This window comes from Embleya sp. NPDC056575 (assembly GCF_042793325.1).
Taxonomy (GTDB): domain Bacteria; phylum Actinomycetota; class Actinomycetes; order Streptomycetales; family Streptomycetaceae; genus Embleya.
This window is the reverse complement of sequence record NZ_JBHTVA010000067.1, coordinates 1-54,214: the sequence shown is the minus strand read 5'-3', so window position 1 is coordinate 54,214 and position 54,214 is coordinate 1. Positions and strand designations below refer to the sequence as shown.

At 71.8% G+C, this 54,214-nt stretch carries 57 protein-coding genes (1 of these 57 cut by a window edge); 24 read left to right on the top strand and 33 right to left on the bottom strand.

Annotation, left to right across the window (positions count from 1 at the left end):
* On the bottom strand, nt 1-383 hold the 5' portion of the coding sequence (locus ACFRCG_RS37930; RefSeq protein ID WP_380040084.1) for an FAD-dependent oxidoreductase. It extends 748 nt beyond the left edge of the window; 383 of the gene's 1,131 nt are visible here — the first part of the coding sequence; the start codon lies at nt 381-383; its stop codon lies off the left edge, out of view.
* A gap of 148 nt (nt 384-531) precedes the next feature.
* Between ACFRCG_RS37930 and ACFRCG_RS37925 the strand changes: the two genes are divergently transcribed.
* Entirely contained in the window at nt 532-1,134 is a 603-nt protein-coding gene (locus ACFRCG_RS37925; protein WP_380040082.1) for a TetR/AcrR family transcriptional regulator, read from the top strand.
* A gap of 164 nt (nt 1,135-1,298) precedes the next feature.
* Here ACFRCG_RS37925 and ACFRCG_RS37920 read toward each other — a convergent pair whose 3' ends face one another.
* On the bottom strand, nt 1,299-1,739 hold the full coding sequence (locus tag ACFRCG_RS37920) for a PPOX class F420-dependent oxidoreductase (protein ID WP_380002414.1): 441 nt from the start codon (nt 1,737-1,739) through the stop codon (nt 1,299-1,301).
* Between the two features lie 321 nt (nt 1,740-2,060).
* Between ACFRCG_RS37920 and ACFRCG_RS37915 the strand changes: the two genes are divergently transcribed.
* Nucleotides 2,061-2,480 carry a molybdopterin-binding protein gene (locus tag ACFRCG_RS37915; RefSeq protein ID WP_380040080.1) on the top strand — a complete coding sequence of 140 codons (420 nt, stop codon included), beginning with the start codon at nt 2,061-2,063 and terminating at the stop codon, nt 2,478-2,480.
* A gap of 58 nt (nt 2,481-2,538) precedes the next feature.
* On the opposite strand, the gene ACFRCG_RS37910 is transcribed toward ACFRCG_RS37915, so the two are convergent.
* A complete protein-coding gene (locus ACFRCG_RS37910) occupies nt 2,539-4,083 on the bottom strand; it encodes an ABC transporter substrate-binding protein (protein ID WP_380040078.1) in 1,545 nt (514 codons plus the stop codon).
* Between the two features lie 574 nt (nt 4,084-4,657).
* Here ACFRCG_RS37910 and ACFRCG_RS37905 point away from each other — a divergent pair.
* Nucleotides 4,658-5,170, top strand: a complete 513-nt coding sequence (locus ACFRCG_RS37905) for a DUF6328 family protein (RefSeq protein WP_380040076.1) — start codon at nt 4,658-4,660, stop codon at nt 5,168-5,170.
* A gap of 59 nt (nt 5,171-5,229) precedes the next feature.
* Here ACFRCG_RS37905 and ACFRCG_RS37900 read toward each other — a convergent pair whose 3' ends face one another.
* On the bottom strand, nt 5,230-6,471 hold the full coding sequence (locus ACFRCG_RS37900) for an MFS transporter (RefSeq protein ID WP_380040072.1): 1,242 nt from the start codon (nt 6,469-6,471) through the stop codon (nt 5,230-5,232).
* Nucleotides 6,468-7,007 (bottom strand): ArsR/SmtB family transcription factor, encoded by a 540-nt coding sequence (locus ACFRCG_RS37895; protein ID WP_380040070.1) that lies wholly within the window; start codon nt 7,005-7,007, stop codon nt 6,468-6,470. Before ACFRCG_RS37895 ends, ACFRCG_RS37900 begins: the two co-directional genes overlap by 4 nt.
* 240 nt (nt 7,008-7,247) lie before the next feature.
* Here ACFRCG_RS37895 and ACFRCG_RS37890 point away from each other — a divergent pair, with 240 nt between their 5' ends.
* Complete coding sequence (locus ACFRCG_RS37890; protein WP_380040068.1) at nt 7,248-8,684, top strand: MFS transporter; 1,437 nt, start codon at nt 7,248-7,250, stop codon at nt 8,682-8,684.
* Between the two features lie 19 nt (nt 8,685-8,703).
* Here ACFRCG_RS37890 and ACFRCG_RS37885 read toward each other — a convergent pair whose 3' ends face one another.
* The 3 genes from ACFRCG_RS37885 to ACFRCG_RS37875 form a co-directional block, all read right to left on the bottom strand.
* Nucleotides 8,704-10,422 (bottom strand): glycoside hydrolase family 3 protein, encoded by a 1,719-nt coding sequence (locus tag ACFRCG_RS37885; protein ID WP_380040066.1) that lies wholly within the window; start codon nt 10,420-10,422, stop codon nt 8,704-8,706.
* Nucleotides 10,356-10,697, bottom strand: coding sequence for a hypothetical protein (locus ACFRCG_RS37880; protein WP_380040092.1), 342 nt, complete (start codon nt 10,695-10,697; stop codon nt 10,356-10,358). The genes ACFRCG_RS37885 and ACFRCG_RS37880 overlap by 67 nt, the downstream gene beginning before the upstream one ends.
* Before the next feature lie 108 nt (nt 10,698-10,805).
* Nucleotides 10,806-11,762 carry a DMT family transporter gene (locus ACFRCG_RS37875; RefSeq protein WP_380040064.1) on the bottom strand — a complete coding sequence of 319 codons (957 nt, stop codon included), beginning with the start codon at nt 11,760-11,762 and terminating at the stop codon, nt 10,806-10,808.
* Between the two features lie 39 nt (nt 11,763-11,801).
* Between ACFRCG_RS37875 and ACFRCG_RS37870 the strand changes: the two genes are divergently transcribed.
* The gene (locus ACFRCG_RS37870) at nt 11,802-12,344 is read left to right on the top strand and encodes a CGNR zinc finger domain-containing protein (protein WP_380040062.1); all 543 of its coding nucleotides are present in this window, start codon (nt 11,802-11,804) and stop codon (nt 12,342-12,344) included.
* Between the two features lie 134 nt (nt 12,345-12,478).
* Nucleotides 12,479-12,829 (top strand): DUF1330 domain-containing protein, encoded by a 351-nt coding sequence (locus tag ACFRCG_RS37865; RefSeq protein WP_380040060.1) that lies wholly within the window; start codon nt 12,479-12,481, stop codon nt 12,827-12,829.
* Here ACFRCG_RS37865 and ACFRCG_RS37860 read toward each other — a convergent pair whose 3' ends face one another.
* The 3 genes from ACFRCG_RS37860 to ACFRCG_RS37850 form a co-directional block, all read right to left on the bottom strand.
* Nucleotides 12,830-14,275 carry a purine-cytosine permease family protein gene (locus tag ACFRCG_RS37860; protein WP_380040058.1) on the bottom strand — a complete coding sequence of 482 codons (1,446 nt, stop codon included), beginning with the start codon at nt 14,273-14,275 and terminating at the stop codon, nt 12,830-12,832.
* A 394-nt stretch (nt 14,276-14,669) separates the two neighbouring features.
* A complete protein-coding gene (locus ACFRCG_RS37855) occupies nt 14,670-15,734 on the bottom strand; it encodes a DNA alkylation repair protein (RefSeq protein ID WP_380040056.1) in 1,065 nt (354 codons plus the stop codon).
* Between the two features lie 70 nt (nt 15,735-15,804).
* Nucleotides 15,805-16,491, bottom strand: coding sequence for a winged helix-turn-helix transcriptional regulator (locus tag ACFRCG_RS37850; RefSeq protein WP_380040054.1), 687 nt, complete (start codon nt 16,489-16,491; stop codon nt 15,805-15,807).
* A 115-nt stretch (nt 16,492-16,606) separates the two neighbouring features.
* Here ACFRCG_RS37850 and ACFRCG_RS37845 point away from each other — a divergent pair, with 115 nt between their 5' ends.
* Both ACFRCG_RS37845 and ACFRCG_RS37840 read left to right on the top strand, forming a co-directional pair.
* Nucleotides 16,607-17,488, top strand: a complete 882-nt coding sequence (locus ACFRCG_RS37845; RefSeq protein ID WP_380040052.1) for an alpha/beta fold hydrolase — start codon at nt 16,607-16,609, stop codon at nt 17,486-17,488.
* An 82-nt stretch (nt 17,489-17,570) separates the two neighbouring features.
* Complete coding sequence (locus ACFRCG_RS37840; RefSeq protein WP_380040090.1) at nt 17,571-18,359, top strand: alpha/beta hydrolase; 789 nt, start codon at nt 17,571-17,573, stop codon at nt 18,357-18,359.
* A 28-nt stretch (nt 18,360-18,387) separates the two neighbouring features.
* Here ACFRCG_RS37840 and ACFRCG_RS37835 read toward each other — a convergent pair whose 3' ends face one another.
* Nucleotides 18,388-18,879 carry a hypothetical protein gene (locus tag ACFRCG_RS37835; protein WP_380040050.1) on the bottom strand — a complete coding sequence of 164 codons (492 nt, stop codon included), beginning with the start codon at nt 18,877-18,879 and terminating at the stop codon, nt 18,388-18,390.
* A gap of 157 nt (nt 18,880-19,036) precedes the next feature.
* Nucleotides 19,037-19,618, bottom strand: coding sequence for a TetR/AcrR family transcriptional regulator (locus tag ACFRCG_RS37830; protein WP_380040048.1), 582 nt, complete (start codon nt 19,616-19,618; stop codon nt 19,037-19,039).
* A gap of 111 nt (nt 19,619-19,729) precedes the next feature.
* Here ACFRCG_RS37830 and ACFRCG_RS37825 point away from each other — a divergent pair, with 111 nt between their 5' ends.
* Nucleotides 19,730-20,701 carry an alpha/beta hydrolase gene (locus tag ACFRCG_RS37825; protein ID WP_380040046.1) on the top strand — a complete coding sequence of 324 codons (972 nt, stop codon included), beginning with the start codon at nt 19,730-19,732 and terminating at the stop codon, nt 20,699-20,701.
* Here the strand turns inward: ACFRCG_RS37825 and ACFRCG_RS37820 are convergent.
* The 4 genes from ACFRCG_RS37820 to ACFRCG_RS37805 form a co-directional block, all read right to left on the bottom strand.
* Nucleotides 20,691-21,161 carry a nuclear transport factor 2 family protein gene (locus tag ACFRCG_RS37820; protein WP_380040044.1) on the bottom strand — a complete coding sequence of 157 codons (471 nt, stop codon included), beginning with the start codon at nt 21,159-21,161 and terminating at the stop codon, nt 20,691-20,693. The two genes, ACFRCG_RS37825 and ACFRCG_RS37820, sit on opposite strands and share 11 nt — an antisense overlap.
* A 115-nt stretch (nt 21,162-21,276) precedes the next feature.
* A complete protein-coding gene (locus tag ACFRCG_RS37815; RefSeq protein WP_380040042.1) occupies nt 21,277-22,266 on the bottom strand; it encodes a cysteine peptidase family C39 domain-containing protein in 990 nt (329 codons plus the stop codon).
* Nucleotides 22,267-22,299: 33 nt separating this feature from the next.
* Nucleotides 22,300-23,208 (bottom strand): PhzF family phenazine biosynthesis protein, encoded by a 909-nt coding sequence (locus tag ACFRCG_RS37810; protein ID WP_380040040.1) that lies wholly within the window; start codon nt 23,206-23,208, stop codon nt 22,300-22,302.
* Between the two features lie 85 nt (nt 23,209-23,293).
* Nucleotides 23,294-23,791: a carboxymuconolactone decarboxylase family protein gene (locus ACFRCG_RS37805; protein WP_380040038.1), complete on the bottom strand. Its 498-nt coding sequence runs from the start codon at nt 23,789-23,791 to the stop codon at nt 23,294-23,296.
* Between the two features lie 116 nt (nt 23,792-23,907).
* Between ACFRCG_RS37805 and ACFRCG_RS37800 the strand changes: the two genes are divergently transcribed.
* The gene (locus ACFRCG_RS37800; protein ID WP_380040036.1) at nt 23,908-24,246 is read left to right on the top strand and encodes a GNAT family N-acetyltransferase; all 339 of its coding nucleotides are present in this window, start codon (nt 23,908-23,910) and stop codon (nt 24,244-24,246) included.
* Nucleotides 24,247-24,315: 69 nt separating this feature from the next.
* Here the strand turns inward: ACFRCG_RS37800 and ACFRCG_RS37795 are convergent, their stop codons facing one another.
* Nucleotides 24,316-25,230, bottom strand: a complete 915-nt coding sequence (locus ACFRCG_RS37795) for a MerR family transcriptional regulator (protein WP_380040034.1) — start codon at nt 25,228-25,230, stop codon at nt 24,316-24,318.
* A 93-nt stretch (nt 25,231-25,323) separates the two neighbouring features.
* On the opposite strand from ACFRCG_RS37795, the gene ACFRCG_RS37790 reads away from it, so the two are divergent.
* The 6 genes from ACFRCG_RS37790 (at nt 25,324) to ACFRCG_RS37765 (ending at nt 31,510) form a co-directional block, all read left to right on the top strand.
* Nucleotides 25,324-26,184: an alpha/beta fold hydrolase gene (locus ACFRCG_RS37790; protein WP_380040032.1), complete on the top strand. Its 861-nt coding sequence runs from the start codon at nt 25,324-25,326 to the stop codon at nt 26,182-26,184.
* Complete coding sequence (locus ACFRCG_RS37785) at nt 26,181-26,729, top strand: YybH family protein (RefSeq protein WP_380040030.1); 549 nt, start codon at nt 26,181-26,183, stop codon at nt 26,727-26,729. Before ACFRCG_RS37790 ends, ACFRCG_RS37785 begins: the two co-directional genes overlap by 4 nt.
* A gap of 4 nt (nt 26,730-26,733) precedes the next feature.
* The gene (locus tag ACFRCG_RS37780; RefSeq protein WP_380040028.1) at nt 26,734-27,732 is read left to right on the top strand and encodes an LLM class flavin-dependent oxidoreductase; all 999 of its coding nucleotides are present in this window, start codon (nt 26,734-26,736) and stop codon (nt 27,730-27,732) included.
* 75 nt (nt 27,733-27,807) lie between these two features.
* A complete protein-coding gene (locus ACFRCG_RS37775; RefSeq protein WP_380040026.1) occupies nt 27,808-28,716 on the top strand; it encodes a DUF1028 domain-containing protein in 909 nt (302 codons plus the stop codon).
* Nucleotides 28,716-29,984: a M20 family metallopeptidase gene (locus tag ACFRCG_RS37770; protein WP_380040024.1), complete on the top strand. Its 1,269-nt coding sequence runs from the start codon at nt 28,716-28,718 to the stop codon at nt 29,982-29,984. The genes ACFRCG_RS37775 and ACFRCG_RS37770 overlap by 1 nt, the downstream gene beginning before the upstream one ends.
* Before the next feature lie 26 nt (nt 29,985-30,010).
* Nucleotides 30,011-31,510 carry a purine-cytosine permease family protein gene (locus ACFRCG_RS37765; RefSeq protein WP_380040022.1) on the top strand — a complete coding sequence of 500 codons (1,500 nt, stop codon included), beginning with the start codon at nt 30,011-30,013 and terminating at the stop codon, nt 31,508-31,510.
* A gap of 30 nt (nt 31,511-31,540) precedes the next feature.
* Here ACFRCG_RS37765 and ACFRCG_RS37760 read toward each other — a convergent pair whose 3' ends face one another.
* From ACFRCG_RS37760 to ACFRCG_RS37750, 3 genes are all read right to left on the bottom strand, one after another.
* Nucleotides 31,541-32,674 (bottom strand): aminotransferase class I/II-fold pyridoxal phosphate-dependent enzyme, encoded by a 1,134-nt coding sequence (locus ACFRCG_RS37760; protein ID WP_380040020.1) that lies wholly within the window; start codon nt 32,672-32,674, stop codon nt 31,541-31,543.
* Nucleotides 32,675-32,679: 5 nt separating this feature from the next.
* The gene (locus ACFRCG_RS37755) at nt 32,680-33,330 is read right to left on the bottom strand and encodes a transcriptional regulator (RefSeq protein ID WP_380040018.1); all 651 of its coding nucleotides are present in this window, start codon (nt 33,328-33,330) and stop codon (nt 32,680-32,682) included.
* A gap of 92 nt (nt 33,331-33,422) precedes the next feature.
* Nucleotides 33,423-34,196, bottom strand: coding sequence for a hypothetical protein (locus tag ACFRCG_RS37750; protein ID WP_380040016.1), 774 nt, complete (start codon nt 34,194-34,196; stop codon nt 33,423-33,425).
* Nucleotides 34,197-34,607: 411 nt separating this feature from the next.
* Between ACFRCG_RS37750 and ACFRCG_RS37745 the strand changes: the two genes are divergently transcribed.
* Nucleotides 34,608-36,134 carry a serine hydrolase domain-containing protein gene (locus tag ACFRCG_RS37745; RefSeq protein WP_380040014.1) on the top strand — a complete coding sequence of 509 codons (1,527 nt, stop codon included), beginning with the start codon at nt 34,608-34,610 and terminating at the stop codon, nt 36,132-36,134.
* A 57-nt stretch (nt 36,135-36,191) separates the two neighbouring features.
* Here the strand turns inward: ACFRCG_RS37745 and ACFRCG_RS37740 are convergent, their stop codons facing one another.
* The 3 genes from ACFRCG_RS37740 to ACFRCG_RS37730 form a co-directional block, all read right to left on the bottom strand.
* Complete coding sequence (locus tag ACFRCG_RS37740) at nt 36,192-37,250, bottom strand: cytochrome P450 (protein ID WP_380040012.1); 1,059 nt, start codon at nt 37,248-37,250, stop codon at nt 36,192-36,194.
* Nucleotides 37,251-37,370: 120 nt separating this feature from the next.
* Nucleotides 37,371-37,454, bottom strand: coding sequence for a tryptorubin family RiPP precursor (locus ACFRCG_RS37735; RefSeq protein WP_380002660.1), 84 nt, complete (start codon nt 37,452-37,454; stop codon nt 37,371-37,373).
* 638 nt (nt 37,455-38,092) lie between these two features.
* Nucleotides 38,093-38,938 carry an NAD(P)H-binding protein gene (locus ACFRCG_RS37730; protein ID WP_380040010.1) on the bottom strand — a complete coding sequence of 282 codons (846 nt, stop codon included), beginning with the start codon at nt 38,936-38,938 and terminating at the stop codon, nt 38,093-38,095.
* 166 nt (nt 38,939-39,104) lie between these two features.
* Between ACFRCG_RS37730 and ACFRCG_RS37725 the strand changes: the two genes are divergently transcribed.
* Nucleotides 39,105-39,653: a DinB family protein gene (locus ACFRCG_RS37725; protein ID WP_380040008.1), complete on the top strand. Its 549-nt coding sequence runs from the start codon at nt 39,105-39,107 to the stop codon at nt 39,651-39,653.
* A gap of 141 nt (nt 39,654-39,794) precedes the next feature.
* The gene (locus tag ACFRCG_RS37720; protein WP_380040006.1) at nt 39,795-40,277 is read left to right on the top strand and encodes a hypothetical protein; all 483 of its coding nucleotides are present in this window, start codon (nt 39,795-39,797) and stop codon (nt 40,275-40,277) included.
* 91 nt (nt 40,278-40,368) lie between these two features.
* Here the strand turns inward: ACFRCG_RS37720 and ACFRCG_RS37715 are convergent, their stop codons facing one another.
* The 4 genes from ACFRCG_RS37715 to ACFRCG_RS37700 form a co-directional block, all read right to left on the bottom strand.
* Nucleotides 40,369-41,256 (bottom strand): hypothetical protein, encoded by an 888-nt coding sequence (locus ACFRCG_RS37715; RefSeq protein ID WP_380040004.1) that lies wholly within the window; start codon nt 41,254-41,256, stop codon nt 40,369-40,371.
* 228 nt (nt 41,257-41,484) lie between these two features.
* Nucleotides 41,485-41,985, bottom strand: coding sequence for a nitroreductase family deazaflavin-dependent oxidoreductase (locus tag ACFRCG_RS37710; RefSeq protein WP_380040002.1), 501 nt, complete (start codon nt 41,983-41,985; stop codon nt 41,485-41,487).
* 114 nt (nt 41,986-42,099) lie between these two features.
* On the bottom strand, nt 42,100-42,753 hold the full coding sequence (locus tag ACFRCG_RS37705) for a DsbA family protein (protein WP_380040000.1): 654 nt from the start codon (nt 42,751-42,753) through the stop codon (nt 42,100-42,102).
* A gap of 161 nt (nt 42,754-42,914) precedes the next feature.
* Nucleotides 42,915-43,415 (bottom strand): MarR family winged helix-turn-helix transcriptional regulator, encoded by a 501-nt coding sequence (locus ACFRCG_RS37700; protein ID WP_380039998.1) that lies wholly within the window; start codon nt 43,413-43,415, stop codon nt 42,915-42,917.
* Nucleotides 43,416-43,636: 221 nt separating this feature from the next.
* Here ACFRCG_RS37700 and ACFRCG_RS37695 point away from each other — a divergent pair, with 221 nt between their 5' ends.
* The 3 genes from ACFRCG_RS37695 to ACFRCG_RS37685 all read left to right on the top strand — a co-directional run bounded on the left by ACFRCG_RS37695 (nt 43,637) and on the right by ACFRCG_RS37685 (nt 47,762).
* On the top strand, nt 43,637-44,728 hold the full coding sequence (locus tag ACFRCG_RS37695; protein ID WP_380039996.1) for a hypothetical protein: 1,092 nt from the start codon (nt 43,637-43,639) through the stop codon (nt 44,726-44,728).
* 71 nt (nt 44,729-44,799) lie between these two features.
* On the top strand, nt 44,800-45,711 hold the full coding sequence (locus tag ACFRCG_RS37690; RefSeq protein WP_380039994.1) for a hypothetical protein: 912 nt from the start codon (nt 44,800-44,802) through the stop codon (nt 45,709-45,711).
* On the top strand, nt 45,708-47,762 hold the full coding sequence (locus tag ACFRCG_RS37685) for a hypothetical protein (RefSeq protein WP_380039992.1): 2,055 nt from the start codon (nt 45,708-45,710) through the stop codon (nt 47,760-47,762). Before ACFRCG_RS37690 ends, ACFRCG_RS37685 begins: the two co-directional genes overlap by 4 nt.
* Nucleotides 47,763-47,812: 50 nt before the next feature.
* Here ACFRCG_RS37685 and ACFRCG_RS37680 read toward each other — a convergent pair whose 3' ends face one another.
* The 3 genes from ACFRCG_RS37680 to ACFRCG_RS37670 all read right to left on the bottom strand — a co-directional run bounded on the left by ACFRCG_RS37680 (nt 47,813) and on the right by ACFRCG_RS37670 (nt 50,381).
* A complete protein-coding gene (locus ACFRCG_RS37680; protein WP_380039990.1) occupies nt 47,813-48,634 on the bottom strand; it encodes an ABC transporter permease subunit in 822 nt (273 codons plus the stop codon).
* A 7-nt stretch (nt 48,635-48,641) separates the two neighbouring features.
* On the bottom strand, nt 48,642-49,616 hold the full coding sequence (locus ACFRCG_RS37675) for an ATP-binding cassette domain-containing protein (RefSeq protein ID WP_380039988.1): 975 nt from the start codon (nt 49,614-49,616) through the stop codon (nt 48,642-48,644).
* A 120-nt stretch (nt 49,617-49,736) separates the two neighbouring features.
* Entirely contained in the window at nt 49,737-50,381 is a 645-nt protein-coding gene (locus ACFRCG_RS37670) for an HNH endonuclease family protein (RefSeq protein ID WP_380039986.1), read from the bottom strand.
* A 364-nt stretch (nt 50,382-50,745) separates the two neighbouring features.
* Between ACFRCG_RS37670 and ACFRCG_RS37665 the strand changes: the two genes are divergently transcribed.
* Nucleotides 50,746-51,450: a hypothetical protein gene (locus ACFRCG_RS37665; RefSeq protein WP_380039984.1), complete on the top strand. Its 705-nt coding sequence runs from the start codon at nt 50,746-50,748 to the stop codon at nt 51,448-51,450.
* Between the two features lie 24 nt (nt 51,451-51,474).
* Here ACFRCG_RS37665 and ACFRCG_RS37660 read toward each other — a convergent pair whose 3' ends face one another.
* Entirely contained in the window at nt 51,475-52,410 is a 936-nt protein-coding gene (locus ACFRCG_RS37660; RefSeq protein ID WP_380039982.1) for a LysR family transcriptional regulator, read from the bottom strand.
* A 54-nt stretch (nt 52,411-52,464) separates the two neighbouring features.
* Nucleotides 52,465-53,112, bottom strand: a complete 648-nt coding sequence (locus ACFRCG_RS37655) for a TetR/AcrR family transcriptional regulator (protein WP_380039980.1) — start codon at nt 53,110-53,112, stop codon at nt 52,465-52,467.
* 70 nt (nt 53,113-53,182) lie between these two features.
* Here ACFRCG_RS37655 and ACFRCG_RS37650 point away from each other — a divergent pair, with 70 nt between their 5' ends.
* On the top strand, nt 53,183-54,076 hold the full coding sequence (locus tag ACFRCG_RS37650) for an NADP-dependent oxidoreductase (RefSeq protein WP_380039978.1): 894 nt from the start codon (nt 53,183-53,185) through the stop codon (nt 54,074-54,076).
* The last annotated feature ends 138 nt before the right edge of the window (nt 54,077-54,214 follow it).

Genomic DNA, 54,214 nt, shown 5'->3' with positions numbered 1-54,214 from the left:
CAGCGCACGGTGCCCGGGTGCAGGGACTCCAGGAGCAGCGCGCGCAGGTGGCCGCGGTCGATCTCCGGTTTGAAGAGTTCGTCGGCGGCCGGGACGTGATGGAAGACGATCCGCCCGCTCGGGTCCAGCTTCCGCGTCTCCTGCCCCTCCGGACGGGCCCGGGCGAAGAACTCGTCGAGCAGACCGGCCTCGCGCAGCGCGATCTGGCCGTTGTCGGCGTGCAGGTCCAGGCTGCCGCCCTGGTCGCGTGCGTCGGGGCCCGGGTCGCGGTCGTGGACGGTGACCGGGATGCCGTGCCGCTGGAGGATGCGCGCGCAGGTCAGGCCGCCGGGTCCGGCGCCGATGACGCTGATCCGGGCGTGGGCGGGTGCGGGGGAGTTCATGGGGGTTCCTTTCGTCGGCGGAGAGGGCTGTCGGCCGAACGGGCACGGAGGCTGGGGGCTCACCCGCTGCCCTCACGAAAGCAAACTAAGTTCGAAAGTGCAATGAGTCAACTTAATCATCGATGCAACCATCGGATACACTCAACCCATGACCGTTCCTCCCGCCGGCCGCCGCGAACGCAAGAAGGCGGCCACTCGGCAAACGATCGCCGACGCCGCACTGGAGCTGTTCCTGGAGCACGGCTACGACCGGGTGAGCATCCGGGACATCGCCGACGCGGCCGATGTGTCCACGACCACGGTGTTCAAGCACTTCAGCGGCAAGGAGGCGCTGGTGTTCGACCAAGAGGAGGACCGGGAGGCGCACTTGGTCGCCTCGGTGCGGGGGCGGCCCGCCGGCCGGGGCATCCTCGACGCCCTCCGGCGGCACGTCCGGGAGAACTTCCTGGCCGTCGCGACCCATCCGCAGGCCGCCGGGTTCGGTCACCTCGTGGACTCCACGCCGGCGCTGCGCGCGTACGCGGAACGTATGTGGACCCGGCATACCGACGCCCTCGGCGCGGCCATCGCCGACGAACTCGGCGTGGACCACGACGACATCGCGTGTCTGGCGCTGGCCCGGTTCGTACTGGAGATCCCGACCCTGGCGCGCGGCCGGCAGGATCCCGCGGCCACCGTCGACGCGGTCTTCGACATCCTCGCCCACGGCTGGCCGCCGCCGGGCAACCCGCCTGCTCCCCAAGGGAGTTAGCTCTCCCGGAGCGCGCGTGGTCGGCGGCGCGCGTGGCTCGCGCGGACAAAGGTGGGATGCCGCCGTTCGGGCTCGGCCGGTCCGATCCATCCGTACCTCGGCGGTCCCTGTCCCGAACGCGGGAGACAGGGGCCGCCGGGTGTGCCGGCCCGGGAACGGGTCGGCTACTCCGACACGTTCCGGCTGCCGCCCGCCTGGTCGTTGTCCTTGAGCGTGCCCCAGCCGTGCCAGCGGTCGATCCGGATCCAGGCGCTGACCCGGGCCCGTTCCCGCTGCGGGTAGGGCTGCCCGCCGTAGTGCCGGGACAACCGGTCGATGTCGGCCAGGTCCTTGTCGTCGCGGATGTCCTCGACGGTGCCGACGATGCTCAGGTGCGTGTACCAGTTGCCCTCGTCGAGCACGGTGAGCGAGACGCGGGGGTCGTTGCGGAGATGGTCGAGCCGCTTTCGGCCCTCGTCCAGGTTGATCAGGATGCGGCCGTCGTCCCACAGGTACCAGGTCGCGGTGGAGACGGGTTGGCCGTCGGGTCGGAGCGTGGTCATCACGGCCGGGTTGGGCTTTTGCAGCATCGCGATGGCCTGTTCGGGCAGCGGCGGCTTCGACATGAGTCCTCCTCGTCGCGGGTCCGGCCGCGGTGGGAATCGCGGCGACGTCGCCGCACCGGACCGCACCGAAACACTACCTCCGACCCGGTTCCCGGCCGGGCGCGCCGGGGGCCGCGACGCCTACGCGTCCACGCGGAGCCGGTCGCGATGACGCGTGGCCGCGAGGCGGGCGTCGGGCGTAGGCCGGCCGGACCGTCCTTGGGGTGGTATTCGCGGCACGCTCCTCGTGTCTGCCCCCGGCCGGTGTTTCGTCCCGTTTAGGGTGATGGTCGCGTGTTCGGAAGATCGGCTTCCGGCGATCAGGGATCCAGGTGTGTCCGCATGTCGCTCAGCATCCGCAACCAGTTCCCGGGCACCACGGTCTCGGTGACCGCCGGTGAGGTGATGGCCGCCGTCAAGGTCCGGCTCGGCTCCGGTCGCGAACTCACCGCCGCCGTCACCGTCGACGCGGTGCGCGACCTCGGACTGGCCGAAGGCGGCGCCGTCCTGGCCCTGATCAAGTCCACCGAGGTCTCGCTCGCCACCGGCGGCGTCGACGGGCTCAGCATCCGCAACCGGATCCCCGGCACGGTCGTCGAGGTCGTCTTCGGCGGTGCGACGGCCGGGGTCAAGGTCGCCGTCGCGGACGGCGAACTGACCGCCGTCGTCACCGCCGAAGCCGCGAGGGAGTTGGGCCTGACGGCGGGTACGCCGGTGACCGCCCTGCTCAAGTCGACCGAGGTCGCGCTCGCCACCGCCTGACCCGAACCGGCGCGGCGGCGCGGCGGTCACCGCGAGTCCGCCGCGCCCGCGTGATCGGTCAGCGCGCGGCGCGGCGCAGCGTCGTGGGCAGGAAACCGCCGCCGTCGACCTCGAACGCGTAACCCCGGGTGAAGTAGGGGACGTTGCTGTCCATGAAGGTGATCACGTCGATCCGCTTCATCAACTCCTCTTCCGCCGCGGTCCATTCGGCGCAGCCCGAGGTGTCCGGCTTGGCCATCGCGAGCGCCGTCAGGCGCTGGTACTCCGGGTTCTGCACGGACCCGAAGTTGAGGCCCTCGGGCGGCTTGGTCCCGGAGAAGAACGGGAGCATCTGGTCGGGCGTGCTCAGCGACAGCGGCGCCCACGCCACGTCCCACTGGCCGGCCATCAGCGTGGACACCTTCGTCGCGGGCGTGGTCGGTCGGGGGTCGACCTTCACGCCGAACGACTTCCACTGCTTGACCGCCAACTCGGCCGCCGCGACGACCTGGGTGCCCGACAGGCCCGGATAGGGCACCGCGATGGACAGTTGCCGGCCGTCCTTGGTCCAGTACCCACCCGACTTGCGCCACCCCGCCGTGCGCAACAGCTCGGCGGCGCCGTCCACATCGTGGGCCGGGAGGTTGGCGGTGACCGAGTCGGTCGGACAGGGCGGGGACATCGCGGTGCCCAGCCGGGTCGGCCGCACCCCCTTGCCGCCGGTGGCGACCGCGCCCAGCTGCCGCAGGTCGATCGCCGTGACCAGCGCCCGGCGCACCCGCGGATCGGCGGTGACCCGGTTCGGGTCCTCGTTGAACAACAACTGGCCGAGCGGGTCCTGCATGGCCGTGGACTTGATCCCGGCCGCCGTCAGCCGGGACCGGTCGGGGCCGACGACCGTGGTGACGTCCAACTGGCCGCCCAGGAGCAGATTGGTCCGGGTGGACTCGTTGCCGATCACCTTGAAGACCACCCGGTCCGGGGTGCGGGCGTTGTCCACGCCGTCCGGGCCCCAGGTGTAACCCGGTCGCTTGGTGAAGGTGAAGTGGTCGCCCGGTACGGCCTCGGTCAGCCGGTAGGGCCCGGTGCCGTCCGAGGCATGGTCCAGCTTGGCCTGCGCGCGCAGGCCGGAGGGGCACACCAGTTGCAGCGTCGCGGCGTTGCGCAGCAGGAACGGGGTGGGTTCCGGGGTCTTCAGGGTCAGGGTGCCGGCGGCGTCGTCGGCGGAGGCGGTGAGGCCGGTGGGCACGATCATGCCGAGCATGGGCGATGCGTTGGTCGGCTCGGCGATGTACGCGTACTGCGCCGCGATCGCCGACGGGGTCAACGGCGTACCGTCGTCGCACGTCACGCCGCGCTTGAGGGTGAAGCTCGCGGTGGTCGCGTCGGTCGTCCACGTCTCGGCGACACCGGAGACGACGCGCCCGTCCGGCTGGATGTTGACCAGCCCGTCGTAGGAGAAGCGGTTCAGCATGTACGCGCTCGCGTTCAGCGCGGTGAGCGGATTCAGGCCACCGGGGTCGGCGATGACCCCGACGGTCATCGTGTCGCCGGCACCGGCGTCGCCACCGCCGCCACTGCCGCCGCATCCGGCGGCGAGCAGGCCCAGGACGAGGGTCCCCACGACCCTTCGCGAGACGCGTCTCATCGCGCGCCTTCCGGGAAACACTCGGCAGTCGGGGAAAACTCGGCGCCGGCGTGCCCGGTGCCGCGCACCGCACCCGACTCGGCGGCCGGCGTCCATCGGCGGGCCGCGGGCGGTGTACCCGGCAGTTCGGATCGTCCCGTCACGGGAAACCTCCTCGGAGTGCGGCCTGCGCCGCTGCGGACGATCACGGTAGGCAGTGGCCGGAAACCGGGGGATCGTCGCCGTGCACGAAGAACACCCCCCGATCCTGTGCGAACCACCGACGCCCGGGCCGGCCGCCTCCGGGATTCTCGGCACGAAGCCGGAACGATCCGTTCCGCCGTCGGCCGCGCCCGACGCGTGCGCCACGCCACGCCCCCGTTCCGGCCGACCCCCCGAGTCGGTGCGCGATCGGCCCCGGCGACGAATTCGCTGCCACGACACGGCGGTTGCCAACCGGACCGGCCGACTCGTCGTCGCGCGGCGCGATCGGCCGGCCGGGCCGTGTGCCCTCGCGGTGGTCGGGGAAGTCGTCCCCCACGCGAACGCGAAGACCGACGAAGGGGACACCATGCGCAAGGAGGACGGCCGGAGCGAGAGCGCGGACGAGCGGGCCGACCGAAGGTGGAACGAACTGCTCCAGGAGGTTCGGGTCGTCCAGACCGGGGCACAGGTGTTGTTCGGCTTCCTGTTGAGCGTGGTGTTCACCCCCAAGTTCGCCACGCTGAGCGACTTCGACAACGGCCTGTACGTGGCCGCCGTGGTGCTGGGCGCGGCCTCGATGGGGGTCCTGGTGTCCGTGGTCTCGGTGCATCGCGCCGTCGCGGGACTGGGCCGCAAGCCAGGACTGGTCCATGTGGCCAACCGTCTTGTCCCGCTCGGGGTGGGCCTGTTGGCCTGCACCATCGGCTGCTCGTTGCTGCTGTTGTTGCGGGTGGCAACCGGCCCCGTCACCGCGGCCGTACTCACGTCGGGGGCCGCGCTCTGGTTCCTCGGATGGTGGCTCGTCCTGCCGTTGGTGCTGCGCCTGAGCGAAGCGGGATCCCGGGAAGCGGACGAGGCGGCGGGCGGCCGCGGGGCTTGACCGGCCGGCCCCGCCGCGCGCGGTCCCACGGCACACCCGGCCGCGACTCGACGACGGGATCACACCTCGACGGGGACGGCGGCGCGCAGTGCCGCCTCGACCCGGCGGTTGTCGGTCATGGACGCGGTGACGGCCGTCATCGTCAGGAGGAGGCCGGCGGCGGCGTAGAGCGGGGTGCGGACGTCGTAGGTGGTGGCCAACCACCCACCGAGGAAGGCCCCGAACGGGGCGGCACACATGCCCAGCATGCGGGAGGTCGAGGCCACCCGGCCCATGAGATGGGCGGGCACGATCGCCTGTCGGAGGGAGGGGCCGAGCACCATGGTGGCGCCCATGCCCGCTCCGCAGACGGCGAGCGCCAGGCCGGCGAGGTACGGATTCGGGGCGGCGGCCAGGCCCAGGACGGCAAACCCCTCGACGGCGGCCGTGCAGGTCAGCGCGGTGCCGGTGCCGAGTCGTCGGCCGAGGGACGAGGCGATGCCCGCGCCGAGCAGGCCGCCGGCGGCCTCCGCCGTCAGGAGCAGGCCGAAGCCGTAGGTGTCCATGCCGAGGCGGTCGTGCGCGAACAGGGCGAGCACGGTCTCCACCGCGACGAAGGCGATGTTCCCGATCGCCGGGCGAAGCGCGAGCCCGAGCAGCAGTCGGTCCCGGAAGACGTACGAGGCGCCGGCGCGGGCCTGCCGCAGCAGCGACTCGCGGACCTCCGGCTCGGGTCGGGGCATGGCGGGCAGCGTCCGTACGAGCAGCGCCGAGAGCAGGAACGACACCGCGTCGGTGAGCAGCGGCACCGCTCGCCCGAGCGCGAGCAGCGCACTGCCCGCGGGCGGCCCCACGAAGCCGGACGCGGCGGTCTGGGCGCCGCGCAGGCGGGAGTTGGCGCGCTCCAGGAGCGCGGGGTCGCGGCGGAGCAGGTCCGGCAAATAGGCCGTGGCGGCCGTGTCGAAGAAGAGTGCGCCGAGGCCGAGCAGGAAGGCGACGACCGCGAGCAGCGGAATGCTCAGCACGCCGAGCACGGCCGCCGCTGCGGGTATCGCGAGCAACACCGCGCGCGCCGTGTCCGCGACCCACATCGTGCGCCGGCGGTCCCAGCGGTCCACCAGCGCGCCGCCGAGCACCCCGAAGAGCAGCCACGGCAGCGTCCCCGCGCCCGTGACGACGGCCAGCGCCATCGGATCCCGGGTCAACGTCAACGCGAGCAGCGGCAGGGCGGCATGTGACACCCCGTCACCGAGCGAGGACACCGTCTGCGCGGTCCACAACCGGCCGAACCCGGTCGGCAACTTCCCCCCGTCCGAGGTCACTTGGCGTCCTCCTCGGCCCGCTCGCGCGACGCGGGGCGAAACAGCGCGAAGACGAGCGACACGTCGGGCAGCGACGGATCGGACAACTCCCGGTACTCGTCCGCCAGGGCGTTCAGTCGCGCCCCCAGCTCCGCGAACCGCTCCTCGGTGAGCCGCAGATGCGCCATCCGCACGTGCCGCTCGCCGGCCGCCGGCGACGCCTCCAGGTCCGCCACCGCGTGCCGCATCAGCACATCCGGCCCGCCCTCGCCCGGGTCCGGCAGCACGATCGACCGCGCGGCCATCGCGTAGTAGCGCTCGGTGACCCCCCGCACCTTCCGGGTCCGGACCACCTTCACCAGGCCGGCCCGCTCCAGCAGCCGCACGTGGTAGCTGGAACTGCCCTTCGCGAGGCCGATCCGCTCGGCGATCTGGGTGATCGTCGCCGGCTCGAAGCGGAGCACGGCCATGATCCGGTGACGCGTGAGGTTGGAGACGGCGCGCAACTGCTCGTCGGTGGTGACGTGAAACGTCTCGGGAAGATCATCCGTAGGCATGCGAGTAATGGTCAACGTTTCTTGACCATTGAGCAAGAGGATTTCGTCATCGGGTTTCGAGATCGGCTCCGTGCTGCGACGTCGTGCGGCGTGGTGCGACGTCCGTCACGTGTGCCGGCGTTTCGGGGGAGTTCGTGACAGAACTGATCTGACGGGTCGTCAGGTCAGCTGGCGGCCCCCGGATCCCGGAGTCGCCGCGTGCCGACCGCAGTACCCTCATCCGGCCTTCGTTCCCGTCTGATGGTGCCGACCTTGGCCTTCGGCGGAGTCCTGATGGCCCTCATGCAGACGGTGATCGTGCCGCTGCTGCCCGCGCTTCCCGGCGACACCGGGTCCTCGCCGGGCACGGTGAGTTGGATGCTGACCGCGACGCTGCTCTCCGGCGCGGTGCTCAACCCGGTCCTCGGGCGGGCCGGCGACATGTACGGCAGACGCCGCATCCTGGTCGGCGCGCTCGTGGTGATGACGGTGGGTTCGGCGCTGTGCGCGCTGACCACCGACATCGGCGTACTGATCACCGCGCGGGCGCTCCAGGGCACCGCCGCCGCCGTGGTGCCGCTGGCGACCGGCATCCTGCGCGACGAACTGCCGCCGCACCGGGTCGGCTCGGCGGTCGCGCTGATGAGTTCGACGGTGGGCATCGGGGCGGCGGCCGGACTTCCGCTGGCGTCGATCGTGGTGCGGCACGCGGACTGGCACGTGTTGTTCGGGGTGACCACCGGCCTGGGCGCGCTCGGCGCGGTGCTCTCGTGGTGGGTGCTGCCGCGCTCGTCGGTCCGCACGCCGGGGCGGTTCGACGTGGTCGGCGCGCTGTTGCTGACCACGGGCCTGGTGGGTGTGCTGCTCGCGGTGTCCAAGGGCGGCGACTGGGGGTGGACGAGCCCGGCGGTGCTCGGTGTTGGGGCGGCCGGCGTACTCGTCCTGCCGCTGTGGGGCCGGCATCAGCTGCGGGTGCGCGAACCGCTGGTGGATCTGCGTCTGGCGGCCCGCCGAGCGGTGCTGCTGCCGCATCTGGCGGCGCTGGTGACCGGATTCGCCTTCTACGCCAACTGGCTGGCCACCGTGCAACTGGTCCAGGCGCCCGAGGGCACCGGGTACGGCCTGGGGGCGTCCGCGCTGGTGGCGAGCCTGTGTCTGCTGCCCGGCGGGGTGACGATGGTGGTGATGTCGCCGGTGTCGGCCCGGTTGTCCGCCGCGCGCGGGGCGCGCCTGACGCTGGTGGCGGGGGCGCTGGTGATCGCGGGGGCCTACGTGGTGCGGGTGTTCACCAGTGAGTGGATGTGGACGATCACGGCCGGGGCGACGATGTGTTCGGTCGGGACCGGACTGGTGTACTCGGCGCTGCCGACCCTGGTGATCCAGGCGGTGCCGGCGGCGCAGACGGCGGCGGCGACCGGCCTGAACGTGCTGATGCGCACCATCGGCCAGGCCCTGTGCAGCACGGTGGTCGCCGTCGTGCTGACCACGGTGACCACGACGGTGCCGGCGGGCGCGGGGGACGCGGCGGGCGGCACCTACGCCTCGCTCGACGCGTACCGCATCGTCTTCGCCCTCGCCGCCGCCGCGGCTCTCGCCGCGGCACTCACCGCGGCGGCCATCCCCCGCACCGCCACGCCGCGCTCCGCCGGTCCCGGGACACGCGGCGTCTTGCGTCGCGCGTCCCGAACCCCCTCCTGAGCGCCGGCGTCCCGGCCCGTCACCGGGTCGTATGCGGGTGGCCGCAGCGGAAGAGCGGGTCGCGGGTGTCGAAGGGTACGTCCTCGCGGGAGTCCAGCACGGCCTCCATCGACGACGGCAGGTCGAACGGCAGCGTGCCGGGCGTCGGGGCGCGACCGAAGACCGCGTCCAGGACGAGGTCGTCGTCGGCGCCGAAGTCGGCGAGCAGGGCGGCGGCGAAGTCGGCGAGCGGTGTGAGGATCGCGGCGCGGTCCAGGAAGACGTCGACGGTGGTCGGCACGGTCGCGCAGAGCTTGCGCAGGCGTTCGACCTCGGCGGCGGGGAAGTCGAGGGATCCGGCGTGGAAGTGGCGTTCCAGCAGCCCCTCGCGGACCTCGTACGGGGCGTCGATCCGGACGACGGCCAGGTCCGCGTCCTCGACGCGCTCGACCACCGTGCCGTAGCGCGCGGCGACGTCGGGGTCGATGTTCTCCACGTACAGCCGGCGCCCCGGCGTGTCCGCGAACGGCTCCCCGGTGAGCCGGACCAGGGAGCGCCGCTGTACCCGGCGGCCGAGTTCGACGCGCGCGGGGTGGCCGACCACCCGCGCGGCGGCCTCGGGGTCGACGTACGGGTCGTCGAACAGGCCCAGACGGAACTTGTCGCGCAGGATGCGCCGGGCCGACGCGTCGATCCGCGCCTCGTCGACGGCGCCGGAGCGTACCGCGTCGACGATCAGGTCGGATCGGGTCTCCCCGCCGAACTGGTCCACACCCGCGTGCAGCATCAGCACCGCCTGCTCGGCGAGGGACAGGTGCTCGACGCCCCAGTTGCGCGGCGGCAGCGCGACGAGGCCGGGGATCTCCATGCCGGTGAGCACGTTGAAGTCGCTGCACACCACGCCGTCGAAGCCGTACCGCTCGCGCAGCAGCCCGGTCAGCACGTCGCGGTTGAACGAGGAGCCGACCTCGGCGAGCGCGGTGCCCATCGGGATCGAGTAGCACGTCATCACCTGGGCGGTGCCGACCTCGAAGGCGGCCTCGAAGGGCTTCAAGTGGTAGTCGAGATTGCCGCCCGGGTAGACGGCGCGGGTGCCGTAGGCGAAGTGCGGGTCCTCGCCGCCCTCCTGGGGTCCGCCGCCGGGGAAGTGTTTGGTCATGCAGGCCACGCTGTCCGGGCCCAACCGCTCGCCCTGCATGCCCCGGATGTAGCCGGCCAGGATGCGTGCGGCCCGGTCGGCGTCCTCGCCGAAGGTGCCGCCGGTGCGCGGCTTGCGGGGCTCGGTGGCGAGGTCGGCCATCGGGTGGATCGCGACCCGCACACCCACCGCGCGCAGTTCGGCGGCGATCGCGGCGGCGTACTCCTCGACGAGCGCGGGGTCGTCGGTGGCCGCGAGCCCGATCGGTTCGGGCCCTCGGCTGAACGCGCCGCCGGTGAACGCGGTGGCCGGGTTCTCGGTGAAGCCGTGACGCGGGTCGGAGGCGAGCGTGACGGGGATGCCGAGGCGGGTCGCGGCGGCCAGGTCCTGCACGTGGTTGTTCCACCGGGCCGTCTCGACGGGCGAGGGCATGGTGGTCAACCCGAAGGTATTGACGCCGCGTTCGCCGATCAACTCGGCCCCGGTGGGGACGCGGGCGCCGCTGCCGGGGATCATCCGGCCGCAACACATCAGCCCGGCCTTCTCCTCCAGCGTCATCCGGCCCAGCAGGTCGGCGACCCGCTCGTCGATCGGGAGTCGTGGGTCCTCGTAGGGCTCCATGGTCCCGTTGTGGTTGAGGTCGCGGAAGGGGGTGCCGTCGTGGTGGCGAAGGGTTCGGAGCATGGCGGATCAATCCTCGTACCGGGTGGAGTGGTCGGGGCGGTGCCGTCCGGACTCGGGCCCGTCGCCGAGCGCCCGTCCGGGCTCGGGACGGCGGCGAACAGCGCGGCGGTATACGGATGCGCCGCTGCGGCCGACAGGTCCTGCGTCGGACCCCGTTCGCACACCCGCCCGAGACAGAGCACCGCGACATCGTCGCTCACGGCGCGCACCATGCCCAGGTCGTGTGAGATGAACAACCCGGCGCGCCCGAGGGTTTCGCCGGCCGGTACGTCCGGCCGACCCCGGCCGGCGGGTTCGGCGGGTGTGAGCGGCGTGGAGCGTCAGCGGTTGTCGAGTCCGGCCAGCACGACGCCGCCGATGATCAGCAGGCCGCCGACCGTCTGGGCGGTGTTCGGCGCCTCGTCGATCAGCAACCACGCGAAGCCGACACTGGCGACCACCTCCAGGAGGGCGACGAACGAGGCGGTGCGGGAGCCGAGCAGGCGGCCCGCCGCGGTGCCCGTGGTGTAGGCCAGGGCGGCGGTGACCAGGCCGAGCAGGAGCACCGGCACCCACCAGGGTGTGCTGCCGGTGCGGTAGTCGGCCGGGTCGAGGCCGGCGTGCATCGGCAGCAGGCCGACCGCCGCGAGCACGGCGAGGGTGACCGAGCCGACCACCAGACCGGCACCGGTCAGCGCCACCGGGGGCAGGCCGGTGTCGGTGTCCGCCGCGATCAGGAAGTAGGCGGTCAGGCCCACCATCGCCGCGAGTGCCCAGGCCACGCCCGACCAGGCCAGATCGGCGCCGGAGAACAGGTCGACGGCGAGGACCAGGCCCACGGCCGCCAGCCCGGTGCCGGCCAGGGTCAACGGTCGCGGGCGCCGACCGCGGCGCGCCCAGAGCCAGACCACGACCGCCGCCGGGGCGGTGTACTCGATGAGCAGCGCGGGTGCGACGTCCATCGTGGTGACGGCGGAGAAGAAGCAGAACTGCGCGCCGGCCAGGCCCAGTACGCCGTACACCAGCACCGTGCGGGCCTGCGTGCGCAGTCGATGCCACCGCCCGCGCAGGGCCACGAACGCGAACGGCGCCACGACGAGCGCGGCGAGACCGATCCGGGCCAGCACGATCGCCCCCGGACTCCAGCCGGACGAGAGCAGCCCCCGTGCCAACGACCCCGACATGCCGAAGGAGGTCGCCGAGACGAGGGCGAGGAGGAGACCGCCGCCGAGACCGGCATGGGTGGAGGGGCCGGAGAAGCTGCGCACACGCGGGATGTCATGGGCTACATCGGTCATGGATCATGACGGTAGGGGTGCGGTTGGTAAGCTGTCAAAATGATTTTTGGTCATGACACCGAGTCGTCGCTGCAGGCCGTCGTGGCGCTGATCAACAGCGCGGAGGCGCCGGACAGGCTCACCACGGTGCGGGACGTGGACGCGTGGTACGCCGAGCATCGCTACACCGGCCGCCGGGACGGCGACGCCGCCGAACTCGCGAGCCTGCGCGCGCTGCGCCCGGTGCTGCGCGAGCTGCTGACCGCCGACCGCGACCGCGCCGCGGGCCTGGCGAACACGATGCTGGCCGCCGCCGGCGCGCTTCCGCAGCTCGTGCGGCACGACGACCAGGACTGGCATCTGCACGCGGTGTCCGGCGACGCGCCACTGGCGAGCCGCGTGGTGGTGGAGACCGCGATGGCGATGACCGACGTGGTCCGCATGGACGAGATGTCCCGGCTGTTCCCGTGTGCGGACGAGGGGTGCGGCGGCATCGTCCTGGACCTCACCCGCAACCGCTCGCGCCGCTATTGCAGCACCGCGTGCGGCAACCGCAACGCGGTGGCCGCCTACCGCGCCCGCCGAGGTGCGCGCGGGGCGTGATCGCGATCGACACGACGGCAACCGGCACCGAAGCGGTGCGCGGAAAGTACCTATGCGCGACCGATTCCCCATCGTCGGTGACTGCCTAGGTTGGTGTTCGCCAGGGAAACCCGACGACAGAGGAGCGAACACACATGACCGCCTACGTCATCGCCAAGCTGCGGGACGCCGCCCCGCACCCGGAGATCGCCGACTACATCGAGCGCCTGCCCGGTACCTTCGCGCCATACGGCGGCCGCTTCCTCGTGCATGTCACGCCGCACGAGGTGAAGGAGGGCACCTGGCCCGGGGGCGTGGTGATGATCGGTTTCCCCGGCATCGCCGAGGCCCGGACCTGGTGGGACTCGCCCGCGTACCAGGAGATCGCCCCCCTGCGCTCGCGGCACATCGAGGGCGACATCATCCTGGTCGAGGGTGTCCCCGAGAACTACGACCCGGCCGTCACCGTCGCGAAGATGCGGGCGGCGATGGCCGGGGGCGAGTAGCTACACGAGCACCCTCGAGGCGTCGTCGCCGCGATCCGCGGCCGGGTAAATGGTCTCGGCGGGCGGGTTGTTGGTCTTGCGGGCCCACGCGTAGTAGACGACCGCGGTGAACGCGAGGCCGACGATCCAGGAGATGTCCGCGCCGCCGAGGCGTTCGGTCAGCGGTCCGGTGTACAACTTCTGGGCCAGGAACGGGATCTGCGCGACGACGCCGGCCACATAGCAGGTCAGCGCCGGGATGTTCCAGCGCCCGTAGCGGCCGTTCGGGTCGTACAGGGCGGGGATGTCGACGCGTTCGCGCGAGATCAGGTAGTAGTCCGTCAGGTTGATGGCGCTCCACGGGGTGAACACCATCAGCAGGAGCAGGACGAAGTTCTTGAAGTTGCCGAGGAAGTCCGCACTGGCCGCGATCGCGATCACGACCGATGTCGCGGTGAAGGCGACGATGTACGCCGCGCGCACGACGGGCGAGATGCGGGACCGGCCGTCGAAGGCCGTCACCGTGGTCAGGATCGACATGAAGCCGCCGTACGCGTTGAGACAGTTGACCGTCAGCTTGCCCACCAGGATGACCAGGTAGATCAGGAACGCGACGAACGCCGGCCCGGCCAGATCCCCGACGAATCCCACCTGGTCGGGCAGGAAGGCGTCACCCGCGACGGCGGCGATCAGTGCGCCCAGTGTCATCGACCACTGCGAACCGATGACGCTGCCGGCGAAGGTCGACCAGAACGTGGCGCGTTCGCTGGTCTCGCGCGGCAGGTACCGGGAGTAGTCGGCCACGTAGGGACCGAAGGTCAACTGCCAGCCCGCGCCCAGGGAGATCGCGAGCAGGAAGGTCGTGAGGTCGAACGACTTGTCGCCGACGTGCGCGCCGACGTCGTACTTGGCGAACAGGGCGATCACCAGGTAGCCCAGACCCACGATGCCGGCGACCGTCGCGATCCGGCCCGCGAGGTGGATCAGTCGGTATCCGGTCACCGCGACCACGGCGGTCAACGCGCCGAAGATCAGGATGCCGACCTTGGTGTTGTCGATGTGCAGGATCTCGCAGACGGCCTGCCCGGCCAGCACACTGCCCGTCGCGGCGAAGCCGAGATACATCAGGATCACCATGACCAGCGGCAGCACCGCGCCGAAGACGCCGAACTGCGCGCGGCTGGAGATCATCTGCGGCACACCCAACCGGGGCCCCTGGGCCGAGTGCAACGCCATGACGATGCCGCCGAGGATGTTGCCGATCAGCAGGGCCGGGATCGCCCACAACGCGTCGGCGCCGAAGACCACCGCGAGGGCGCCGTCGACGATCGCGGTGATCTGCATGTTCGCCCCGAACCACAGGGTGAACTGACTCCGCGGCGTGCCGTGCCGCTCCGCGTCGGGGATCACCTCGATGGTGCGGTGCTCCACCGCGAGACGGGATTCGGACGGTTGCTCGAGGGTCATGGGCGTCTCCCCGTCGATCTGCGTACATGCGTGGCGTTGTGGTGCGCAGAATCTTGCATGCATTTAAACCAACGTCAACGGCTTGAATGAATTGATTCATGTAGGCGACGCGCACACCCGAAATGCAAGGCGACCGGGCGCACCGACCTGCGATTCGATCATGACCGAGCCGAGCGCACGGCCCTCACGCCCGGTCCGGCCACACTCTCCCCGAGCCGTGATGACGTGATGACGTAATGACAAACGCCCCGCCATGCGGGGCGAAGGTGCGGGCCGCGTCGGTGTCGACCGTGCCGGTGCCGTGAAACGCCTCAGCAGACGGTGCGCACCCGCGGTGACGACGGCCGCGCCGGCACCGGCGAATGCCCGGTGGAGATTTCGGGCCTTGGTCGGGTCAGGGGAGCAGGGTGAAGGGGGCGGTGGCTCGGGGTTCGCCGTTGACGATGATGTGGAGGGTGCGGGGGCCCGGGGGTTCGGTGCGGGTGGTTACCGGGCGGAACGAGTGGGATCTGGCGAGGGTGAACGTGTCGCCGGCGGCCTCGGCCACCCGCTCGGCCAGGTGGAAGACGCGGCGGGAACCGTCGCGGGCGATCGCGTACTTGAGCACGAGTGGTCCGGGGGCGTCGGCGCGGACCGTGAGGGTGAACGGGATGCGGTCGCCGGTCGTGACGGTGTCCGCGACGACGAGCGATTCCACCGTGCCGCTGCCGTGTGCCGCGCCGATCAGGCCGAGTGCCTCGGGATGGCCGGCCCGAAGCAGGCCCCGGGCGGCGTGCCGGACCACACGGTCGGTGTGTACGCCGCCCTCGGCGTGCCAGCGGCCGAGGAGGGCCAGTGCCGTGTCGGGGTGGTCCTTGGCGATGTCGTTGACGTGGTTGGCGACCGAGCGCCGGACGTACTCGCTCGGGTCGTCGCGCAGCCGCTCCAGGACGGGCAGCGTCGGACCGGGGGACATCAACCAGCGCACCCGCGTGCCCCAGGGCAGTCGGGGCCGGGTGCCCTCGGACGCGAGCCGGCGCAGGTGCTCGTCGGCGGAGTCGGCCCAGCCGCGCATGACCTCCAGCGCGGTGTCCCCGTGGCGGTCGAGGTAGGGACGCACCGCGAACTCGGCCGTGGCGAAGGGGGTGATCACGGCGAGCGTGGCCATGGCCTCGTCGAGGTGGTCGACGCCGTGCACCGCGACGTAGTCGGTGGCGGGCCAGCCGCTCCACATGTCCAGGACGGTGTGCCCGGTCGCCGCGCGCAGGACCTCCGCGGCCGCCGGGAAGGGCAGGTCGAGGGTCGTGTGCAGCGCCCGGGCGACGTGGCCGACGCGGGCCTTGAGCTCCAGGTCGTCCAGCCCGGTCAGCGCGGCGGCGACGAAGCGGTCGCGCGGGAAGCCGTCGCGGGCGGCGGCGACGGCGTCGGCCAGGGTGGCGACGGAGGTCGCGTTGATCATGTCCTTGAGCGGTTGGGCCATGCGTGCCAGGCTCCCAGAGGGGTCCGACACCGGGCGGTGGTGCGCGCCCCGCATCCACGCCCGCGCGGACTCAGCGCGCCGGCAGTGCCTCGACCAGGCGTTCGAGTGCCGCCATGTCGCCCGTGACGGTCAGGCCGGCGTCGGCGAGGGCGGATGCCAGCGGGACCTTTCCGGTCAGGACGCACTGCAGGGTCGCGGCCTCGGCGACGACGTGTACGTCCGGCGCGGGCGCGGTCGGGTCCTCGCCGCGGGCGACCGTGACGAGTTCGCCGTCGACGACCACGACGCGGTAGGTCTCGCGGCCCAGGTCGATCCGGTACGCCGCCGTCCACGGGTCCTGCGGTCGGGCCACGAAGTACGCCCGAAGGCCGAGCAGCACCGTGTCGCTGCCGATGTCCCCCCGGAGCGGCACCACCGGCGAGCGCATGCCCCACACCCGCAGCGCCGCGAAGACCGGCTCCAACTCGGCGCCCCATTCGGTCAGTTCGTACACCTTGGCGGAGGCCGGCGGCGGCAGCACGCGCCGCCGCAGCACGCCCACTGCCTCCAGATCGCGCAGCCGCTGGGCCAGCACGCTCGGGCCCAGACCCGGCAGGGCCGCCTGGATGTCGGCGTATCGCCGCGGCCCGAGCCGCAGTTCGCGCACCACGAGCAGGGCCCAGCGCTCGCCGATCAGGTCGAGCGCGTGCGCGATCGGGCACGCCTGGCCGTAGGTGCGTCGACCGTCGTGCGCGCCGCCGGGAGTCGCTGCCGGCATCCCCGCCTCCTTCGAAAGTGTCACCACGAAGCATCTCGCTACGAATATCGTAGCGCAAGCTTCGAAAATCGTAGTACGGTTGGGGCATCGCCCCACCCACTCACCGGAGGCATCCATGCGCGCCGCCCACCCCACCTCGTCCGAGCGCGTCGTCCACGCCGGCGGCGCCGACCTCGCCGCCCAGGCATTCGGCGACCCGGCGACACCCGCGATCCTGCTCATCGGCGGCGCGGAGGCGTCCCGGGACTGGTGGGACGACGACTTCGTCGCCCGGCTCGCCGAATCCGGCCGGTACGTCATCCGCTACGACACCCGCGACACGGGGCAGTCGACCACCTTCCCGCTCGGCGCGCCGACGTATACCCAGGAAGACCTGTCGGCCGACGCCCTTGCCGTGCTGGACGCGTTCGAACTGTCCGCCGCGCACATCGTCGGCATCTCCATGGGCGGCGGACTCGCCCAGCGCCTGGCCCTCCGGGCCCCCGAACGGGTCCTGACGCTCACCCTGCTCTCCACCAGCCCGGGCGGCCCCGGCGACAACGACGGCCCGGAGCTGCCGCCGATGAGCGAGTCCCTGCGGAAGGTGTTCGCCGAACCCGCGCCCGCCCCCGACTGGGCGGACCGCGACGCCGTCATCGCGTACTTCCTGGCCGCCGAACACGCCTTCGCCGGGACCATTCCCGTCGACGAGGAGCGCGTGCGGCTGACCGCGGGGCGCGCGTTCGACCGCAGCCCGGTCCCCGCCGCCGCGGCCAACCACTGGGCGATCGACGGCGGCGAGCCGATCCGCGCCCGCCTCGGCGAGATCACCGCGCCCACGCTCGTCCTGCACGGCACCGCCGATCCGCTGTTCCCGTACGGCCACGCGGAGGCCCTGGCCCGCGAGATCCCCGGCAGCACGCTGACCCCGGTGCCGGGCATGGGTCACCAGATGCCGCCCGAGGCGACGTGGGACACCATCGTTCCGGCGATCGTTCGCCGGACCGCGGCATCCTGACCGGCGGCGGACGGCGGACGGCGGACGGCGGATGGCGGGCCCGTGCCGCGGTGCCCGCCGCGAAAGGTGGAACCCCATGCGCGTGCGTTTCACGTCGGAGACGACCTCGGCCGACGTCTCGGAACGGGCCTTCGGCCTCGGCGACATCCCGGGTGTGCTGTGGACGCCCGCCGAGGCCCCCGACGCACGTCCACTGGTGCTGCTCGGTCACGGCGGCGGCACGCACGTGCGGACCCCGGGCCTGGCCGCTCGGGCCCGCCGGTTCGCGACCGCCCACGGATTCGCGGTGGCGGCCGTCGACGCCCCCGGGCACGGCGGGCGGCCCAGGACGCGTCGGGACGAGGAGTTCGCCGCCGGCGTGCGCGAGCGGATCGCGGCTGGCCGCCCGCTGGGTTCCGAACTGGCCGATTACAGCGGTGAGTTGGCCGCCCGGGCGGTACCCGAGTGGCGCGCGGTCCTGGACGCCCTCCGGGACTCGGAGCATGTCGGCGCGGCCGGCCCGGTCGGGTACTGGGGCCTGTCCATGGGCAGCGCGATCGGCATCCCGCTCGTCGCCGCCGAACCGCGGATCGGCGCGGCGGTGTTCGGCCTCGCCGGGCACACGAGTCTGATGGAGGCGGCGATGCGGATCACCGTCCCGATCGGGTTCCTCGTCCAGTGGGACGACGAACTGATCCCGCGCGACCGCGCGTTGGCCCTCTTCGATGCGTTCGGTGCGAAGGAGAAGACGCTGCGCGCCAACACCGGCGGCCACACGGACGTGCCCGCGTTCGAGGTGGAAGAGTCCGGACGCTTCCTCGCCCGCCATCTCGGCGGCGCCCCGGCCGACTTCGGCCCGGGTTCCACCCCGGGTCGGCGCCCCGGCGTCTGATCACCGCCGAGGCGCCGGTCGTTCGCCGCTAAGCGGTCAACTGCACCGGGAGTTGGCCGGCTCCGTCGAAGGTGGGAAAGACGGACACGTTTCCGTGATGCACGTCAGGGGTGCCGAGGCTGGTCAACTCCCAGGTCGCGTCGACGACGCCCGGGCCGCACGGCAGGAAACCGGCGCCGGACGGCATCGCCGTCGGCATGATCTGGAGGGAGCTGAACCCGACCTGCACGGTGCTGCCGACGGTGCAGGTATAGGTGCCGCCGATGGTCAGTGTGCCGTTGTTCGGCGGGAACGAACTCGGCCGGGCCTCGGCCCAGAGCACCACGAGCGACTTGGTGTTCCGTACGGCGGCGTGATGCGGTGTGGCGGCGCTGTGCGCGGCGTGCGGCGCGGCGACGGCCGTGGGTGCGGCCAGTCCCGCGACCACGACGGCACACGCGGCGGCGGCGCGGAGCCGACGGCCGAGCCCGGCGCCCGAAGGCTTCGACGTACAGGGCGTCGATAACGAGGGTGCGGACATTGCGAACTCCTTCACCGGTGTCGGACATTCCTCCCGACACCGCATGGTCGGGACGACGAATCGGGGCAACCGGTGCCCCGCGCCCAGGAGACCACGTCGCGGGCACCGGAACCAGCTCACCCCGAAACAGGGATCGGCCCGTTTTCGGCCGGATCGTTCAGACCGGATCGGCGGGCCCGTCGGTGGCGAAGAGGGGCACGATCATCTCGATCAGTGCGGTGACGTCGGCCTCGACCATCGGTTCGCCGGTCATGCCCATGCGGTGGAGCAGGGTTCCGACGACGACGTCGATGAAGAACAGGACCCGATTCTCCGGCTCGCCGAGCGCGTTCTGAAAGGCGATGCGGTACGGGTCCTGGAATCGCGTGGACAGGATCTCGCGCAGGGCGGGATCGCTGACCGCGTCGCTGAACACGCCGGCGAACGCGTCGCCCACTCCCGGCTCGCCGATCTTGGCCGCGATCCAGCGGATGGTCGAGGTCAGCGCCTCGGCACGATCGGCGCCCTCCAGCGGCGCCGGGCCGAACGCGTCCAGCAGGCAGTCCACGATCAGCGCGCCCTTCGACGGCCAGCGCCGATACACGGTCGACTTCGCGACGCCCGCCGCGACCGCGATGCGCTCGACGGTGGCGCGCGCGTAACCGAGTTCGCGGACCGTGCTCAGCGTGGCGGCGAAGACCACGTCGTTGACGCCCGCGCGCGGACGACCGGGCGGCCTGGCGGCAGCAGTCGATGTCATGGCCACACGATACCTCTTTGCGCTACCTTAGGTATCGATACCTGAGGTAGCGATACCTCGGGTATCGAAACCTGGGCAGGCCGAGCACAACCCGGAGCGCAAGGAGAAACAATGAGTGAGGTCACCACCATCGAGCGGCCGGCGGAGCCGAACTGGTCGGAGTTGACGGCCGGGGAACTGGTCGCCTATCGCGAGGCGGAGAACCGCTTCCGGGCGTCCGACGCCGCGCGGGCGATCACCGGAGAGCCGGAGCCCGGCGTCACGATCGAGTGGCGGACCCTGGCGCTGCCCGGCCGCGATCTGCCGGTGCGGGTATACCGGCCGGCGCCGCCCGAACCCGACGGGCGGCGCGGGTCGGACGCCGGGGCCGGGCTGCCGCTCGTGCTGCACGTGCACGGCGGCGGCTTCGTGGGCACGGCGGTACAGAGCGACTGGGTCAACAGCGGACTCGCCGGCCGGCTGCCCGCGGTCGTCGTCTCGGTCGAGCACCGCCTCGTGGACGAGGCGAATCCGCTGGCGGCGGCCGTCGAAGACGGCTGGGACGTATACCGCCACGTCGTGCGACACGCCGCCGAGTGGGGCATCGACCCGGCCCGGACCGCCGTCCTTGGCGAGAGTTGCGGCGGGTTGATCTGCGCCCTGGTCGCGATCCGGGCCGCCGAGGCCGGACTGCCGCTTCGGGCGCAGGTGCTGGTCAACCCCGCCGTCGACGTCACGGACACGATGTTCGAGCACGACTCGATGCGGGAGTACGCGCAGACCCCGACGCTCGCCCTGCCGGTGCTGCGCCTGATCCGGCGGCTCGGGGTGCCGGCGGGCACGGACCCGCGCCCGCTCTCGCCGCTGCACGCCGACACACCGGGCAGCCTGGCCCCGGCGCTCGTGGTGGTGCCGACCCGGGACCCGCTGGCCGATCACGGCCGCCGCTACGCCGAACGGCTACACACGACCGGCACGCCCGCGCGGCTGACCGAATACCCGGAAGCGGGGCACGCGTTCCTCAGCCTGCCGGGCCTGGTGCCGCAGGCCGAGCCCGCGCGGGCGGAGATCCTCGGGTTTCTCGGCGCCTCGCTCAGCGCGTGACGTCGCCCGCCCGGCCGTCGCCGTCGCCGTCGAACGCGGCGGCGACGGCCAGGCTGTCCTCGTAGACGTGATGACGGGTGATCAGGCCGTCCTCGACGGTCAGGTGCAGCGCGAAGCGGGCCGTGTACGCCCGCCCGGTGCCGCGCGCCGTCTGCCGGATCTCGCCCAGCACGACGGCGTCGGCACCGTCGACCAGGATCCGCTCGACCGTGGTGTCCACCCGTTCCGGCACGTGGTGCTCGGCGATCAGCCGGTAGTGCTCGGCGGCCTCGGCACCCGTGGTGCGCCGCCGGATCCACGGCGTGGCCGCCCGCCCGTGCTCGGCGAGCGGCCAGTCCAGTTTCCAGTCGACGGATTCGGCGTACAGGTCGGCGATCGCCTCGGCGTCGCCGAGCCCGATCCGGCGCAGGAGTTCGCCCACCACGTCGCGGGTGGGGTCCGAGGTCGGGTCCGCGTTCATTCGAATCGTCCTTCCGTTCGCGTGCGACCGGTCGCCCCGGTCGTCCCCGCCCGACGAACGTACGCACGGCCGGAGCCGGGCGAATCCGTCACGCATAGGTAGCCGCCGGCGAGCCCTACGGGAGCGACGCGGCGAGCACCCCGTGCAGGCGCCCGTAGGTCGGGGCCAGCCGGCGGAACCCGGCCGCCAGGGCCCGGTCGTCGCCGATCACCAGGGGGTATTGCAGGCCGCCGAGGATCCGGGCCTGGTCGCTCGCGATCGAGGCGGCCTCGGTCCGGCCGATCCCCGCGAGACAGGTCGCGGCGTCGACGAGCCGGCGGACGCCGACGCGGATCGCGAACACTTCGAGGAGGACCCGGACCTGCGCCGCGAGTCCGGCGTCCACCTGGGCGGCGAGGCGTTCCAGCGCGGCGCCGCCGGCGAGGGATCCCGCCGGCATCGGCAGGTCCTCACGTCCGCCCGACCAGCCGACGGCCGCGGCCAGCGAGCGGCGCAACGCCTCGGCGGGGGCGACCTGTTCGTGGCGCACGAAGTCGGTCCGCATGACGAACGGTTCGTCGGTGTAGGTGATCTTCTCCGCCTGCCACGAGGCCGCGAACCGGTCGGTCGGGAGGGTGGCGTACGGATGGCCGTGCGGGTCGTGCAACAGCACGGTGTCGTCGGTGACTTCGAGGACCACCACGTAGTGGTCGGCGACCCCGAGGTCACCGCCGATGTCGTCCCCGATGCCCGGGGAGGCGACTCCCGAGCCCTGGACGAACGCCCCTCGGGTCTCGGGTTGGTAGTGCAGCAGGCCCATGTCCACGGGGCCGACCAGGACGGGTCCGCGGGCGCAGGCCGCCCGCAGCCGGGCGACGGCCTCCGTCGGCGTGCCGCCCGCGACGCGCGTGCGGGACCAGCCGAGGAGCGCGATCGCGTCGTCGACGCCCCGATCCGGATCCCACCCGTACGGATCGAACAACGGCACGACGCCGCCGATGAGTTGGCAGCCGAAGGGAGAGCCGGTCAGGGTCTCGATGACGGCGAGCGAGGGGGCGTCGGCGCCGAGCACCATCGCGAGGGAGGACGAGTAGCAGTAGGGCCCGGAGCCCACATAGGCGAACATGCGGACACTCGACCGCCTGACACGGGGAGAGGGTCAACCCGTCGTGAGACGCACCGTCCGGGTGACCCGCGCGGCGCCGCCCAGGTGGATCGACGTGCCCGAGGTGCCGGCGGTGATCGTGGCGGGGCTGCCCAGCGAGTCGCCCATCTCGACGGCGATCTCGGTGAACCCCCGATCGGCCAGGTGCGCGGCGAGGCACGCGGTGCTGTTGGCGTTCGCGATGTCCTCCGGCACGCCGATCGACGGGGCGAACACGCGGGCCGCCATCCGGCCGGTGGGCGTCGGCACGGAGTAGACGCAGCAGCCCAGGAAGCCGAGCCGATCACACGCGGCACGCAGCCGTTCCGGATCCGGATCGAGGGCGGCGAGGGCGGACCGGCCGGCGACGGGGACCAGCAACCGCGACCGCCCCGGCGAGCCGACACGGATGTCGGCGGCGACGGCGTCGGGGGCGATGCCGAGCGCGGGCAGGACGAGGTCGCACTCGCCCGCCGTGGCCGCGCGCAGCCCGATGCGGCCGGCGTCGAACGTGGCGTCGACGTGCGTGGCCCGCCGCGTCGCCCGGCCCGCGAAGACGCGGCCCGCCGTGTGGAGCGTGGCCCGATACTCGTCCCCATCGGCCCGTACGGCCCGCTCGTCCCCCGCGGCCCGCTCGGCGAGGAAGGCCAGCGCGGCGACCGTCCCGTGGCCGCACGCGGGCAGTTCCCCCTCGGCGGTGAAGAAGCGCAGGGAGACCGCCGGCTCGTGGGTGCGCTCCTCGCGCACCGAGACGAACACGGCGTGCGACGTGCCCGACAGGGTTGGTATCCGCCGCCGCTCGGCATCGCTCAGCGCCACGTCGTCGAGCACGGCGGTGGGACTGCCGCCGTGGCCTCGACCGTCCGCGCCGCCTCCGCGCAGACACGCGTGCACGATCGCGACGGGCAGCCCCCGCCCACGCATCAGCCGAGGGCGAGTGGGTCGACGACAATCACCCGCGTCACGGTACCCACCTCCCGGGCCGGGCCGAACGCGCCCCCCTCGCGGATCAGGCCGAACGGGTCGTGGCGGGCGGGCGTACGGGGTGCTTGCTCAACACCGACACCCGGTTGAACGCGTTCATCGTGATCGCCACCCAGATCACCGCCGAGATCTCGGCATCGGACAACACCGCCCGCGCCGCCTCGTACGCCGTGTGCTGCGCACCCGCGTCGGCGGGATGCGTGGTGGCCTCGGCCAGCGCGAGCGCCGCCCGCTCCCGGGCGTCGAACAGCAGGGTGTCGCGCCAGGCGGGCAGCACGGCGATCCGCTGCGGCGTCTCGCCCGCGCGCAACGCGGTCCGGGTGTGCAGGTCGAGGCAGAACGCGCAGGTATTGAGCTGGGACACCCGGATGTTCAGCAGTTCGACGAGCGCGCGTTCCAGACCGGCCTCGGCGGCGACCTCGTGCACGGCCTCGGCGGTCGCGAGCAACGCCTTGTACGCGGCGGGGCTCTGCTTGTCGATGTAGACACGTCGGTCCTGGGCCGGCACTACCGCTTCGGTCATCTGCACTCCTTGATCGCGCGATTCCTCGTCGCACGTCCTATCATCAACATTGTGATTGTTGAAAGTGGAACTTTCGCAATCCGGCTCAACCCGCCCCACCCCACGAAGGATTCGCGATGACGGAGCAGGCCGTTGTACCCACCGTCCACAACGTTGCCGACCGGCACCGCTACGAGATCCGCGTCGACGACGCGTTCGCCGGTCTCACGGCGTACCACGACCGGGGCGAGCAGCGCGTTTTCTACCACACCGAGATCGACGACGCGTTCGCCGGCCGAGGTCTGGCCTCCGTGCTGGTACGTGAGGCGCTGAACGACGTGCGCACCGCCGGGATGCGAGTGGTCCCGGTCTGCCCCTACGTCAAGCAATTCCTGGGCAAGCACGAGGAGTTCGCCGACCTCGTCGACCCGGTGACCCCCGAGATCCTGCAGTGGCTGCAGGAGGCCCGGGGCTGACCCGAGCGAGCCCCGCGTCGACCGGCGCCGGTATCGACCGTCCTCGGTGAGCGCCCCGGTCGGGCCGGATCAGGTCCGGTCCGGCGCGGGGTCGTCGTCGGGCGGGGTGAAGCCGGACGCGGCCTTGATGACGCGTCGGGTCATCGGGTCGGACCAGGCATTGGGGGAGAGGACCTCGATCCAGATCGCCCGGGCGGTCTTGCGGCCCACGTTCTCCCACGAGATCAGGGTGCGGGACGGGAGGGCGACCGAGTCGCCCTCGGCGATGTCTATGGGTTCGGCGACCCGCTCGTGGTCGCCGAACCCGCCGCCGACCCGGACGCGGAGCGATCCGGACATCACGAACGCGAAGGACTCGCCCGGCCGGGAGTAGGGGCCGCCGCTGGATCCGTGCGGCGGAATGGTCAGCAGGGCCGGTTCGAGGTCGTGGCCGGGCAGGAGCAGTTCCTCCCACTGCACGCCGCCCTCCAGGACGACGCTCGCCCGCTCGTCGGCGCGGACCACACTGGCGTTGGTCCGGGTGAAGGACGCGAGGCTGCTCATCGGGACGCCGAGGGCGTCGGTGATCCGGGCGATCAGCTGGGTCGAGGCACGTTCCACGCTGCGCTCGATGGAGGACAGGTGGGATACGGACGTGCCGGTCAGCGCGGCGAGTTCCTTCAGGGACAGGCCGCTCGCCAGTCGGGCGCGGCGCAGTCGACCGCCGTCGGCCGGTGCCTCGGCGGCCGGTTCGTCGGCGTCCGGGGGAGCGGCGTCGGCGGGGTCCGGTTCGCCGAGTGAGGTGCGGATCGCGGCGGGATTCCAGCCGTGTCTGCGGCGCAGGTCGGCGATCCGGCGGGCCCGGCCGACGTGCTCGGGGCCGTAGCGGCGTTGCCCGCCCGGCGTCCGGTCCGGTACGAGCAGGTCTTGCTTCTCCCACGCGCGCAGGGTCTGGGGACTGACCCCGACCTCGGCCGCCACATCGCCGATCGTTCGCCAACTCATGCCCCGGAGTCTAGGGCGGTTCGCGATCTCTGCTCTCGACAAACTTACATCGTTACTGTAACTATGGCGCCCCAAGCGAAGAGGGGAGCCTCGATGTCATCCCTGGAACGAATCGTCTTCGGCACGACGGCGGACGCGGACGCGGCCGCGCATTCCACGTCCGCACTGCTCAGGCAGGGCGGCCTGCCCGGTTCCCCCACGGTGCTCCTCGTCCACCCGGCCAACCTCCGGGCGCGCTGCTGGCGCGCCGTGCTCGCGGCGCTGCCCGCCGACTGGCGGTGTGCGGCCATCGACCTGTCCGGGCACGGCGCGTCGCCACGCCGCGCCGCCTACGGCGTGGACGGGTGGGTGTCGGAGTGTGTGGCCCTCCTGGACGCGCTGGACGCGGCGCGGGTGCACGTGGTCGGCGCGTCCGTCGGCGCCGCCGTGGCGGTCGAGCTGGCGGCGGCGCACCCGGACCGGGTCGCGAGCGTGACCACGGTGGGCGGTGCCTTCCGCGCCGCCGAACCGGGCGATACGCGGGAGTTCCTGGCGGCCATCGCCGCGATGGGCGTACGGCAGGCGGTGTCGGATGTGCTCGCGGACGAACCGGGCCTGGACGACGCCCTGTTCGCCGCCGTCGCGGCCGACGTCAGCGTCAACCCCGACGACACGGCGGCGGCGATCTGGACGGCCGCCGCCGCGGCCGCCGGCCTGGACGCGGCGCCCCGTCTGCGCTGTCCGACCCTCGCCATCGTCGGGGACGGCGACCGGGGTTGCCCCGTCGCGGACTCCCGCGCCTTCGCGGACCTGACCGCGGGCCGGCTCGCGGTCCTGGTCGGACACGGACACCTGCCCATGTACACCGCACCCGCCCGGGTCGCGGCGTACATCGCCTCCCTCGTCGACGGCACCCGGTCGGGCCAACCCCGACCCGACCGAGGCCCGATCACCCGAAAGGAAAGCCCGGCATGACCGACACCCCATTCGCGGAACGCACCGCACCCGAGGCGGACATCGCCGAGATCCTGCGCCTGCACCGGCAGTGGTGGGAGTCCAACATCGGCTGGGACATCGACCGCATGGTCGAGGTGTTCCCGTCGCCCGGCGACGAGTACCTGATGTTCAACTTCAACGGGCACCCGTACTTCGGCATGACCGAGAAGGTCGCGTTGTGGAAGTGGTACCGCGAACTCATCGCGCAGACCGGCGGTCTGCGGACCCACGTCATGCGCCTGGAGGTCCGCGGCGACACCGCCTGGCTGGCCTGCGAGTTCACCATCGACGCGGAGATGCTGGACGGCGGCGAGTGGACGGTCGACGCGGTCGACGCGACACGCGGCCGGGCCACCGAGATCTACCACCGCGACAGCGGCACCGGCGCGCCCGAATGGCGCATGTGGCACACCCACATCACCGCACTGCCCGACCCGGACGAGAAGCGGCCCGGGTTCGACGACTCCACCGACAGCCGCGGCCTGGGGTGGACACCCTGGAACCCGCTCCCGAAGGGCGCCTGAGCAGATGACCACCACCGGACGCGCCCCACGAATCGCCCTCGTGCTGGGCAGTTCGCAACGACCGGCCGAGATCGTCGCGGCGGCCCGGGCCGCCGAGCGCGGCGGCTTCGACGAACTGTGGGTCGGCGAGGACTACTTCTACACCGGCGCGATCGCGGCGGCCGGAGCCGTTTTGGCCGCGACCGAACTCCCGGTCGGCATCGGCATCGTGCCCACCACCTCACGCCATCCCGCGCTGCTGGCCATGGAGTTGGCCACGCTCGCCGGCCTGTACCCGGGCCGGCTGAGCGCCGGGGTCGGCGCCGGGGTCCCGGACTGGCTGGATCAGATGGCGATCCGGTCCCGGACGCCGCTGGCCTCGGTCCGCGACGTCATCGCCGGGCTGCGCACCCTCCTCGCCGGGGAGACGCTGACCGTCGAGGCGTCCTCGTATCGGGCCCGCGAGGTGCGACTGGCCCACCCGCCGGCGGTGGTGCCACCCATCCTCGCGGGCGTCGGAGGCCCCAAGGCGCTCGCCATGTCCGGGGGTTCGGCCGACGGAACCGTGCTCTCCGTGCTCGCGGGCACGCGCTACGTGCGCTGGGCCGCCGAGCGGGTGGCCGCCGGCGGCGCCGGGGCCGGGCACGACCTGGTCGCGTACGCGCTGTGCTCGGTCGACCCGGACGCCGCCGTCGCCCGCGAACGGTTGCGCGAATTGTTCGGGCTGTACCTCCTCGCCGGACCGCGCAACCCGATGACCGAGGCGCACGGGATCGCCGACGAGGCCGAGGCACTGGCCGCACTGGACTTCGACGACGCGGTACGGGCCATCCCCGACGCCTGGATCGAGGAGTTGGCGGTCGTCGGCACCCCCGCCGACTGCGCCGAGCGGATCACGCTCCTCGCCGAGGCCGGGGCGGACCGCGTCGCGCTCTGCCTCGACCCCGACCAGGACGCCGAGGCACAGGTCGACCTGCTCGCGCGCGAACTGCTTCCGCTGCTTCCGGGACGCGCCGGCGGCTGAGACGTCGGGCGGCCGGCCCGGCGCCCCCCGGCCCGGCCGCCCCACAACGGCACACGACAGCGATCGGAGATTTCGATGACCTATTCGATGGTGAGCTTCAATCCCGACGACGGCTCCCTGGGGTTCGCCTCGCAGTCGCACTTCTTCGCCGTGGGCTCCGTCGTGGGCGACGCCGAGGCCGGCGTCGGCGTGGTGGTCAGCCAGGCGTTCGCCAACACCGACTGGCCGCACGAGGGCCTGGCGCTGCTGCGGGCGGGCGCGACGCCCGACGACGTACTCGACACGCTCACGTCGGCGGATCCGCAGGCCGAGTATCGCCAGGCGATCGTGATGGACGCCGGCGGCCGCTACGCCTGCTTCGGCGGCACCGGCTGCGCGCCGCACACCGGCGTCGCGCGCGGCGAGGGCATGGCGGCGATGGGCAACATGCTCGTCTCGGACACGGTGTGCACGGCCATGCTCGCCACCCACCGCGCCTCGACCTCGACCCACGCCGACCGGCTCGTCGCGGCGCTGCTCGCGGGCGAACGGGCCGGGGGAGACGCGCGCGGGTCGCAGTCGGCGGTGCTCAAGGTGGTCGGCCCGGTCCGGGACGAGCGGCCCTGGCGGCACGTGCTCGCGGACATCCGGGTCGACGACCACGCGGACCCGGTGGGCGAGTTGCGCCGGCTGCTGCCCATCCACGACGGTTTCCGGGCGATCGGTGCGGCCCTGTTCGCCCCGCCCCTGGTCATCGGCGACGCCTCGGGGATCGTCGCGGACCGGGCCCGGGAGACCATCGCCGCGCTCGCGTCCGCCGCGATCGGTCTCGGCGCCAACCGCGAGGCGGACCTGTGGCGGGCGGTGGTGCTGCTGCGCAGCGGCCGGATCGACGCGGGCCGCGCATTGATCGACGAACTGAGCGCCGAGCGACCGCGGTTGGCCGAGTTCGCGCGCGGCCTGGCGCAGGTCGGGATCCTGCCGAGGAGCGAGGTGACCCGCTGATGGCGAGCCCCTCGCCGCACACACCCGAGTCCGCCGTCGACGCCTTCGTCCGGGTGGATCGGGTCACCCGCACCGCGGCCGACCTGGTGCGCGTCGACACCCGCAACCCGCCCGGCCGGGAGGACGCGGCCGTACCCGCGCTGCTCGACCTGATGGGGGCGATCGGCTGCTCCGGCGAGGTGTTCACGTCGCGCGGCGGCCGGCCGTCGGTGCTCGCCCGGTACGGCACCGGCGCGCCCGGACGGCCGACCCTGCTGATCAACGGCCACGTGGACGTGGTGCCCGTGGTCGAGGCGGACTGGACCACGCCGCCGTTCGACCCGGTCGTGCGCGGCGGCCGGCTGATCGGTCGCGGCGCGGCGGACATGAAGGGCGGGATCGCCGCCGCCGTCGAGGGGCTGCGCGCGTGCCTCGACGCCGGGCTCGCACCGGACGCCGACATCGTCTTCCACCTCGTCGCCGACGAGGAGACCGGCGGCGCCCACGGTACGGCGGCACTCGTCGACGCCGGCCTGGTCCGGGCCGACGCGTGCATCGTCCCCGAGCCGACCGGGCTGCGCGTCGCGGTGGCCGAACGCGGCTCCTGGCAGGCCGGGATCGAGGTGTTCGGTACGGCCGGACACGGCGGCGAACCGGCGCTCGGCCGCTCCGCGGTGGCCGACGCGGCGCGGATCACCACCGCCCTGCACCTGGCCCGATTCCACGACCGGCCGCACCCGCTGCTCGGCAGCCCGACGTGCAACGTGGCGATGGTGCGCGGCGGCGTCGCGGCCAACGTGATCGCCCCCGCCTGCGAACTGACCATCGACCGGCGCACGCTGCCCGGGGAGAGCGCCGACGACGTGTACGCCTCGATCGTGCGCACCATCGACGCGAGTTGCCCCGACGTCGACTATCGCGTACTGCCGACGTTCTTCTGCGAGGCGTCCGAGTTGCCCCTGCCCCACCCCTTCGCGGACTTCGTCGACACGTGCCGACCGCGCCCGCACACCCGATCCCGCTCGCGCGTCGCGCCGGACGAGGGCTTCATCGGCCTCTCGCTCGGCTCCGACGCCCGTTTCCTGCGCAATCGTCTCGGCATCCCCACCGTCGTCTACGGCCCCGGCTCGATCGAGCAGGCCCACGGCGCCGACGAGTGGGTCGGGATCGGCGACCTCGCCCTCGCCGCGCGCACCTTCGCCCGCGCCATCGCGGGTTTCGCCGACTTCGTGGCACAGGCCGACACCGGCCGCGTCTCCCCGAGCAGACAAACCGGCAGACAACTGTAGATTCTGCCCCACGTGAAGGAGGGCACATGGCTGACCACACAGGCGCGACGAGGAGCCGGCAGCCGGCACCCGGCGAGAACTCGCGCAGCGGCCCGGTCCTGGAAACACGTTCGATCGACTACATCCCGCAGTCCGAGCGACACGGCCGCGCCTGGCACCAGGCACCGTTCTGGTTCACCGGACAGTTCGTGCCGACCACCATGGTCGTCGGCTTCGCGGGACCGGTCATGGGACTGTCCGTCGGCTGGTCGATCACGGCCACCGTCCTGGGCATCCTGTTCGGCACCTGCTTCATGGCGTTCCACGCCAACCAGGGGCCCACCATGGGCCTGCCGCAGATGATCCAGTCACGCGCCCAGTTCGGCACCCGCGGCGCGCTCGTACCGATGCTCGCCGTCATCTGCGTCTACATCGGCTTCAGCGCCTTCGGCGTACTGTTGGCCTCCCAGGTGCTCGAAACGGTCCTACCCGGCTCGACCACGCTGTGGGCGGTGGTGATCGTACTGCTCGCGGCCGTGCTCGCGATCGTCGGCTACGACCTGCTGCACACCGTGCTGCGCCTGCTGCCGTACCTGGTCGTACCCGTGTTCGGGATCCTCACCGTGCTCGCCCTGACGCACCTGAGCCCGCATCACGACCCGCACACCGCCTCCTTCACCTGGGCCGCCGCACTCGCCCAGTTCGTCGCCGCCGCCGGCTACCAACTCGGCTACGCCGTCTACGTCTCCGACTACTCCAGATACCTGCCCGCGGACACCTCCGCGCGCGGGGTGATCGGCTGGACCTACGCCGGGGCCGCCCTGTCGGCGATCTGGCTGATGGTGCTCGGGAACTTCATCGCCGGCTCCGTTCCCGTCCCCGACGCGCTGGTCAACCTCCAGGACATCGGCGACACGCTCTTCTCCGGCTTCGGCAAGACCGCCGTGATCGCGGTCCTGGTCCCCAGCGCGATCGCCATCATGGGGGTCAACCTCTACGGCGCGATGCTCTCGGGCCTGAGCATCGTGCACGCCTTCCGGCCGATCGCGCTGACCGCCCGCACCCGTGTCGTCGGCGTCGCGACCGGTGCCGCGGTCGTCTTCGCCGTGGCCGAGGGCCTGCCGGGGAAGTACCTGGACAGCTTCAACGACTTCATCACGCTCATCCTCTACGCCCTGGCGCCCTGGACCGCGGTCAATCTCATCGACTACTACTTCGTGCGCCGGGGCCACTACGCCATCACCGAGATCTTCAGCCCCGACAGCATCTACGGCCGCTGGGGCCGCGCGGGTCTGCTCGCCTACGCCCTCGGTGTGGCCGCGTCGATCCCGTTCATGACCACCGGCTTCTACACCGGGCCGATGGTCGACACGCTCGACGGCGCCGACATCGCGTTCGTGGTCGGCCTGGTCGTCTCCGGCGCCGCCTACTTCCTGGCCACCCGGGGCTTCGACCCGACCCGGGAGCGGGAGGCGATTCGGGACAGCCGGAACCGGCTCGACGGTCCGGACGCCGTCGTGCGCTCGGCGCCGCGCGCCACGGGATGACGCCGCTCCGCCGGAAGCTCGGCGTCGTCGTCAGCGGCCGGTGCGCAGCCAGGTGGACAGGGCGGACAGGGCCGCTTCGGCGTGGTCGCGGCCGACGCCGATCCGGAAACGGTCGGTGGGGGTCGGGGTGAGGTCGGAGCGGTAGATGCTCGCGGGCAGCAGGAGCACGCCCGCCTCCTCCACCAGGCGGGTACAGAACACCTCGACCCCGTCGGCGCCGAGATAGCGGGGGTAGGCGACACACCCCCCGTCGGGGGCCCGCCACTCGAAGTCGTCGGGGTACTCGGCGAAGAACGCGTCGAACGCCGTCAGGTTGGCGGTGATCAGGGCGCGGTTGCGGGCCAGGATCGTCTCGCGGGCCTTCAGGGCGATCCTGGCCAGCACCTCGCTCGGCGCGGAGTTGCAGATCGTGGTGTAGTGCTTGGCCCGCTCCAGGCGCGAGCGCAGGGCCCGGTCGCGGCAGGCGATCCAGCCGATGCGCAGGCCGGGCAGGCCGAGGGACTTCGAGGTCACGTTCAGCGACAGGGCGCGCGGCGACAGGTCGGCGGCCTGCGGCAGGGTGCGGGCCGGATCGCGTTCGAGGCCGCGATACACCTCGTCGCTGAACAGATGGATGCCACGCTCGTCGCACAGCCGGACCAGGGCGGCGAATTCGGCGCGGTCGACCACCTTGCCGGTGGGGTTGTGCGGGAAGTTCACCGAGACGACCCGGGTGTTCGGGCGGATCGCGGCGACCACCGCGTCCAGGTCCAGGGCCCAGTCCCGCGCCGGGTCGAGCGCCACGCCGGTGACCTCGCACAGGGCCAGCGGAACGGTCTCGGCGGACTGGTAGTTCGGGGTCACCACGATGGCGTGGTCGTCGGCGTCGAGCAGGACGTTCATCGCCACGTACAGGGCCTCCTCGGCACCCGCGAAGCAGATGACGTCGTCCGGCTCGATGTGGTCGTAGGTGCCGGCGATCGCCGCCCGCAGGCCCGGGTCGCCGAACGTCTCGGTGTAGCCCAGGGACAGGTGCTCGAAGGCGTCCCGGTCGGTGTCGTCCGCCAGTTCGAGCAGTTCGCTCAGCGTCATGGTCTGCGCGTCGGACGCCGTCAGGTGGTGGCGGGCGGTGAACTCCCAGCGGGAGAAATACGTTTCCAGCCGGAAATCGGGCAGCCGGGTCATGGTCGTCAGCTTCTCTCGCTCGTCGCTCGTACATCGGCCAACAGGTCGTACACGGTGGACCGGGACACCCGCAGGGCCTCGGCGACGACCGGAACGACGCGGCGCACCGCGAACACGCCGGCCTCGTCCAGGCGGGCGACGACGGTCAACCGGTCCGGGCGGGTCATGCGCTCGGCGGGGCGCCCGGTGGCGCGGACATGGCCGCCGACCACCTCGGCGACGCGCGCCGACAGGTCCTGTTCGAACAGCGGCTCGGGGCGCCGCACGGTCGGCGCGCCGAACGCGGACAGGACGGCGGCGGCCCGCTCCAGTGGCGTGCGGTCGAGGTTGACGCACAACACCGCCGCCGGCCGCCCGTGCGCGTCGCGCAACACCGCGCTGACCGACGACAGCCGGCGGCCGTCCGCGAGCACCTTCTCGTACGGCCCGTACACGTCGCGCGCCGCCGGATCCAACGCGGCCAACTCGCCCAGGGCCGAGGGGTCGCCCGGCCCGCGCGAGGTGAACGGGTTCCACACCGCCAGGACCCGGTCGGTCCCGGGATCGTGCAACACGACCTCCGCGTAGGGCCCGAGCAACAACGCGACGGCCCGCCCCACCGGCTCCCACGTCCGCACCCGGGGATCCGCGTCGTCTTCCTTCGCCACCGCACCCATGTCCGGACTGTACGTCCGGACCGGACGAAACGTCCAGTCACGGTCGCCGGGGCGCGCGCCGTCGGCACCGGCCGAGGGGAGTGAGGGGTGGCTCAGAGCAGGCCGGCGCCGGGTGGGGCGGTGCCGAGGCTGGGGAGTTCGACGATTCGGTCGGCCGCCGGGGCCTGGATGTCCACGGGCCGGTCGTACTCGGACCAGGTCATGGTCGCCGTATCGGAGCCACCCTTGGACGGGGAGTCGGCCACCTTGACGGGCAGGGCCGGGCCCTCGGCCGGGATGTACAGGAGGTCGGGGTTCTTCTCGCCGGGCACGGCGAACACGACCACGCGCCGGCCGTCGACGGTGGAGTCGGGGCGGCGATCGGCCTTCGCCAGGGTGGGGAGGACGGTGTGCGGGTCCGCCCTTCGGCTGAGGTTCTTCATGGTGGACCGGGCCGGATCGTCGGCGGCCACGTGGCCGTACTTGCCGTCGAGCGAGTTCAGGAGAGCGGCCTTGTCCCGGCCGAGCCGCGACTGCCAGTAGGCGCGCGAAGCCTTGACGTAGACGTCCTCACCGATCCGCACCGTCTCGATCGTGTAACTCGACGTCTTGCCGATCGCCGAGTAGTTGCCGGTCCGTATGTCCAACCGGAGATCGGTGCGTTGGGTCGCGCCGTCGCGCCGCAACTCCACGGTGACGCGGACCGAATGCACACGGTCCACGGCGCTGGCGACCCGCTTCGACACCGCCTCGGCGCTCAGCGTCGACAGATCGGCCGAGGCCGTGTCGGCCAGGTCCGCAGCCGCCGAACATCCCGTCACCAGGACCATCCCCGCCGCCGCGGCCGCCGCCAGGCGTCCCGACGCAGCCGAACCCACACGCGCCATCGATGATTCCGATCCGCTCCCGCCCCGACCCCGCCGATCGTGGCTGCGGTACATGATCGCGGGCGCTCGGCGGCGGCACGACGCGGGGGCCGTCCGGGGTGGGCCGGGCCCGCGCGGCTGCGAACTCACCCACGGGGAAGGGAGGGAGCCGCGCGGGCGGATCATGGGCCGTGGCCAGTCTGCGCTGTGGGCGGGAGGTGTGACAGGGCACGAACCGCACTGGCACGGAGGAGTATTTCGTGCCACGCGCAATCCTCCGCGCCTGTGGAACGGACGGACCCGCGATGGCCGGCGCGCAAAAGCGGGTACGGGGGTACGACGCGCGTGGCGGTCGAGTGTGCGGGGGCAGTACTCGGGTCCCCGTACCGTCGGGGGACGTGCGTACCCGGGTCGGCTTCGTAGCCTCGCACCGTGATCGACCATCGTGACATCCCCTCCTCCGGCGGAGCCGCCGACCGCGAGTCCGTGTCGCCCACGCGGCGTGCCGTGCTGCGTGGGTCGTTGGGCGTCGCGGCCGGCGCCACCGCGGCCGGTTCCGTTCTCGCCCCGTCCGCGTCCGCCGCCGGGCAACCACCCGCGCCCGCCGACCCGTCCGCCGCCGGCCCGGCCGCGCGGCACTGGCAGGCCAGGCTCGACGCACTGGCCGCCCGCCACCAGGTGCCCGGCGCCGCGCTGGGCATCCTGTCCGGCGACCGTGTCACGAAGCTCGCCACCGGCACGGCCAACGTCGACGACCGGGTCGAGGCCACACCGGACACCGTCTGGCAGATCGGCTCCGTCACCAAGGTCTGGACCGCGACCGTGGCGATGCGCCTGGTCGACGAGGGCCTGCTCGACCTCGATACACCGGTGACACGCGTGATGCCCGAACTGCGCCTGTCGGACCCGGACCGTACGGCCCGCCTGACCCTGCGTCACCTGCTGACGCACACCAGCGGGATCGACGGCGACGTGCTCGCCGACACCGGTCGCGGCGACGACTGCCTGGAGCGATATGCCGCGCTGCTCAAGGAGGTTCGCGGCGTGCACCCGCTCGGTCGCGCCTACTCGTACTGCAACGCCGGCCTGATGCTCACGGGCCGACTCATCGAGCGCGTCACCGGTACGACCTGGGACGCCGCACTCCACGATCGCCTTGTGAAACCGCTGGGGCTGGCCCGCACACACACCCTGCCCGAGGACGTGCTCGCCCACCGCGCCGCCGCCGGACACACCTGGGAACGGGATCGGCCCCCGCACGTGAACCCCGCCTGGATACCGCGCTCCTCGGGCCCCGCCGGCATCGTCTGCTCGTCCGTCGAGGACGTGCTCACATTCGCCCGCCTCCACCTGGACGACGGCCGCGCGTCCGACGGCACGCGCATCCTGTCGACCCGTTCCGCCGAGGCGATGCGCTCGTTCCAGACCAACACCCCCGACACCGCCGACGGCGGCGAAACCCGCGGACTGGGCTGGGCCCGCTGGGACTGGAACGGCCGGGCCGCCTACGGCCACGACGGCACCACCCACGCCCAGGCGTCCTTCCTGCGCATCCTGCCCGACGCCCGGATCGCCGTGGTCCTGCTCACCAACGGCGGCGACAACGCCGCGCTGCACGTGGACCTGTTCCGAGAGATCTTCACCGACCTCGCCCACGTCGCACCACGCCCGCAGCACACCCCCGACGGCAGTACCCCACCCCGCGACGCCGGCGGATATCTGGGCCGCTACCCGGCCACCGGCATCGTCGAGGACGTCCTCGAACGCGACGGCGCGCTGTACGTGCGCCGGACGTTCGAGGGGCGGACGCCGTCGGAGTTCCGCCTCCTGCCGGCCGGCCGTGACCTGTACGTCCACCGGGTGTCCGACACGCGCGAGTGGCAGACGATCAAGTTCTTCACGCTGGACGGGACTCGGTATCTCTACCGAGGCGGCAGGATCGTGGCGCACGAGGGCTGACGGCCGGACGGGGTTTCGGGACCCCGAGCGTGGAGGTGTGCCGCGCTGAACTCAAGCTCAGAGTAGGCGAGTTCGGGACACCTGTACCCGCGTGACCCCGAGCAGGCCGGCGAGCGGCACCCTGGCGGTGGTCTGTCGGGGGTTCACCGCGAGGTCGTCGGCGCGCAGGCGTTCGAGGAGGTGTTCGGCGAGCGGGACGATCAGGTGCCGGCCTCGGCAACGATCGCTCGCGTGGCCGAAGGGAAGGTAGCCCGGCTGGTCGTCCTCGTCCATCTCGTGCCAGCGCTCGGGGCTGAACACGTCGGGTTCGGGCCACAGTTCGGGATCGCGATGGGTCAGCAGCGGCAGCAGCAGCACGTCGTCGTGCGGACCGATTCGGGAGTCCACGGCGGAGAACTCGGGGGACGCCACCCGCAGGATGTTCCACGACGGCGGCAACAACCGCAGCGACTCCAGCACGATGTGCCGGTTGCTCGCGTCGGGATGGAACGGCGAGCCGAGCCAGAGTGCGTTGGCGACCAGTGCCGCGACCCCCAGGCACACCGGCGCGGCGACCCGGCGATACAGGCCCATGGCGTAGCGCCGGTCGCCGTGCTCGGCGGCGGCCGTGGCGGTGACCGCCGCGAGGCGGGACACCGGCGGGTCGAGAGCGGGCTTTCCCGGCAGGACGGCACTCGTGCGGACCATGGCGCGGGTGAGTACCGGCGCCTTTTCGAGGCGGCGATCGGTGAGCATGCGGAACCGCAACGGGTCGGGCCCGAAAAGAAGATCGCGAAGATAGGCGTGACCCGTACGCGGCCAGATTCCGGAAAGATCGACGGAATCGGGAGCCGGTCCGCCCAATGCGGCGCGCACGTCGTGCGAGACGGCCCGCAGGACGTCGTTGGCCTCCACTCGCTCTATCGATCTTCCCTGGAGCGGCTTGAAAGTCGGCCGCTCGAATTCGTGGGCCGACCTGCTCTCCAGGAGTTTGTTGATCAATTCCGGATCGGCGACTCCGACGGTGTCGCCGTCGATGCGGAAAAACCCCGCACCGCGACGCTCGCGCAGGAGCTCCTCGATCCTCGGTGCGAAGAGGGTGACCCGGGCACTTCCGACCGTGTCGGAACGATTCATCGGTGCTCTCCACGGGGCGTAGAGTCTCCCGCCCGGTGGAGCCGGGACGCGGCTCCACCGGGCGCGAGCCCGGGCGGCGATCCGACTCGGCCGAATCTCAGGCGGAGTCGGTCGAAACGATCAGCTGTACCAGATGAACCAGGTGGCGGATTTGAGGCTCTTCTCGACCCTGAACCTCTTGGAGAAAGAGTTGACGATCTTCACCACGACAACCTCCAGGTGACTGTGGACCGGCCGGGTCTCCTATACGACCCGGGCCGGTGGAGCGATATCCACCGCTAGAGAATCCGCCTTTCGATTCTCTTCGCCTCGAAAGTGAAGCCTTGATACGAAAGGTGCGTCAATGTGATGTAGATCACAGATCAAAAAGCCTCACACACTGCTCACACACTTTTCACACAAAAGATGTAAGCGGCTGTTCGTCGATCTTGGGTGTGAGGTTGCCGGGAGATCCGTCGGCGGTTCCGGATATCTGCGGGGGGCGAGTGTGAGCGCGGACAAACGGATTTCTTTCGGCCACGGGGAAAGTGGGCCGGCGGAGCCGGATGCCCGGGCCGGTCGCAACCGGCGTCGGTGACGACCTGGCGGCATCGCTGTCCCGCCGAGGTGGGCCGATGCGGCGGTGGCGTGGTCGGGTGCGTGTCACCGAAGGTGTGGGTCGTTTGGTGAGGCGACGCGATGCCATGACGGATCGGGCGGCCGTCCGGTCGTTCGGCCGGCGCGAAGTGGTCGCTGGCATAGGGGAGTTGGGTGTAGCCGGTGCGCCCGGTGAGACGTCGGAACGCGTTCGTCGGCCGAACCCCCTCCCGGGCGCGCCGCGGTTCGCGCGCCCGGGAGGGCCGCTACCGGAACGCCGGCAGGTTGCGCGCCACCCACTCGCCGAACGGTCGGGCCGGACGACCCAGGACCTTCGCCACATCCGGGCCGACCTCCACCTCGGCCGGCAGTGGGAGGCCGAGGGCGTCCAGGGTGCCGCCGATCGCCTCCTCCGGCATGAACCGCGCCATGTGCGCGTGCGCTTCCTCGCGGGACAGTTCCACGAACGCGACCGGTTCGCCCAGTGCCGCCGAGATGACCTCGGCCTGCCGACGCGGGCTGATCGCCTCGGGCCCGGTCAACTCGTAGGTACGGCCGGCGTGGCCGTCCTCGCGCAGTACGACCGCGGCCATGTCGGCGATGTCCGCCGGGTCGACGACGGGCAGCGCCGAGTCGCCGAACGGGGCGAAGACCGTGCGCTTGCCGCGGATCGACTCGGCCCACGCGAAGGTGTTGGAGGCGAAGGCGCCCGGGCGCAGGACCGTGAAGTCCGTCCCCGACGTGCGCACCGCCGCCTCGAACGCCCGCAACCGGGCATGCGAAGCGGCCTGGGGGCGGGTGGCGTTGAGTTGGGACGAGACCAGGACGATACGACCGACGCCGGCGTCCGCGGCGGCGCCGACCAGGTGGTCCGGGCTTTCCCCGTGGGCGTTGAGTTCACCCGCCACAAGGACGAACAACGCGTCGGCGCCGTCGAGGACCGGCCGCATGCTCACCGAGTCCCCGACGTCGGCGCGGGCGTGTCGTACGCCGTCCGGAAGGTCCGTGAGTCGCGGGCGCCGCGACACGGCCACGACGTCCTCGCCCGCTGCCGCCAACTGCCCCACAAGCGCCCGGCCGATGTTGCCGGTCGCACCCGTGATCACGATCATTGTCGTCTCCCGCTTGTTAGTTAGTTGACTGACTCAGTTCGACGAGAGTGACCGTAGCACGCGTTTCGCGCACCTGTCACCGGATGTCGGTGGGGCCGGATGTCGCTCGGGTGGGATGTCGGTGGGGCCGCTCATACTCGGTCGGACCCCGATCGGAAGGTGGACCATGGACGGCACGCCCCCGCCCCGGCACTACGCACCCCGATGGGACGGGGACGATCGACCCGCTCCGCCCTCGGTGGGAGGTGAGCGGGAAACGCTGAGCGCGGTGCTGGACTGGCACCGGGACACGTTCGAGCTCAAGTGCGCCGGGCTGTCCTCGGATCAGCTGTCCGAGCGGGCGGTGCCGCCGTCCACGATGTCCCTGCACGGCCTGGTGCGGCACCTGGCCGGTGTCGAGCGCTGGTGGTTCCGCATCCAGTTCGCCGGCGAGGAACTCCCGCTGCTCCACTACTCCGACGAGGATCCCGACCAGGACTTCGACAGCCTGGACGGGGACACCGACGAAGCCTTCGCCGTCTGGCGGGCCGAGTGCGAACACTCCCGCCGAATCACCGCCGCCGCGCCCTCGTTGGAGCAAACGGGAACGCGCAAGCGTACGGGGGAGCCGATCTCGCTACGCAGAATCCTGGTCGACATGATCGCCGAATACGCCCGCCACAACGGTCACGCCGACCTCCTCCGCGAACGCCTCGACGGCACCACGGGCATGTGACCGGCACCCGCCGGGCCCTCGGCCGCCCGGGCGGCCGAGGGCGGTGTACGGCCCGGCCGACTCGCCCTGGCCTGGCTGCTCCACCGCTCGCGGGGTCGGCATAGACTGCGCGACCGAGTCCGGATCGTCGTGGAGGCGTTTGTGATATCCCGTCCGCTGGCGGTGTTCGACCTGGACGGCACGGTGGCCGATACCCGGCACCGGTTGCACTTCGTCGAGACGCCTCCCCGGGACTGGGACGCGTTCTTCGCGGCCGCGACGCGCGACGCGCCGCTCGCCGAGGGTGTCGACCTCGCACGGACCAGCGCGGAGACGCACGAGGTGGTGTACCTGACCGGCCGCCCGGAGCGCTGCAGGCGCGACACGGTCGACTGGTTGGATCGCCACGGGCTGCCCGCCGGTCGTCTGCTGATGCGTGCCGAGCGGGACCGCCGCCCGGCCCGGGTCGCCAAACCCGCACTGCTGCGAAATCTCGCACGTGGCCGGACCGTTGCGATGGTCGTCGACGACGACGCCCTGGTCTGCGACGCCTACCGAGCCGCGGGCTTCCGGGTGATCCGCGCCGACTGGATGCCCCCCTCACGGACACTGCGCCAAGCCCAGCACGACGCGGGCCGCACCTGATCCCATCGACCACGACGGCCCGGCAGGACAGGCTGGACGTGGGTGCCGCGTCGACGACCCGCGTCACGGCGGGGTTCGGGGTGGTCGTATGTCACTTCGTGGTGGCTGCTGTTTGCCACATGGTGTAGGAGTATTCGCTCGTGCTGCCGAGTGCCATGGTGCCGAAGTGGCCGTCGGTGGTTTGCAGGCAGTAGTGGCCGTAGGGGTTGAGCTTGTTGAAGTCGCCGCCCCAGGCGTCCGGTGGTTCCGTGATGCAGTCCTGTAGGGACGGTGTCTTGTCGCCGGAGAACTTCGCGTACCGCGCGCCGTGTGCGGCCGAGGGGCCGCCGAGGCCGGCGTGCAGGTCGGTGCCGGCGTGTGAGGCCGAGCGTTTGTCGGAGTCGAAGTCGTAGTCGGTGTACTTGCCCGCCACCAGGAGCCGGAACTTGCCCGAGCTGCGCACCGGTTGCTCCAGGCTGTCCACGACGGCGACGGCGGTCGCGGTGTCCGAGGTGGCGTCGATCGTGATCAGCTTCCGGCTGGGCTCGAACGACTGCGCGGTGCGGCCGTTGGTGAGCACGTACACCTTGCCCGCGTAGGCGACTCGGTATCCGGTGTTGCGCACGGTGCCGCCGACCTTGCGGCGCACCACGATCGTCCAGTCGTTGTCGACCGGTTGCGGCGCGGCGGGGGCGATCCGACGCGCCACGGGGACGATGCCGCCGGACGGGCCGGGGTCGGTGCCGGATGTGCTCGCGGCGAGCAGTGCTTCGAGGGCGATCGGCCCCAGTACGGTCACCGTGAGCTTGGCGGCCTGCTCGACCGTGATGTCGCCGCCCTGGCTCATCATCAGCCGGGCCACCTCGACGGTCAGCGCCGGAAGACCCTGCTTGACCACCACCCCACAGGCGACCAGCGATCCCGCCACGGTCGCCGCACACACCGTCCGGCCGAGCGCGCGCACGCCCGACGCCTGGTTCGAGGACACACCGAAGGACATGCCGAATACCCCCACCGTCTCACCGCGTCCGGTGATCGGCGCCCAGTGGACGCGGATACGGACGCGCTCCCCCCACGGTCGCCGCGCCCCACCGCGTACGACCCTCCCCGATCAGGGTAGGCGGATTCGCTTGCGCCGGTGGGGGTTTCGTCGAGACGACGGCGGTGGGGCGCCGGCGAAAGCGGCGCCCTCGGGTGGAGGCCGCCTTCGCCGGGCGCGAGGGTCGACTCAGTGCTCGACGTCGTGCCGCGCCGGTGTGTTCGCGTCGACGGGTTCGAGGACGAAGACCGGGATCAGGCGGTCGGTCCGGAGTTGGTAGTCGGCGAAGTCCGGGTACGCCGCCACGGCTCGGCGCCACCACACGGCCTTCTCGTCGCCGAACACCTCGCGCGCCCGATACCCGCCGGCGGCCGTGCCGTCCTGGAGGCCGACGACGGGTTCTGCGACGAGGGAGGCGTACCACTGCGGGTTGGTCGGCTCGCCGCCCTTGGACGCGACGGCCGCGTAACGCCCCTCGTGCTCGACGCGCATCACCGGTGTCTTGCGGATCTTGCCGGACTTGGCGCCCCGATAGGTGAGCAGCACGGTGGGCAGGCCCTTGATCGTGACGCCCTCGGTGGTCCCGGTGCGCATGATCTGCTCGACGTGCTCGCGGACCCAGGGCGACGCGCTCGGTTCGTAGTCGCCGGTGGGTATCGCGCTCGCGCTCTGGTCGATGTCGGTGGTCATGGCTCTCCTCGACGGGGCGGTGACTGTGCCTGACGGCAGATTGGTTATGCGCATAATATTATGCGCATAACCAATCCGGTGTCGAGGGGCCCGGTCGAGCGGGGTGTCAGGGCGTCATGGCCTCGCGGACTCCGCGGTGGTGGGCTCGGAGCGGCCCGCGCCGAATCGTTCCAGCGCGGTGTCGATCGTGTCGGGATCGGCGCGGCCGACGGCCAGGACCGCGATGCGCTCGCCGTCCTGGGCCAGGAGGGTCGGGTACGCCGTCACGCCCATGTCGGCCGCCCGCCGGAAGTCGGCCTCGGCCGCGTGACGGGCGTCCGGCGCGTCGAGCGCGGCGGCGATCTCCGTCGTGTCGAGGCCGGCCGCGGCGGCGACGCGGAGGAACGTACCGGGCTCCGACAGGCTCAGCCCGTCGCGGTAGAACGCGGCCTGCACATCACCGGCCAGTGCCGCGGCCCGATCCGGCGCAGCCCGCCGAAGCACCGCCATGCCGCGCGCGGCCGCCGCGGAGTCCATCACGAACGACCCGTCCGCGATCAGCCGCTCGTACGCCGGCCCGAACACGACCCCGGTCAGCTCGCTGATCCGGGCGTTCGCCCCCTGCACGTAGCCGAACTCGCGGATCGGCACGGCGCGCGGCCCGGTGAACAGCCCCCCGGACACCACCTCGACGGGCAGTTCGGGCCGGCGCGCGGTGACCTCGGTGAGGGTGGGGGCGAAGCCGTAGGACCAGCCGCAGTATGCGTCGAAGGCGTAGACGAGTTTCACGGGAAGGGACCTTTTCGGGAGGGAATGGCTGGGGTGCACGCACCGCACCGCACCGGGCGCGACCGCTGCCCGAGGCGATGTATCTGCTCAAACAGTATCTGCTCCGTCAGGTATTCCCGGCGTGTATTCCATCGGGCGACCCGGCGAGCGCCGACGGCCCGCTAGCGCAGGCGCGGCAGCGCGTCGCGGGCCGAGTGGGACAGGATGCGCAGGCACTCCATGAACTGTTCCCGAGCCTCCTCCGGCAGCGGTGCCAGGAAGTGGCGACGGATGTTCCGCACGTGGAGTCGACTGGCCCCCACCACGACGTCCCGGCCGTGCGCGGTGAGCCGTACCAGCTTGCCGCGACGGTCCGTGGGGTCGTCGGTGCGCGTCACCAGGCCGGCCGCCTCCATGCGGTCGACCAGGCGGGTCATCCCGCCCGTGGTCAGAACCCGCTCCTGCGCGATCGCGCGCATCGACATGCCGGCGCCATCCGCCCGGCCCACGATCAGCAGCACCTCGTACATCAGGTGACTGATCCCGAACTCCTCCTCGATCGCGCCGCCGAGCAGGTACTCCAGCCGCCCCGCCGCCCCCTGCAACCGCCCGAACGCGAGCACCAGCTCGTCGTTCGCGGCATCCCGCGCCGACTCGATCCCGGCGCCGTCGTTCTCGCCCACGCCCCGCCCCCTTCGCTCGCCCGACCCGACTCCCACGACGATCATCGCGCCTCCGAGATCATCGCCCCGCCCACTCCCGGCCCGCGCCGTGGCCCGGCGCGGAGACGGCCCCGCGCTTTCAGTCGAACGAGGGATGGCATCGCGCCGTCGCGCGCCCTCACGCTGGAGGTCGACAACGGTGCCGGGCCCGGACGCAGCGGCGGAGAGGCGGCGTGTGCGGCATGACCGCGCGTAGGGACTTCCTCGGATCCGTGACGGCCGTCGGCGCCTCGACGTTCCTCGGCGGGATCGGCGCCGCGGCCCCGGGCGCGGGCGATCGGGGGTCGGATCCGGCCGGCGCCGAACTGCGGGCCCGCAATACGATCGTCGCGATCGACGGCGACACGCAGCGCCACTACGACACCCTGCGGGCCGAGCTGATCCCGCACCTCGGGCCGGTCGTCGTCGTGGAGAACGACTCCCGAGGCGGTCTGTTCACCCTCGTGCACGAGGGCCGACGGGAGTCGCTGTGGCCCATCTCCGACATCTTCGAATCGGCCAAGTCGATCGCCCACGTGCCGTTGGGCATCTTCTCGATCCTCGCGCCATACCTGAGGCGGCGAATCCCGAACCCGCCCGGTATCGCGCGACTGGACCGGCACGACGTGGACATGGTGGCGTTCAAGGGCCCCGGTACGAACGAGTGGATCGGTCCGCTTCGGGCCTTCGGCGCCACCCTGGCCGACGCCCGACGGCAGCTCGACGACGCGCGTCTGCCCGGCCGGCTCGCCGCGGCCGGCGGGCAAATCCTCGACGCGGCATTGGAGTTCATCGCCAAAGCAACCGGTCGGGCCGCGTTCGACATGCGGTCGTTCGAGGACTTCACCGGCGGCCTGGGCGAGGCCATCGCCATCAACATCGAGTACGCGGCCCGGGCGCAGATCGACGGCGTGACCGAGCTGATGAACCGGTGGCGGGACGAGGTCGGCCCCGGCGGTTGGCCCGGCCTGTACGTCGTCGTCCTGTCGATCTGGACCACGTCCGCCCTGAACCAGAACTCGATCATCGTCAAACGGTTCATGGACCCCGCGACGGTCGACTCGCACCTGATCGACGTCGCGACCGCCCAGCCGCCCACCGACCCGGTCCTCGTCGCCCTCGACAACCTGGCCCGGATCGTGCAGGACAACGTCGCGGCGGAACTGGTGTTCCCGCACGACCGGCGCTCGGCGGACGCGTTGAAGGGCCGCGAGGACCTGCTCGCCCAGGAGATCCTGCACCAACTGGCCTGCCCCTACCGGGATTCGAAGCGGCCGATGGGCACGGCGCGGTAGCCGCCGGTCGTGGCGGGGGTGCCGGACCGTGCCGGCCGGTGTGTCGGAGGCAGCCCCTACTGTGGCCCGGCATGGGAGTTGCGTCGCTGGAGCGAATACTGCGTGCGGATCCGGGAGATCTCGGCACCTGGAGGGCCTACGGTGAGCTGCTGCGGGAGCGGGGTGATGCCCGCGGCCGGCTGATCGAGTTGGATCTGCGTCTCGCGTGCGAGGTCCGGGACGACCGGCGGCGGGCGTTGCGGGCCGAGATCGAACTCCTGACGCAGGAGCACCGGGAGCACTGGGACGCCGAACTGCCGGAGGGCGTACAGGCCGTGGCGCGGCTGCACGGCTTCGCCACGAAGGTGGTCGTCGCCTGGGAGCCGGAAGCCCCCGCGCGGATCGCCGAGGCCCTGGCGGGCGGCTTCGTGACCGGCCTGCGGATTCGGCCGGGCAGCGCCGCCGAGGAGGCGGACGCCCGATACTTCGACGACGAACCCGACTTCGACGAGCACGACATGCCGCTCCCGCCGCCGCCCCACGAGGCGGACGCCCTCGCGGATCTCGACTTCGGGGGAATCCGCGAACTGGACCTGTCGTACTTCCGCTTCGCGGACCCCGGCGCCCGATGCCTCGCCGCGGCGACCTCCACCGGGCACATCGACACGCTGGACCTGCGCTACTGCGAGATCGGCGACGACGGCATGGCGGCCCTGGCCGCTTCCCCGAACTTCGCCCATGTCCGGCGACTGCACCTGCAGCGCAACCGAATCACCGGCGATGGTGTACGCGAACTGGCCCGTTTCGAGCGGCTTCAGGACCTCGACCTGCGCTACAACCGCATCGGCGCCGACGGCGCGCAGGCCCTGGCCGAGGCGCCGTTCGCCGGTTCGCTGCGGCGACTGCTCGCACACCGCCAGGACGTCACCGACGCCGGCGTGCGGATTCTGGCGTCCGCCACCGGGTTTTCGAGCGCACTGCGCAGCTTTTGGAGGAGCGTGTGACCACCATCGACCTCATCGAACTCCGCGACCGCTTCTTCGTGTTGTCGGCCGGCTCGACCGGCTCGACGGGCTCCGCCGACCAGGACGAGGTGGCCCGCTTCCGCGCCGAGGTCGACACGATCGACACCGGAGCTGCCGCCGTCGTCGACGGCCTGGCGGTGTCCTGGCATCCGACGGCGCGCTTCAAGGCGGTGCGCTTCGTCGACGCGGAGCACATCGACGCGGAGGTACGAGAGCGCTTCGCCCGGCCGAGCACGGAAGTCCCGCACCTGGCCGCGGTGTTCGTGGACCCGCGTGAACTGTCGTTCCGAACCTTCGAGAACATCGTGCCCCTGGACCGCCTCTTCGAGGGTGTCCCACTGGAGTTCACCCTCGACGAACCGGTGCGACTCGCGCGGGACGCCTACTCGGCACGGCTGCGGTTGCCGGACGCCGCCCGGGTCCGCCTCGAGGGCCTGGACGCGTCGAACCTCTACGTCCCACCGCTCAACGGCGGCTCCCGTGGCGGCGAACGTTTCATCTTCCACTCGGCGCTCCTGGCCGACGCGCTCACCGAGGCGGTGTCCCGGGCGCTGCCCGAGCCGATGCTGCACGGCTTCTCGCACGCCAACCCGGTATTCCGGTGCAACCGCTTCGAGCCCGGCGACGCCAATTTCCACCGGCATCGGGACACGCCCTACTACGACGCCGCACGCGGGCACGTCTCCCGGTACACGGTGCTGCTCTACCTCACCGGCGGCTCGGGCGAGCCCGCGCTCGACCTGACCGGGGGTGTCGCGCTCACCGACATCGCGGCCTTCGACTGCGTCGTCTTCGACCAGCGGTACGAACACGAGGGCGCGCCCTATCGGGACGGCCGCAAGGTGTTCCTGCGCACCGAACTCGTGTACCACCGGGCCGAATCCGACATCGCGCACGATCCCGAGATCGGCGCGTTGTTCGGCAAGGCGTGCTACCTCACCGGCGAAAGCGTGTTCGCCCCGGAGTTGGCCCGCTACGCCGACGCCTACTACAACCGCGTTGCCGCCGCGCACTGGAACGTGCCGACCGCCGACGAAGCACGGCGCGAACCGTTCGTCCACAAGCGGTTCCGCGGGGTGGACTTCGTCGCGAACGGCTACGACTTCTGGTTCGGGCGGCGCGAGGGGTTGTCGCTCGCCGCGTGTGCCGCGATCACCCTGCTGGACTACTTCAACTGCAAGCTCGGCGACACGGCGTTTCGCGACACGTGCGAGTCGGCCGTGATCGAGGCCGAGGACGCGGACTGGATCCCCGCTTTCCTCGCGGAGCAACGGGGCGTGACCAAGGGCGAGTTCGCGGACGCGCGGCCCGAGGACGCCGTCGCGCCCTTCGACAAGTCCCTGTTCTTCCCCGAATCGGAGGAGTCGAACGGCGCCTGCTGCCCGTTCCACGACGCCATGGACTTCGATGCCACGCGCCTCGACGAGATCGTCGAACTCCATGAGGCGGCACAGGACTTCGCCAAGGCGCACATCATGCCCGCGCCGATCCTGATGCTCGGACAGGACGTGGTTCTGGATCCGGAGAAGTTCGTGGTCCGGGACAATCGGATCCATGTGCTCGGCAAGGATTCGCTGACCCCGGTGAACTTCGCGGCCTGCTGGAACGCGGGCGGCACGGAGGCGAATTACCTCGATGTGGCGGCCACGGTCGACGCCGCCCACTTCCTCGTGCCGCCGATCCTCTACACCGAGACGGACGACTGCTTCCACCTGCGGTTCGACTTCTTCCGCAACACGTGGATGGTGAAGCACCACCAACTGCCGGTCCCCGTCCCCAGGATCCGCGGCATCGAGGAAATGGACTTCGACCCCGACGAATGGGACGAGCCGGTCGCCACGGCCGAGGCATACCCCTGGATGACCGCGATCGACGGCTCACTGCTCATGGACCCCGCGGGCGAACCCCGCCCCACCCCGTGGTGGGCCGACGAGAGCCCCCGCGCGGACGACCTCCGCAGCCGGCTCGTGGACGTCTACGAGGACATCGACGAGGAGGACGACGAGGAGGACGAGGACGAGGACGTCTGATTCGGGCCGGGGCCGGGGCCGGGGCCGGGGCCGGCGTCGGTGCGGTGGGGTCAGGCGTCGCGTTTTTCGAGGAGGACGGCGCCGAGGAGCAGGAGGATCAGGGTTTCGGCCGCGAAGACCGCGAAGCCCGGCCAGGGTTGGAGCATCTTGTCCGCGGCCTCGACCGACATGACCTGGCTGCCGGCGTTGGCGGGCATCAGCTTGGCGATCCAGTCGCCGGTCTTGCCGGGGATCAGGCCGACCACGCCCCCGACCACGAAGATCAGCGCGATGCCCAGGGTGATGGCGCCGGCGGTGTGCCGCAGCAGTACGCCCAGGGCCATGCCGAACAGGCCGAGGACGGCCAGGTACAGGCCCGTGCCGATCAGCGCCCGGACCACGCCGGGATCGCCGAGGGCGACGCCGACGTCCTTGGCGTCGAGCATCAGGTTGGCCAGGAAGTAGCAGCAGAACCCGGTGACCGCGCCCACCACGAACAGGACCAGGGCCAGGACCACGGCCTTGGCGGTGAGCATCGAGGCGCGCCACGGGACCGCGGTCAGGCTGGTACGGATCATGCCGGTCGAGTATTCGGCCGTCATCGACATCACGCCGAGCACCAGCGCGGCGATCTGGCCGAACGCGACGCCCACGGTGAGCAGATCCGGTGCGTCGTTCTTCTTGCCCTCGGCCACGTGCTTGGCCACATCGCTCGCGGCCAGGCTGGCGATGCCCCAGCTGATCAGCGCGCTCACCACGAACAGGGCGAGCAGGGTCCACACGGTCGAGCGTACGGTCTTGATCTTGGCCCATTCGGAGTCCAGGATCCGGCCGAAGGTCAGTCGCGCGCCGGGTGCGAGGGCGGTCGGTGCGGCGGGTGCGGTCGTCGTCATCGTGGCCTCATCCGATCCGGTCGGCGACGGTCGGCGGACCCCATCCCGGGACCGCCTCGGCGGCGACCTTCGGGGGTGTACCGCCGGTGTGGTATTCGACGCTGTCGGCGGTGAGCCGCATGAACGCCTCTTCGAGCGAGGCCTCGACCTTCGCCAGTTCGTGCAGGAACACCCCGTTGTGCCCGGCGAGATCACCCACCTGATCGGTGGTCACGTCCTGGACCAACAGCGCCCCCGCCGGGTCCCGGTTCACCTGCCAACCCGCCGCCGCGGCGAGTTCGGCGAGCCGATCCGCCTGCGGCGAGCGCACCTTCACGTGGCTGACCGAGTTCTCCGCGATGAACTGGGCGACGCCCGTGTCGGCGAGGATCCGCCCGCGCCCGATGACCAGGAGGTGGTCGGCGGTCAGCGCCATTTCGCTCATCAGATGCGAGGAGACGAAGACCGTGCGGCCCTCGCCGGCGAGGCGCTTCATCAGGTTGCGGATCCACAGGATCCCCTCGGGGTCGAGCCCGTTCACGGGCTCGTCGAACAGCAGCACCCGAGGATCGCCGAGCAGCGCGCCGGCGATCCCCAGCCGCTGGCCCATGCCCAGCGAGAAACCGCCCGAGCGCTTCCTGGCGACCGAGGTGAGGCCGACGGTGTCCAGGACCTCGTCCACGCGGGTGAGCGGGATGCCGTTGGACTTGGCCAGCACGACCAAGTGGTCCCGGGCGGTCCGGCCGCCGTGCAGCGCCTTGGCGTCGAGGAGCGCGCCGACCTCCACCATCGGCGCGCTCAGGTCGCGGTAGGCCCGACCGTCCACCGTCACCCGACCGGCGCTGGGTCGGTCCAGGCCCAGGATCATCCGCATCGTGGTGGACTTCCCGGCGCCGTTGGGTCCGAGGAACCCGGTGACCCGTCCGGGGTGGACCTCGAAGCCCACGTCGTCGACGGCCGTCTTCGCGCCGTACCTCTTGGTGAGGTTTTCCGCAACAATCATGAATATGTGCCGCTTTCTCCTCGACCGGGTCTATATGATCGCTTCTGTCGAGGAAATCCGCATCCGCAGCGTGGGAAACGGGTGAACGGGCGGCCGGGGCGCCCGGTTCGCGGCGCGTGATCAGCAGGCGTTGAGGATGGACGTGAGGGCGCTCTTCTCGCTGCTGTCGACGGTGAGCGCGTAGTCGTGCTTGACCTGGACCCAGGCCCGGGCATACGTGCAGCGGTAGGAGGCCTGGGGCAGCCATTCGGCGGGGTCCCGGTCGCCCTTCGAGCGGTTGGACGAGGCGGAGACGGCGATGAGCTGCGGGTCGTTCACGTCGTTGGCGAACGTGCGGCGACGCGTGGTGGTCCAGGCCCAGGCGCCGGAGGCCCAGGCTTCGGCCAGCGGTATCACGTGGTCTATGTCGAACGTCGACGGGTCGGTCGTGACGACGTTGTCGTAGGCGCTGGTCCAGGTGCCGGACGTGGCGGTACAGGCCGAGTTCGTGCTCACGCCCGCGCCGTCGCGCTTGAGTATCCACTCGCGGGTGTCGCAGGTCCCGGAGATGGTGATCCAGGTCGGGAACAGGTTGCGGTCGTAGCTGTCGCCGTGGGTCTCGGCGGTGGCGGACATGCCGGCCAGATACGAGCGGGCGGTCGCGGCGGAGACGGGTGTCGGCAACGCGGCCTGTGCGGGAGTGGTCAGGGTCGAGGTCGTGGCGAGGGCGAGTACGGCGACACAGCCGGTCGTTGCGGCGCGGCGGAGCACGGTCGAGGTGGACAAGGCGTGGCCTCCCGAGTGACGTGGTGGCGTCCGGCCCGGACCCGGGCACGGATCGCGACCAGCGTGCCGGACCTCGGGGGGTCGCCGGGACCCTACGTGGTGTGAACATTCGGTAACCGTGACCACGACGGCGGGTGCCGGCGCCGACACCAACTCGTGTGCGCGGCAGGCCGATCGAGGCGGCGGGCCGGACGCCGGGCCGCCGACGCGGCCGTTGGACCCCGGCGGGGAGTCCGAGTTCGGATCCCGCGATGATGTACGGCGGTCGGCGCCGGTGGGGCCGCGGGTGATGGGGAGTCAGTTGTTCAAGCGTGTGCGAACGAAGTCGACGCGGAACGCGGTGGGGGCTGCCGGGATCGTATTGATGTTGGTCGCGGGATGTGCGGAAACCCCGGATCCATCGGGGAGTTCGCAGGACGAGACGGCGAGCGAAGTCGCCGGCGACAACTCGACGCTGAGCGATCGGGTGTTGTATACGCGCGTTTCGCTCGCCGCGATGCGGGTGCGGACCGTGCATCTGCGGAGTGTGATCCGGGTGAAGGCGCGCACGGTGCGTATGGACATGCGGATCGACCTCGGTTCGAAGGCGTTCACCGCGACCGTCGAGGAAGTCGGCGTAGGGGCGTTCGAGCTGGTCGGGACCGGCTCCGAGGTGTACCTCAAGGGGGACGCCGGGACCTGGAGCCGGATGAAGCCGGAACTGGCCGAGCGGCTGACGGACAAGTACGTACGGCTGCCCTCGGACAGCCCGCTCGTCACCGAACCGGACCGGATCAAGGACCTCGCCGACATGCGTGAGCTCGCCGAGGCCGTCCGCGACGGTGAGCGGCTGCGCGACGCCGAGGTGGACGGCCGGCGGATGATCGTGCTGGGAGGGCACGACGACACTTTGGGCGACGTGCTCCTGTACATCCCCGCCGAGGGGACCGCGCTCCCGGCCCGGATGACCGCGGGGGAGGGGGCGGATGCGGGCGTCACGCTCGACTGGCTCGACTTCGATCAGCCGGTCGTCGCCCGCCGCCCCGATGCGGACCGCATCGTCGAACTCGGGCCCGGGCAACGTGTTTGAGGCCGTGTGCGCCGGTCGGCGGGTTCAGTGCGGGCGCGCCCAGTCGGGGGTCCACGTTCCGGGCGCGTCGGGTGCGGTGGCCGTGTCGGCGAGGTGGGTGCGCAGGGTCGTCAGCGCGGGGTGGGGGTTGCCGCGTTGCCACAGGAGCGAGTGGGGGTAGACGGGCATCGGGTCGGTCACCGGGATGCGGCGCAGGCCGTGGTCGGTGGGCCAGACCAGGCGGGTGTCTCCGCCCATGAAGGTGGCCAGGGCGGGGGTGTCCGCGACGGTGTCCAGGAGCGCGTCGGCGCCGAAGTTGGGGCCGGTCGCCTCGATGGTGAGCCCGAACTCGGCGACGAGGTCGTCGTAATAGGCCGCCCACTCGGTGCCGGGGACGATGCCGGGCATCCAGATCCGATGCCCGGCGAGCCCGGCCAGGGGCACCGAGCGGGCGCCGGCCAGCACGTGTGCGGGGCCGGTGAGGAGTTGCAGCGGCTCGTCGAGCACCCGGGCGGACTCGATGTCGTCGGGGAGCGGCCGGCCCGGCATGGTGACGGCGCGGAAGGACGCGTCGATCGCACCGGACCGGATGGCGGCGATGGCCGTGTCGATGCCGAACAACATCACCACGTCGAGCTCCACCTCGGGATGTGCCCGATGGAAGCCGCGAAGCAGGCCCGACGCCGCGCCGCGTGAGCTGAGCACGTCCACGCGCAGCGGGCGACGGCCGATGCGTACGGACTCGACGGCCCGCTCGGCGACGCGCAGCAGTTCCCGGGCGTGGGGCAGGAACGCCTGTCCGTCGATGGTGAGTTCGGCGCCGCGCGGGGTGCGGTTGAACAGTCGTACGCCCAGGGTGCGCTCCAGTGCGGCGATGCGCTTGGAGACGGCCTGCTGGGTGATCGCCAGCTCGGTGGCGGCCTCCTGGAACTGTCCCGCCTCGGCGGCGGTGACGAAGGTCCGGACGGCGTCGAGGTCCATGCGGACACCCTATGGGTACAACCATCGGTTGTGGTGTGGCGGTCCGACGGTTGTTCAAGCCCCGGGTGCGCCGTCTGTGGTGGTGCTTGCGATCGCTGATCGGTTGTACGCGGAGCGAGACGCCGCCGCCGGGAAGGTGACCTCCCAGGCCGCCTCGATCATCCGGAAGATCTCGTCCACCGCGGCGTCCGGATCGGCCGCCTCACGGGCCAGCGAATGGGCGTCGGTCACGAACCTGGCGATCGTCCGGCAGGCCGTGGTGCCCGGGGGCAGGTCGAGGTCGGCGGCGATGGCCGCGGACAGCGATTCGGCGTGACGCAGTCGCATCGACTCCTCGTATTCGCGCAGCGCGGGCGTCGCGTCGATCATGTGCCAGGTCGGGGCGGCGCCCTCGGACGCGCAATGGCGCACCATGTCCCGCATCTCGCGCCGCAACGCGGGGACGATCGGCTCGTGCGGCTCCCGGTCGGTGACCGCCCGGGCGAGGCGTTGTTCGAAGTCCTCGTCCCGCTCGAACACCAGGGCCTCCTTCGAGGCGAAGTGCGAGAAGAGCGTGGTGACGGCCACATCGGCCTCGGCGGCCACGTCACGGATGCCCACCGCGTCGTATCCGTGCTCCAGGAAGAGCCGCAGGGCGGTGTCGGCGATGTTCCGGCGGGTCGCGGCCTTCTTGCGTTCGCGGCGGCCGACTGGCTCGGTCATGCGCCGATGCTACCAGGTATGAGACTGCAACGGTTTCAAAACACTAACTGTTAGTGCTACGGTCCACGGCATGAAGAAAGTGAGCTTCGCCGAGTTCGGCGGCCCCGATGTTCTGCACCTGCTGGACGCCGAGGAGCCCCACGCGGGCCCCGGCCGGATACGCATCGCGGTACGGGCGGCGGGGGTGAACCCCGTCGACTGGAGGATCCGTGAAGGCCAGAAACTGTCGGCCCATCCGATCGAGCTGCCCGCCGGTGTGGGGCTGGACGCCGCCGGGGTGGTGGACGAGGTCGGCGAAGGCGTCGAGGGGGTCGAGGTCGGCGACCACGTGTTCGGCGAAGGGTGGGACACCTACGCCGAGTTCGCCGTCATGTCGGCGTGGGCCCGGATGCCCGAGGGGCTGAGCTTCGAGGAGGCGGCCGGCTACCCGTCCGTCGTGGAGACCGCGCTGCGCATCATCCGCGAGGTCGGTGTGCAACCCGGGCAGACGCTGTTGGTCAGCGGTGCGTCGGGGGGAGTGGGGTCGGCGGTGTTGCAGATCGCCCGCGATCGTGGCATCGCGGTGATCGGTACCGGCGGCGCCGCGAACCAGGACTACCTGCGCGGCCTGGGCGCGCTCGCCACGACGTACGGCGAGGGCTGGGTGGAGCGGGTGCGCGGGCTCGGCCGGGTCGACGCGGCGCTCGATCTGGCCGGCTCGGGAGTGATCCGCGAACTCGTCGAGCTGACCGGGGATCCGCGCAAGGTGGTCTCCATCGCCGACCTCGGCGCGCCGGACCTCGGAGTGCGCTTCTCCGGCACGGCCGGAAGCGTGCCCGACGCGCTCGTCGAGGCCGCCGACCTCATCGCCCGGGGAAGGCTGCACATCCCGATCGAGAAGTCGTACACCCTCGCCGAGGCCGCGGCGGCACATGTCGACAGCCGGGCCGGCCACACCCGCGGGCGCCGAGTCATCCTGATCTGAGCCCCCGACCCGCCCCCCTCGGTCGCCACGACGGGGTGGGCGGGGTCGCGGCCCCGCCCGCCCCCGGGGGGGCGGGCCGGGGGCCCCCCCCGGGGTGAAACCCCCCGGGCCCGGGGGGGGTGAGGAGGGCGGGGGAGC

Excerpts from the sequence above, each read along its gene's own strand:
- ACFRCG_RS37925 (WP_380040082.1), top strand. The coding sequence starts at position 532 with ATGACCGTTCCTCCCGCCGGCCGCCGCGAACGCAAGAAGGCGGCCACT.
- ACFRCG_RS37920 (WP_380002414.1), bottom strand. The coding sequence starts at position 1,739 with ATGTCGAAGCCGCCGCTGCCCGAACAGGCCATCGCGATGCTGCAAAAG.
- ACFRCG_RS37915 (WP_380040080.1), top strand. The coding sequence starts at position 2,061 with ATGTCGCTCAGCATCCGCAACCAGTTCCCGGGCACCACGGTCTCGGTG.
- ACFRCG_RS37905 (WP_380040076.1), top strand. The coding sequence starts at position 4,658 with ATGCGCAAGGAGGACGGCCGGAGCGAGAGCGCGGACGAGCGGGCCGAC.
- ACFRCG_RS37895 (WP_380040070.1), bottom strand. The coding sequence starts at position 7,007 with ATGCCTACGGATGATCTTCCCGAGACGTTTCACGTCACCACCGACGAG.
- ACFRCG_RS37890 (WP_380040068.1), top strand. The coding sequence starts at position 7,248 with ATGGTGCCGACCTTGGCCTTCGGCGGAGTCCTGATGGCCCTCATGCAG.
- ACFRCG_RS37885 (WP_380040066.1), bottom strand. The coding sequence starts at position 10,422 with ATGGAGCCCTACGAGGACCCACGACTCCCGATCGACGAGCGGGTCGCC.
- ACFRCG_RS37880 (WP_380040092.1), bottom strand. The coding sequence starts at position 10,697 with ATGGTGCGCGCCGTGAGCGACGATGTCGCGGTGCTCTGTCTCGGGCGG.
- ACFRCG_RS37875 (WP_380040064.1), bottom strand. The coding sequence starts at position 11,762 with ATGACCGATGTAGCCCATGACATCCCGCGTGTGCGCAGCTTCTCCGGC.
- ACFRCG_RS37870 (WP_380040062.1), top strand. The coding sequence starts at position 11,802 with ATGATTTTTGGTCATGACACCGAGTCGTCGCTGCAGGCCGTCGTGGCG.
- ACFRCG_RS37865 (WP_380040060.1), top strand. The coding sequence starts at position 12,479 with ATGACCGCCTACGTCATCGCCAAGCTGCGGGACGCCGCCCCGCACCCG.
- ACFRCG_RS37860 (WP_380040058.1), bottom strand. The coding sequence starts at position 14,275 with ATGACCCTCGAGCAACCGTCCGAATCCCGTCTCGCGGTGGAGCACCGC.
- ACFRCG_RS37855 (WP_380040056.1), bottom strand. The coding sequence starts at position 15,734 with ATGGCCCAACCGCTCAAGGACATGATCAACGCGACCTCCGTCGCCACC.
- ACFRCG_RS37850 (WP_380040054.1), bottom strand. The coding sequence starts at position 16,491 with ATGCCGGCAGCGACTCCCGGCGGCGCGCACGACGGTCGACGCACCTAC.
- ACFRCG_RS37845 (WP_380040052.1), top strand. The coding sequence starts at position 16,607 with ATGCGCGCCGCCCACCCCACCTCGTCCGAGCGCGTCGTCCACGCCGGC.
- ACFRCG_RS37835 (WP_380040050.1), bottom strand. The coding sequence starts at position 18,879 with ATGTCCGCACCCTCGTTATCGACGCCCTGTACGTCGAAGCCTTCGGGC.
- ACFRCG_RS37830 (WP_380040048.1), bottom strand. The coding sequence starts at position 19,618 with ATGACATCGACTGCTGCCGCCAGGCCGCCCGGTCGTCCGCGCGCGGGC.
- ACFRCG_RS37825 (WP_380040046.1), top strand. The coding sequence starts at position 19,730 with ATGAGTGAGGTCACCACCATCGAGCGGCCGGCGGAGCCGAACTGGTCG.
- ACFRCG_RS37820 (WP_380040044.1), bottom strand. The coding sequence starts at position 21,161 with ATGAACGCGGACCCGACCTCGGACCCCACCCGCGACGTGGTGGGCGAA.
- ACFRCG_RS37815 (WP_380040042.1), bottom strand. The coding sequence starts at position 22,266 with ATGTTCGCCTATGTGGGCTCCGGGCCCTACTGCTACTCGTCCTCCCTC.
- ACFRCG_RS37810 (WP_380040040.1), bottom strand. The coding sequence starts at position 23,208 with ATGCGTGGGCGGGGGCTGCCCGTCGCGATCGTGCACGCGTGTCTGCGC.
- ACFRCG_RS37805 (WP_380040038.1), bottom strand. The coding sequence starts at position 23,791 with ATGACCGAAGCGGTAGTGCCGGCCCAGGACCGACGTGTCTACATCGAC.
- ACFRCG_RS37800 (WP_380040036.1), top strand. The coding sequence starts at position 23,908 with ATGACGGAGCAGGCCGTTGTACCCACCGTCCACAACGTTGCCGACCGG.
- ACFRCG_RS37795 (WP_380040034.1), bottom strand. The coding sequence starts at position 25,230 with ATGAGTTGGCGAACGATCGGCGATGTGGCGGCCGAGGTCGGGGTCAGT.
- ACFRCG_RS37790 (WP_380040032.1), top strand. The coding sequence starts at position 25,324 with ATGTCATCCCTGGAACGAATCGTCTTCGGCACGACGGCGGACGCGGAC.
- ACFRCG_RS37785 (WP_380040030.1), top strand. The coding sequence starts at position 26,181 with ATGACCGACACCCCATTCGCGGAACGCACCGCACCCGAGGCGGACATC.
- ACFRCG_RS37780 (WP_380040028.1), top strand. The coding sequence starts at position 26,734 with ATGACCACCACCGGACGCGCCCCACGAATCGCCCTCGTGCTGGGCAGT.
- ACFRCG_RS37775 (WP_380040026.1), top strand. The coding sequence starts at position 27,808 with ATGACCTATTCGATGGTGAGCTTCAATCCCGACGACGGCTCCCTGGGG.
- ACFRCG_RS37770 (WP_380040024.1), top strand. The coding sequence starts at position 28,716 with ATGGCGAGCCCCTCGCCGCACACACCCGAGTCCGCCGTCGACGCCTTC.
- ACFRCG_RS37765 (WP_380040022.1), top strand. The coding sequence starts at position 30,011 with ATGGCTGACCACACAGGCGCGACGAGGAGCCGGCAGCCGGCACCCGGC.
- ACFRCG_RS37760 (WP_380040020.1), bottom strand. The coding sequence starts at position 32,674 with ATGACCCGGCTGCCCGATTTCCGGCTGGAAACGTATTTCTCCCGCTGG.
- ACFRCG_RS37755 (WP_380040018.1), bottom strand. The coding sequence starts at position 33,330 with ATGGGTGCGGTGGCGAAGGAAGACGACGCGGATCCCCGGGTGCGGACG.
- ACFRCG_RS37750 (WP_380040016.1), bottom strand. The coding sequence starts at position 34,196 with ATGGCGCGTGTGGGTTCGGCTGCGTCGGGACGCCTGGCGGCGGCCGCG.
- ACFRCG_RS37740 (WP_380040012.1), bottom strand. The coding sequence starts at position 37,250 with ATGAATCGTTCCGACACGGTCGGAAGTGCCCGGGTCACCCTCTTCGCA.
- ACFRCG_RS37730 (WP_380040010.1), bottom strand. The coding sequence starts at position 38,938 with ATGATCGTGATCACGGGTGCGACCGGCAACATCGGCCGGGCGCTTGTG.
- ACFRCG_RS37725 (WP_380040008.1), top strand. The coding sequence starts at position 39,105 with ATGGACGGCACGCCCCCGCCCCGGCACTACGCACCCCGATGGGACGGG.
- ACFRCG_RS37715 (WP_380040004.1), bottom strand. The coding sequence starts at position 41,256 with ATGTCCTTCGGTGTGTCCTCGAACCAGGCGTCGGGCGTGCGCGCGCTC.
- ACFRCG_RS37710 (WP_380040002.1), bottom strand. The coding sequence starts at position 41,985 with ATGACCACCGACATCGACCAGAGCGCGAGCGCGATACCCACCGGCGAC.
- ACFRCG_RS37695 (WP_380039996.1), top strand. The coding sequence starts at position 43,637 with ATGACCGCGCGTAGGGACTTCCTCGGATCCGTGACGGCCGTCGGCGCC.
- ACFRCG_RS37690 (WP_380039994.1), top strand. The coding sequence starts at position 44,800 with ATGGGAGTTGCGTCGCTGGAGCGAATACTGCGTGCGGATCCGGGAGAT.
- ACFRCG_RS37680 (WP_380039990.1), bottom strand. The coding sequence starts at position 48,634 with ATGACGACGACCGCACCCGCCGCACCGACCGCCCTCGCACCCGGCGCG.
- ACFRCG_RS37675 (WP_380039988.1), bottom strand. The coding sequence starts at position 49,616 with ATGATTGTTGCGGAAAACCTCACCAAGAGGTACGGCGCGAAGACGGCC.
- ACFRCG_RS37665 (WP_380039984.1), top strand. The coding sequence starts at position 50,746 with ATGTTGGTCGCGGGATGTGCGGAAACCCCGGATCCATCGGGGAGTTCG.
- ACFRCG_RS37660 (WP_380039982.1), bottom strand. The coding sequence starts at position 52,410 with ATGGACCTCGACGCCGTCCGGACCTTCGTCACCGCCGCCGAGGCGGGA.
- ACFRCG_RS37655 (WP_380039980.1), bottom strand. The coding sequence starts at position 53,112 with ATGACCGAGCCAGTCGGCCGCCGCGAACGCAAGAAGGCCGCGACCCGC.
- ACFRCG_RS37650 (WP_380039978.1), top strand. The coding sequence starts at position 53,183 with ATGAAGAAAGTGAGCTTCGCCGAGTTCGGCGGCCCCGATGTTCTGCAC.